This is a genomic window from Streptomyces sp. BK022, from assembly GCF_004217355.1.
GTDB classification, from domain to species: domain Bacteria; phylum Actinomycetota; class Actinomycetes; order Streptomycetales; family Streptomycetaceae; genus Streptomyces; species Streptomyces griseoluteus.
In genome coordinates, this window is record NZ_SHKU01000001.1 from 281,497 (window position 1) to 336,293 (window position 54,797).

The 54,797-nt window shown below is 72.7% G+C and carries 57 protein-coding genes (2 of these 57 only partly in view); 29 read left to right on the forward strand and 28 right to left on the reverse strand.

Annotation, left to right across the window (positions count from 1 at the left end; translation table 11 throughout):
• Nucleotides 1–208 carry the 3' portion of a histidine kinase gene (locus EV284_RS01355; RefSeq protein ID WP_207228931.1) on the forward strand. It extends 989 nt beyond the left edge of the window, so only the last 208 of its 1,197 coding nucleotides appear in the window; the start codon falls outside the window, past its left edge; its stop codon occupies nt 206–208.
• Nucleotides 209–212: 4 nt separating this feature from the next.
• On the opposite strand, the gene EV284_RS32560 is transcribed toward EV284_RS01355, so the two are convergent.
• Nucleotides 213–386: a hypothetical protein gene (locus tag EV284_RS32560; protein ID WP_165425425.1), complete on the reverse strand. Its 174-nt coding sequence runs from the start codon at nt 384–386 to the stop codon at nt 213–215.
• A 171-nt stretch (nt 387–557) separates the two neighbouring features.
• On the opposite strand from EV284_RS32560, the gene EV284_RS01360 reads away from it, so the two are divergent.
• Nucleotides 558–1,742: a hypothetical protein gene (locus EV284_RS01360; protein ID WP_130329425.1), complete on the forward strand. Its 1,185-nt coding sequence runs from the start codon at nt 558–560 to the stop codon at nt 1,740–1,742.
• On the opposite strand, the gene EV284_RS01365 is transcribed toward EV284_RS01360, so the two are convergent.
• On the reverse strand, nt 1,732–2,643 hold the full coding sequence (locus tag EV284_RS01365; protein ID WP_130329427.1) for a LysR substrate-binding domain-containing protein: 912 nt from the start codon (nt 2,641–2,643) through the stop codon (nt 1,732–1,734). The genes EV284_RS01360 and EV284_RS01365 overlap by 11 nt on opposite strands.
• A gap of 135 nt (nt 2,644–2,778) precedes the next feature.
• Between EV284_RS01365 and EV284_RS01370 the strand changes: the two genes are divergently transcribed.
• The 3 genes from EV284_RS01370 to EV284_RS01380 are packed head-to-tail and all read left to right on the forward strand — an operon-like array spanning nt 2,779 to nt 4,889.
• The gene (locus EV284_RS01370) at nt 2,779–3,789 is read left to right on the forward strand and encodes an aldo/keto reductase (protein WP_130329429.1); all 1,011 of its coding nucleotides are present in this window, start codon (nt 2,779–2,781) and stop codon (nt 3,787–3,789) included.
• Between the two features lie 25 nt (nt 3,790–3,814).
• Nucleotides 3,815–4,234 carry an SRPBCC family protein gene (locus EV284_RS01375; protein ID WP_130329431.1) on the forward strand — a complete coding sequence of 140 codons (420 nt, stop codon included), beginning with the start codon at nt 3,815–3,817 and terminating at the stop codon, nt 4,232–4,234.
• A gap of 40 nt (nt 4,235–4,274) precedes the next feature.
• Nucleotides 4,275–4,889: a methyltransferase domain-containing protein gene (locus tag EV284_RS01380; RefSeq protein WP_130329433.1), complete on the forward strand. Its 615-nt coding sequence runs from the start codon at nt 4,275–4,277 to the stop codon at nt 4,887–4,889.
• Here EV284_RS01380 and EV284_RS01385 read toward each other — a convergent pair.
• Nucleotides 4,876–5,877 carry an SDR family NAD(P)-dependent oxidoreductase gene (locus tag EV284_RS01385; RefSeq protein ID WP_130329435.1) on the reverse strand — a complete coding sequence of 334 codons (1,002 nt, stop codon included), beginning with the start codon at nt 5,875–5,877 and terminating at the stop codon, nt 4,876–4,878. The genes EV284_RS01380 and EV284_RS01385 overlap by 14 nt on opposite strands.
• A gap of 117 nt (nt 5,878–5,994) precedes the next feature.
• Here EV284_RS01385 and EV284_RS01390 point away from each other — a divergent pair, with 117 nt between their 5' ends.
• Both EV284_RS01390 and EV284_RS01395 read left to right on the forward strand, forming a co-directional pair.
• Complete coding sequence (locus EV284_RS01390; RefSeq protein ID WP_130329437.1) at nt 5,995–6,513, forward strand: SRPBCC family protein; 519 nt, start codon at nt 5,995–5,997, stop codon at nt 6,511–6,513.
• 75 nt (nt 6,514–6,588) lie between these two features.
• Entirely contained in the window at nt 6,589–8,913 is a 2,325-nt protein-coding gene (locus EV284_RS01395; RefSeq protein ID WP_130329439.1) for an FdhF/YdeP family oxidoreductase, read from the forward strand.
• A gap of 18 nt (nt 8,914–8,931) precedes the next feature.
• Here EV284_RS01395 and EV284_RS01400 read toward each other — a convergent pair whose 3' ends face one another.
• The 8 genes from EV284_RS01400 to EV284_RS01435 all read right to left on the reverse strand — a co-directional run bounded on the left by EV284_RS01400 (nt 8,932) and on the right by EV284_RS01435 (nt 12,792).
• Nucleotides 8,932–9,342: a gas vesicle protein K gene (locus EV284_RS01400; protein ID WP_130329441.1), complete on the reverse strand. Its 411-nt coding sequence runs from the start codon at nt 9,340–9,342 to the stop codon at nt 8,932–8,934.
• Entirely contained in the window at nt 9,332–9,574 is a 243-nt protein-coding gene (locus EV284_RS01405) for a gas vesicle protein (RefSeq protein ID WP_130329443.1), read from the reverse strand. Before EV284_RS01405 ends, EV284_RS01400 begins: the two co-directional genes overlap by 11 nt.
• Nucleotides 9,571–10,377, reverse strand: coding sequence for a GvpL/GvpF family gas vesicle protein (locus EV284_RS01410; RefSeq protein ID WP_130329445.1), 807 nt, complete (start codon nt 10,375–10,377; stop codon nt 9,571–9,573). The genes EV284_RS01405 and EV284_RS01410 overlap by 4 nt, the downstream gene beginning before the upstream one ends.
• A complete protein-coding gene (locus EV284_RS33035) occupies nt 10,370–10,885 on the reverse strand; it encodes a gas vesicle protein (protein WP_242625493.1) in 516 nt (171 codons plus the stop codon). Before EV284_RS33035 ends, EV284_RS01410 begins: the two co-directional genes overlap by 8 nt.
• A gap of 80 nt (nt 10,886–10,965) precedes the next feature.
• Entirely contained in the window at nt 10,966–11,214 is a 249-nt protein-coding gene (locus EV284_RS01420; RefSeq protein WP_130329447.1) for a gas vesicle protein GvpG, read from the reverse strand.
• Between the two features lie 15 nt (nt 11,215–11,229).
• Nucleotides 11,230–11,943 (reverse strand): GvpL/GvpF family gas vesicle protein, encoded by a 714-nt coding sequence (locus EV284_RS01425; protein ID WP_130329449.1) that lies wholly within the window; start codon nt 11,941–11,943, stop codon nt 11,230–11,232.
• Between the two features lie 3 nt (nt 11,944–11,946).
• Nucleotides 11,947–12,417, reverse strand: coding sequence for a gas vesicle protein GvpJ (gene gvpJ, locus EV284_RS01430; protein ID WP_130329451.1), 471 nt, complete (start codon nt 12,415–12,417; stop codon nt 11,947–11,949).
• Nucleotides 12,418–12,441: 24 nt separating this feature from the next.
• Entirely contained in the window at nt 12,442–12,792 is a 351-nt protein-coding gene (locus tag EV284_RS01435) for a gas vesicle protein (RefSeq protein ID WP_130329453.1), read from the reverse strand.
• A gap of 283 nt (nt 12,793–13,075) precedes the next feature.
• Between EV284_RS01435 and EV284_RS32565 the strand changes: the two genes are divergently transcribed.
• Both EV284_RS32565 and EV284_RS01450 read left to right on the forward strand, forming a co-directional pair.
• The gene (locus tag EV284_RS32565) at nt 13,076–13,945 is read left to right on the forward strand and encodes a histone protein (RefSeq protein ID WP_165425426.1); all 870 of its coding nucleotides are present in this window, start codon (nt 13,076–13,078) and stop codon (nt 13,943–13,945) included.
• 6 nt (nt 13,946–13,951) lie between these two features.
• A complete protein-coding gene (locus EV284_RS01450; RefSeq protein WP_130329455.1) occupies nt 13,952–14,956 on the forward strand; it encodes an SRPBCC family protein in 1,005 nt (334 codons plus the stop codon).
• Nucleotides 14,957–15,018: 62 nt separating this feature from the next.
• Here EV284_RS01450 and EV284_RS01455 read toward each other — a convergent pair whose 3' ends face one another.
• A complete protein-coding gene (locus tag EV284_RS01455) occupies nt 15,019–16,212 on the reverse strand; it encodes an epoxide hydrolase family protein (protein WP_130329457.1) in 1,194 nt (397 codons plus the stop codon).
• A gap of 230 nt (nt 16,213–16,442) precedes the next feature.
• On the opposite strand from EV284_RS01455, the gene EV284_RS01460 reads away from it, so the two are divergent.
• Nucleotides 16,443–17,744 carry a GAF domain-containing SpoIIE family protein phosphatase gene (locus EV284_RS01460; RefSeq protein ID WP_130329459.1) on the forward strand — a complete coding sequence of 434 codons (1,302 nt, stop codon included), beginning with the start codon at nt 16,443–16,445 and terminating at the stop codon, nt 17,742–17,744.
• An 84-nt stretch (nt 17,745–17,828) separates the two neighbouring features.
• Here the strand turns inward: EV284_RS01460 and EV284_RS01465 are convergent, their stop codons facing one another.
• Nucleotides 17,829–19,340 carry an MFS transporter gene (locus EV284_RS01465; protein ID WP_130329461.1) on the reverse strand — a complete coding sequence of 504 codons (1,512 nt, stop codon included), beginning with the start codon at nt 19,338–19,340 and terminating at the stop codon, nt 17,829–17,831.
• Nucleotides 19,341–19,535: 195 nt separating this feature from the next.
• On the opposite strand from EV284_RS01465, the gene proP reads away from it, so the two are divergent.
• Nucleotides 19,536–21,032 carry a glycine betaine/L-proline transporter ProP gene (gene proP / locus EV284_RS01470; RefSeq protein ID WP_130329462.1) on the forward strand — a complete coding sequence of 499 codons (1,497 nt, stop codon included), beginning with the start codon at nt 19,536–19,538 and terminating at the stop codon, nt 21,030–21,032.
• Between the two features lie 79 nt (nt 21,033–21,111).
• On the opposite strand, the gene EV284_RS01475 is transcribed toward proP, so the two are convergent.
• The 3 genes from EV284_RS01475 to EV284_RS01485 are packed head-to-tail and all read right to left on the reverse strand — an operon-like array spanning nt 21,112 to nt 23,086.
• Nucleotides 21,112–21,918, reverse strand: coding sequence for an SAM-dependent methyltransferase (locus EV284_RS01475; RefSeq protein ID WP_130329464.1), 807 nt, complete (start codon nt 21,916–21,918; stop codon nt 21,112–21,114).
• A 35-nt stretch (nt 21,919–21,953) separates the two neighbouring features.
• Nucleotides 21,954–22,211 (reverse strand): DUF397 domain-containing protein, encoded by a 258-nt coding sequence (locus EV284_RS01480; RefSeq protein ID WP_031181346.1) that lies wholly within the window; start codon nt 22,209–22,211, stop codon nt 21,954–21,956.
• Entirely contained in the window at nt 22,208–23,086 is an 879-nt protein-coding gene (locus EV284_RS01485; protein WP_130329466.1) for a helix-turn-helix transcriptional regulator, read from the reverse strand. The genes EV284_RS01480 and EV284_RS01485 overlap by 4 nt, the downstream gene beginning before the upstream one ends.
• Before the next feature lie 162 nt (nt 23,087–23,248).
• Between EV284_RS01485 and EV284_RS01490 the strand changes: the two genes are divergently transcribed.
• Nucleotides 23,249–23,689 carry an ATP-binding protein gene (locus EV284_RS01490; RefSeq protein WP_130329468.1) on the forward strand — a complete coding sequence of 147 codons (441 nt, stop codon included), beginning with the start codon at nt 23,249–23,251 and terminating at the stop codon, nt 23,687–23,689.
• Here EV284_RS01490 and EV284_RS01495 read toward each other — a convergent pair whose 3' ends face one another.
• Nucleotides 23,690–25,144, reverse strand: a complete 1,455-nt coding sequence (locus tag EV284_RS01495; protein ID WP_165425427.1) for a PP2C family protein-serine/threonine phosphatase — start codon at nt 25,142–25,144, stop codon at nt 23,690–23,692.
• Between the two features lie 45 nt (nt 25,145–25,189).
• On the opposite strand from EV284_RS01495, the gene EV284_RS01500 reads away from it, so the two are divergent.
• The 7 genes from EV284_RS01500 (at nt 25,190) to EV284_RS01530 (ending at nt 31,190) form a co-directional block, all read left to right on the forward strand.
• On the forward strand, nt 25,190–26,005 hold the full coding sequence (locus EV284_RS01500) for an SAM-dependent methyltransferase (RefSeq protein WP_130329470.1): 816 nt from the start codon (nt 25,190–25,192) through the stop codon (nt 26,003–26,005).
• 91 nt (nt 26,006–26,096) lie between these two features.
• Nucleotides 26,097–26,684, forward strand: coding sequence for a lytic transglycosylase domain-containing protein (locus tag EV284_RS01505; protein ID WP_130329472.1), 588 nt, complete (start codon nt 26,097–26,099; stop codon nt 26,682–26,684).
• A 186-nt stretch (nt 26,685–26,870) separates the two neighbouring features.
• The gene (locus EV284_RS01510) at nt 26,871–27,191 is read left to right on the forward strand and encodes a hypothetical protein (RefSeq protein WP_130330950.1); all 321 of its coding nucleotides are present in this window, start codon (nt 26,871–26,873) and stop codon (nt 27,189–27,191) included.
• The gene (locus EV284_RS01515) at nt 27,188–28,390 is read left to right on the forward strand and encodes a cupin domain-containing protein (RefSeq protein ID WP_130329474.1); all 1,203 of its coding nucleotides are present in this window, start codon (nt 27,188–27,190) and stop codon (nt 28,388–28,390) included. Before EV284_RS01510 ends, EV284_RS01515 begins: the two co-directional genes overlap by 4 nt.
• Before the next feature lie 7 nt (nt 28,391–28,397).
• Nucleotides 28,398–29,294, forward strand: a complete 897-nt coding sequence (locus EV284_RS01520; protein ID WP_130329476.1) for a sucrase ferredoxin — start codon at nt 28,398–28,400, stop codon at nt 29,292–29,294.
• Between the two features lie 64 nt (nt 29,295–29,358).
• Entirely contained in the window at nt 29,359–30,201 is an 843-nt protein-coding gene (locus EV284_RS01525) for an SDR family oxidoreductase (protein ID WP_130329478.1), read from the forward strand.
• Between the two features lie 47 nt (nt 30,202–30,248).
• A complete protein-coding gene (locus tag EV284_RS01530) occupies nt 30,249–31,190 on the forward strand; it encodes an SDR family oxidoreductase (RefSeq protein WP_130329480.1) in 942 nt (313 codons plus the stop codon).
• Here the strand turns inward: EV284_RS01530 and EV284_RS01535 are convergent.
• Both EV284_RS01535 and EV284_RS01540 read right to left on the reverse strand, forming a co-directional pair.
• Nucleotides 31,181–32,182: a WYL domain-containing protein gene (locus EV284_RS01535; protein ID WP_130329482.1), complete on the reverse strand. Its 1,002-nt coding sequence runs from the start codon at nt 32,180–32,182 to the stop codon at nt 31,181–31,183. The genes EV284_RS01530 and EV284_RS01535 overlap by 10 nt on opposite strands.
• A 56-nt stretch (nt 32,183–32,238) precedes the next feature.
• Nucleotides 32,239–33,714 carry a sugar porter family MFS transporter gene (locus EV284_RS01540; protein ID WP_130329484.1) on the reverse strand — a complete coding sequence of 492 codons (1,476 nt, stop codon included), beginning with the start codon at nt 33,712–33,714 and terminating at the stop codon, nt 32,239–32,241.
• A gap of 169 nt (nt 33,715–33,883) precedes the next feature.
• Here EV284_RS01540 and EV284_RS01545 point away from each other — a divergent pair, with 169 nt between their 5' ends.
• Nucleotides 33,884–34,249: an STAS domain-containing protein gene (locus tag EV284_RS01545; RefSeq protein ID WP_130329486.1), complete on the forward strand. Its 366-nt coding sequence runs from the start codon at nt 33,884–33,886 to the stop codon at nt 34,247–34,249.
• On the opposite strand, the gene EV284_RS01550 is transcribed toward EV284_RS01545, so the two are convergent.
• Nucleotides 34,233–35,582 (reverse strand): MFS transporter, encoded by a 1,350-nt coding sequence (locus EV284_RS01550; protein ID WP_165425428.1) that lies wholly within the window; start codon nt 35,580–35,582, stop codon nt 34,233–34,235. The two genes, EV284_RS01545 and EV284_RS01550, sit on opposite strands and share 17 nt — an antisense overlap.
• 124 nt (nt 35,583–35,706) lie before the next feature.
• On the opposite strand from EV284_RS01550, the gene EV284_RS01555 reads away from it, so the two are divergent.
• Genes EV284_RS01555 through dgoD form a run of 4 tightly spaced genes read left to right on the forward strand, consistent with a single transcriptional unit; the run spans nt 35,707 to nt 39,150 of the window.
• Complete coding sequence (locus tag EV284_RS01555) at nt 35,707–36,615, forward strand: sugar kinase (protein WP_242625495.1); 909 nt, start codon at nt 35,707–35,709, stop codon at nt 36,613–36,615.
• Nucleotides 36,616–36,619: 4 nt separating this feature from the next.
• Nucleotides 36,620–37,366 carry an IclR family transcriptional regulator gene (locus tag EV284_RS01560; RefSeq protein WP_130329492.1) on the forward strand — a complete coding sequence of 249 codons (747 nt, stop codon included), beginning with the start codon at nt 36,620–36,622 and terminating at the stop codon, nt 37,364–37,366.
• Nucleotides 37,354–37,965, forward strand: a complete 612-nt coding sequence (locus EV284_RS01565) for a bifunctional 4-hydroxy-2-oxoglutarate aldolase/2-dehydro-3-deoxy-phosphogluconate aldolase (protein WP_130329494.1) — start codon at nt 37,354–37,356, stop codon at nt 37,963–37,965. Before EV284_RS01560 ends, EV284_RS01565 begins: the two co-directional genes overlap by 13 nt.
• A 33-nt stretch (nt 37,966–37,998) precedes the next feature.
• Nucleotides 37,999–39,150, forward strand: a complete 1,152-nt coding sequence (dgoD, locus tag EV284_RS01570) for a galactonate dehydratase (RefSeq protein WP_130329496.1) — start codon at nt 37,999–38,001, stop codon at nt 39,148–39,150.
• Between the two features lie 68 nt (nt 39,151–39,218).
• On the opposite strand, the gene EV284_RS01575 is transcribed toward dgoD, so the two are convergent.
• Together EV284_RS01575 and EV284_RS01580 are read right to left on the reverse strand one after the other, a co-directional pair.
• Entirely contained in the window at nt 39,219–40,397 is a 1,179-nt protein-coding gene (locus EV284_RS01575) for an FAD-dependent monooxygenase (RefSeq protein WP_130329498.1), read from the reverse strand.
• 146 nt (nt 40,398–40,543) lie between these two features.
• Nucleotides 40,544–41,218, reverse strand: a complete 675-nt coding sequence (locus EV284_RS01580; RefSeq protein ID WP_242625496.1) for a DUF4232 domain-containing protein — start codon at nt 41,216–41,218, stop codon at nt 40,544–40,546.
• 386 nt (nt 41,219–41,604) lie between these two features.
• On the opposite strand from EV284_RS01580, the gene EV284_RS01585 reads away from it, so the two are divergent.
• On the forward strand, nt 41,605–42,342 hold the full coding sequence (locus EV284_RS01585; RefSeq protein WP_130329500.1) for an alpha/beta fold hydrolase: 738 nt from the start codon (nt 41,605–41,607) through the stop codon (nt 42,340–42,342).
• A gap of 81 nt (nt 42,343–42,423) precedes the next feature.
• On the opposite strand, the gene EV284_RS01590 is transcribed toward EV284_RS01585, so the two are convergent.
• A complete protein-coding gene (locus EV284_RS01590) occupies nt 42,424–44,601 on the reverse strand; it encodes an FUSC family protein (RefSeq protein WP_130329502.1) in 2,178 nt (725 codons plus the stop codon).
• 256 nt (nt 44,602–44,857) lie between these two features.
• Here EV284_RS01590 and uvrA point away from each other — a divergent pair, with 256 nt between their 5' ends.
• Entirely contained in the window at nt 44,858–47,326 is a 2,469-nt protein-coding gene (gene uvrA, locus EV284_RS01595; protein ID WP_130329504.1) for an excinuclease ABC subunit UvrA, read from the forward strand.
• Between the two features lie 56 nt (nt 47,327–47,382).
• Here the strand turns inward: uvrA and EV284_RS01600 are convergent, their stop codons facing one another.
• Nucleotides 47,383–47,832 carry a DUF1931 family protein gene (locus tag EV284_RS01600; RefSeq protein ID WP_130329506.1) on the reverse strand — a complete coding sequence of 150 codons (450 nt, stop codon included), beginning with the start codon at nt 47,830–47,832 and terminating at the stop codon, nt 47,383–47,385.
• A 310-nt stretch (nt 47,833–48,142) separates the two neighbouring features.
• Between EV284_RS01600 and EV284_RS01605 the strand changes: the two genes are divergently transcribed.
• The gene (locus EV284_RS01605; RefSeq protein WP_130329508.1) at nt 48,143–48,520 is read left to right on the forward strand and encodes a DUF2267 domain-containing protein; all 378 of its coding nucleotides are present in this window, start codon (nt 48,143–48,145) and stop codon (nt 48,518–48,520) included.
• A 54-nt stretch (nt 48,521–48,574) separates the two neighbouring features.
• The gene (locus tag EV284_RS01610) at nt 48,575–49,630 is read left to right on the forward strand and encodes an LLM class oxidoreductase (RefSeq protein WP_242625497.1); all 1,056 of its coding nucleotides are present in this window, start codon (nt 48,575–48,577) and stop codon (nt 49,628–49,630) included.
• Between the two features lie 35 nt (nt 49,631–49,665).
• On the opposite strand, the gene EV284_RS01615 is transcribed toward EV284_RS01610, so the two are convergent.
• From EV284_RS01615 to EV284_RS01625, 3 genes are all read right to left on the reverse strand, one after another.
• Nucleotides 49,666–50,277, reverse strand: a complete 612-nt coding sequence (locus EV284_RS01615) for an NAD(P)H-dependent oxidoreductase (RefSeq protein ID WP_130329510.1) — start codon at nt 50,275–50,277, stop codon at nt 49,666–49,668.
• Nucleotides 50,278–50,290: 13 nt separating this feature from the next.
• On the reverse strand, nt 50,291–51,136 hold the full coding sequence (locus EV284_RS01620; RefSeq protein ID WP_130329512.1) for an aldo/keto reductase: 846 nt from the start codon (nt 51,134–51,136) through the stop codon (nt 50,291–50,293).
• A gap of 99 nt (nt 51,137–51,235) precedes the next feature.
• Nucleotides 51,236–52,429: an MFS transporter gene (locus EV284_RS01625; RefSeq protein ID WP_130329514.1), complete on the reverse strand. Its 1,194-nt coding sequence runs from the start codon at nt 52,427–52,429 to the stop codon at nt 51,236–51,238.
• Between the two features lie 260 nt (nt 52,430–52,689).
• Between EV284_RS01625 and EV284_RS01630 the strand changes: the two genes are divergently transcribed.
• Nucleotides 52,690–53,580, forward strand: coding sequence for a LysR family transcriptional regulator (locus EV284_RS01630; protein ID WP_130329516.1), 891 nt, complete (start codon nt 52,690–52,692; stop codon nt 53,578–53,580).
• Between the two features lie 34 nt (nt 53,581–53,614).
• On the opposite strand, the gene EV284_RS01635 is transcribed toward EV284_RS01630, so the two are convergent.
• On the reverse strand, nt 53,615–54,797 hold the 3' portion of the coding sequence (locus EV284_RS01635; protein ID WP_130329518.1) for a helix-turn-helix domain-containing protein. Its footprint extends 599 nt past the window's final position; only the last 1,183 of its 1,782 coding nucleotides appear in the window; the start codon falls outside the window, past its right edge — the gene reads right to left on this strand; it ends in the stop codon at nt 53,615–53,617.

Consider the following 54,797-nt stretch of genomic DNA (forward strand, 5'->3'; position numbering starts at 1 on the left):
CGGCGTGGGCATGGAGCCCGACCGCCTGCGCGCCCTGCTGCGGGGCACCGCCGGCCCCGACACGGGCATCGGCCTGAGCAACGTCGACCGCCGGCTGCGCCAGGTGTACGGAGACCCGTACGGTCTGGTCATCGAGACCGGCGTGGGTGCCGGCACGAAGATCACCGTACGGGTCCCGAAGTTCCGCCCCGGCTCGCGCCAGGGGTGAACGGTCAGGTCCAGCGGCCGTCGGACTGCTTGCGCTCCTGCTGCTGGCGCTGGTAGTGCTGCTGGTCCTTCGCCTGGCGGGCGGATGCCTCGGGGATCTGGGTGTGGTAGTAGAGCAACTTGCCCTGTCCCCGCGCGCCCAGGCCGTGATGCCCCTTCACGGGAGAGTTCTTGCGCATGACTCGGCTCCTTGCTCGCGTCAGGTCCGCGTGTCCGGGGAGATCCGGTCACCGGCGTACGGCGGCGCCCGTTTCGTTACGGTTCATGGTATTCCCGCTCCGCCATTCGGGCGACCGGGCCGGGCCCCGTTTCGAGGTGCGGGCGCGGGGGCGCGGTGCGACGCTGACTTGGTGCATACCTCTGAGCTGACTCCTGAGATCCGTGCCGCTCTGAGCGAGCCGAGGCCGTACCCCGCCATCACCCTGGTGATGCCGACCGACCCGGACTTCCCCTTCAGCGAGAAGGACCGCATCCTGCTGCGCGACCTCGTCACCGAGGCCAAGCGCCGCCTCGCGGAGGACCCGGACGTCTCACGGGAGACCCGGCTGGAGCTGCGGGACCACATGCTGGACACCACGGTGATCGAGCAGGTGGCCGACCCCTTCCACCCGGACGACGCCATGGTGGTCTACGTGGCCGCCGACGAGCCGGTCCAGGTCTGGCAGATGACGTCCCTCGCGCCGGTGCGCCCGCGCGTGGAGTTCGCCGACCAGTTCCTGACGCGGTATCTGGAGGCCGCCGAGCAGCGGTCCCAGCCGTTCCTGGTGCTCGTGCTCGACCAGGAGATGTGCCGCCTCTACCACGGCTCGGTGAAGCGCCTGGACGAGGTCGAGCACCACGGCTTCCCGTGCCCCCCGGAGATCCCGTCGCCGGAGGACGCGCTCCCCGGCCCGATCCCGCACTCCGCGCCGTACGAGGGGCACCGGGAGCGGGTCGAGCAGTACCTCCGCAGGGTCGACAAGCGGCTCGGCGACGCGATCGAGGAGCACGACGGCGAGCTGCCCCTGTTCGTCATCGGCGGCGACAAGACCCTCTCGGCGTTCCGGGACGTCACCACGCACGGCGACCAGATCGCGGGCACGCTGCCACTGACCGGGATGGACAAGGACCGGGCCGCGGACCTGATGAAGCGGCTCCAGCCGGTCCTCGCCGAGTTCCGTGAGAGGCAGGTCGCGCAGGCCGTCGACGCACTGGGCGAGGCGCGCGGGCTCGGCAAGTACGCGGGCGGCCCGCAGGAGGTCTGGACGGCCGTGGCGGACAAGCGGGTGGCCCGGCTGATCGTGGAGGAGGGGCTCGACCTCGCGGGCCGGATCACCGAGGACGGCCGGGCGCTGGAGCTGGTCGAGGTGCCCGAGCCGGTCACGCTGCCCGAACCCAGGCCGGACGTCGAGCCGCCGCCGCACACCCTGGGCGTGGCCACCGACATCATCGAGCAGCTGGTCGACCGGGCCATCGGCGCCGACTCCCAGGTCCTGTTCGTCCCCGACGGCACCCTCGCCGAGGCCGGTGGAGTGGCGGCGCTGCTCAGGTACTGACCTCGTCCTGGCCGCGGGCGTCGAGCACGGTCGTACGGAACGACGTGACCACGGGCCGGAGATCGATCCGGTGCCAGGCCGCCCACAGCCGGACGGACATGTCCAGCCAGGGCAGTTCGCGTACCGTCACCCCCGCGACCGGGCCGCGCAGCATGCTCCGCTGGATCAGTGCCACCCCCAGGCCGGAGGCGACGAGGCCGAGCGCGGTCAGTGGCTCGGAGGCCTCCAGCCGGATGTCGGGGGTGAACCCGGCGGCGGCGCAGGCGGCGATGAACTCGTCGCGCCAGGCGGGGCGCCGGCTGTTCTCCACCGCGATCCACGGCTGCTGCTCCAGGTCGGCCGGGGCGACCTCGGCCGACTCCGCGAGCGGGTGTCCGGTGGGCACGGCCAGCAGCAGTGGGTCGTCCAGCAGCAGCGCGGCCCCCAGGTCCGGGTCGTCCTCGGCGGGCGGTTCCGGGACCAGGGCGATGTCGAGGCTCCGCCTTCGCAGCCCCTCGAACTGCTCGGCGGCCGGGACGTTGTAGAGGGCGACGTGGATACCGGGGCGTTCGCCGTGCAGTTCGCGCAGCGCGCGGGGGAGCACGCCGGTGTGCATGGCGTCGACGGTGTAGCCGACGCAGAGCCCGCCCTCCTCGCCCCGGCCGAGCCGGCGGCCCAGGTTCTCCAGGCGGTCGGCGTGCCGGAGCAGCGCCTTCGCCTCGGAGAGGAAGACCCGCCCGTCGGCGGTGAGCCGGATACGCTGCTGGCCGCGCTCGAACAGGGTCAGGCCGAGGTTCTTCTCCAACTGGGCGATCTGGCGGCTGAGCGGTGACTGCGAGATGTGCAGGCGCTCGGCCGCGCGGCCCACGTGCTCCTCCTCGGCGACGACCACGAAGTACCGGAGCTGGCGCAGATCCAGCATTGAGACCTCCAGGGACTCAAGTGTGTCCAAGCAAGTCTTGGACAGTCTCAAGCAATGATCCTAGCCTCGACAGGGCAAGCGACGCGGACCAGTGCAAAGTCCGCGAAACCCCGCAAAGGCAAGGATCACGCGCATATGGGTATCAAGTCCCTCCTCCCCGGCCCCCTGGGCTTCGGCACCGCCCCGCTCGGCAACATGTTCCGGGCCATCCCCGAGGAAGAGGCCGCCGCGACCGTCGCCGCCGCCTGGGACCAGGGCATCCGCTACTTCGACACCGCGCCCTTCTACGGCGCCGGGCTCTCGGAGATCCGTCTCGGCGAGGCGCTCGCCGGGCGCCCGCGCGACGCGTACGTGCTCAGCACCAAGGTCGGCCGCGTCATCCACGACGACGCCGAGGACCCGGCCGCCCGTGAGCTGGGCGAGAAGGGCGGGCTCTTCGAGCACGGGCGCCCCAACCGGATGACCGACGACTACACGGCCGACGCCACCCTCCGGTCCGTCGAGGACAGCCTGAAGCGGCTGGGCACCGACCGGCTGGACATCGTCTGGGTCCACGACATCGCGCAGGACTTCCACGGCGACCAGTGGCTGGCGCGGTACGAGAGCGCCCGCACGGGCGCGTTCCGGGTGCTGCAGAGGCTGCGCGAGGAGGGCGTCATCAAGGCGTGGGGGCTCGGGGTCAACAAGGTCGAGCCGATCGAGCTGACCCTCGATCTCGACGAGCCGCGCCCGGACGCGTTCCTGCTGGCCGGCCGCTACACCCTGCTCGACCACGACCGCGCGCTCCAGCGGCTGCTTCCGGCGGCCGCCGAGCAGGGGGTCGACATGGTCGTGGGCGGTCCCTACAGCTCCGGCGTGCTGGCGGGCGGGCGGCACTTCGAGTACCAGGAGGCCCCGCGGGCCATCCTCGACAAGGTCGACCGGATCAAGGCGCTGGCCGAGCGGCACGGCGTCTCCGTCAAGGCGGCGGCCCTCCAGTTCGCCCTGGCCCACCCCGCCACCGCCGCCGTCGTCCCCGGCGCGACCCGGCCCAGCCGTATCGCCGAGGACGTGGCCGCGCTGCACGAGACCGTTCCGGCCGCTTTCTGGGCCGACCTGCGCGCGGAGAACCTGATCTCCGGCGCCGCGCCCGTCCCCACGGCCTGACCCCTACCCGTACTCGGAGAGACCCATGGCACGCACGAGCCACCACATCGACGTCCCCCACACCCCCGAGCACGTCTGGCGCCTCATCGGCGGCTTCGGCTCCCTGCCCGACTGGCTCCCCTACATCCCGGGCAGCACCCTCGGCGAGGGCGGCCGCGTCCGCACCCTCACCAACGCCGACGGCGACACCATCGTGGAACGCCTGACCGCCTTCGACGAGGCCGCCCGCACCTACACGTACACCATCCTCCAGGCCCCCTTCCCCGTCACCGACTACCTCTCCACCCTCACCGTCCACCCCCTCCCCGAGGCGGGCACCGCCCGCGTCGAGTGGTCCGGCACCTTCACCCCGGCCGACGCCACGGACGAGGAGGCGGTGGCCCTGTTCCACGGCATCTACACCGAGGGGCTGGCAGCCCTGGAGCGCACGCTGCGCGGGGCGTAGTCCGAGTCCGCACCGGCGCGGGCGCCCCTAGGATGCCGCCATGCGGACCCCGGACCCGTACTGGAACACCAACGTCGCCCGCCACCCCGGCATCCTGCACCAGGTCCCGCCGGGCTGCCGGGACGCGCTGGACGTCGGCTGCGGGGACGGGCTGCTGGCGCGCAAGCTCGCGGCCCGCGTGCCGCGTGTCACCGGTGTCGACCTGTCGCCGGAGATGATCACCCGTGCCCGCCGGCTCTCGGGTGAACGGCCGGGCCTGCGCTTCCGCCAGGCCGACTTCCTGACCGTCGGCCTCCCCGCCGAGGGGTACGACTTCATCTGCTCGGTGACCACCGTCCACCACATGGACTTCACCGCCGCCCTGCTCCGGATGCGGCGACTGCTGCGTCCGGGCGGCACCTTGGTGATCGTGGGGCTCGCGCGGGAGAAGAGCGCCGGCGAGTGGGCGGCCTTCCTCGCGGCGGCGCCCGTCATGCGGGTCACCAAGGCCGTGCGACGCGCCACCACGCCCGAGGGGATGCCGGTGGCCGAGGCGGAGATGAGTTACGGGGAGGTACGCGGCGCCGCGCGGGAGCTGCTGCCCGGCGTGCGGTACCGGCGGCACGTACTGCGCCGGTACTCGCTCACCTGGCAAAAGCCCCTCACGCGCTGGTAGGCGGTCCCGGTGTCCGCTGGTTGTAGCGGTGTGAGGCGCGGTCGTTCAGGGCTCGGCCGGCTTTGCTGAGGGCTCGGCGCCAGGGGGTCCGGGGGGAGCGGAGGGCGTGGCCCTGGCGCAGGGGGCGGGGGTTGCCGTCTCCCGGGGAGCGGGGGAGGGCGCGGGCGGCCAGGCCGGTGGCTCGCGTGGTGGCGGTGGGGGCCACGCCGTGGGCCAACGAGGCCAGGCGGGCCGCGGGGGTGAGGACCGCGCGGGTGCGGCGGCGTTCCACCGCCTGGACGATCTTCTCCGCCGCGCGCTCCGCGTCCATGGACAGCACCGGCGTGCCCGACAGGGCGGAGAACCAGGCGTACTCCTCCTCCGCCTGCCCGCCGAACTCCGCCTGGAGATGCGAGCCGGTGCGCATCAGGCCCGGATGGACCGTCGTCACGCTCACCGCGCTGCCGGCCGTCTCCGCCTGGAGCCCCTCGCCCAGCGCCCGTACCGCCGCCTTCGCGCAGGAATAGGGGACGAGGTGCGGCGGGGAGACCAGAGCGCCGACCGAGCCGATCAGGCCGAGGCGGCCGCCGTGCGGGCTGCGGCGCAGATGGGGGAGGGCGGCCAGGCAGGTGTACAGGGTGCCGTAGAAGATCGTCGCCATGGCGTCGTGGAAGGCGCGGCTGCCCGCCGCCTCGGCCGGGGCGACCTGGATGACACCCGCGTTGGCGATCACCACGTCCAGCCCGCCGTGCGCCGCCGCGGCCTCGTCGACCGCCGCCGTCACCGCCTCCTCGTCCCGTACGTCGCACACCACCGCGCGCACCGTGCGGCCGGTACGGCGGCGTATCCAGCTCATCGCGCGGCCCAATTCACCCGAATCCCTCGCGAGTATCGTCACCTCGCATCCGCGACCCGCCAGCTGTCCGGCGATCAGCAGCCCGAGGCCCCGGGAACCCCCGGTGACCAGCGCGGACATCCCCTGGGACAGGGTTTCGTCGCTACGCGTCATGTCCTCACCTCTCGCTGAAGAGCTCGCAGATGCGGCTCCGGGGGCGCCCTGCCGCTGTGGCGACGGGTGCGCGGTCCGGCAAGACTGAACTCATCCGTGCCTGGAAGCAGGTGGACCATGAGCAGCATCGAAGTGTCGGTCGAGGTCCGAGTACCCGTCCGCACCGCGTACGACCAGTGGACCCAGTTCAAGAGCTTTCCCCGGATCATGAACGCCGTGCAGCGCGTGGACCAGGTCGGCCCCGCGATGACCCGGTGGCGGGTGAAGACGGGACTCCTCACCAAGGAGTTCATGGCCGAGATCGTGGAGCAGGAACCGGATTCGCACATCGCCTGGCGCAGTGTGGGACGCCACCCCTGGCTGTGGGGCGAGGTGTCCTTCCGCGCGGCCGCTCCGGACCGCACCGTGATCACGGTGAACATGCACATCGAGCCGCACGGGCTCAGCGGCCGGCTGCCGGACTCGGCGAACCGGGCCCGCAAGCTCGTGGTCGAGTCGCTGGAGAACTTCAAGGAGTTCATCGAGGGCCTCGGCGACGCCAGCGGTGCCTGGCGGGGCTCCATCCACAACGGCCGGGTCTCGCCCGCCGAGCCGGACCCGCCCCGGAGCCGCGTCCCCAAGTGGCCCGTCGGCTGACCCCCGGCCGACGCGCCACCCCGGACGACCGAGCGGCCCGCCGCGTGCCGCAGCACAGAGCGAGAGGCATTTCCCATGAAGAAGGCGCCGAAGCACGAGCCGGACGAGCCGCTGGTCGTCAGCCCGCCCAAGAAGTGGGCGGCGGGCGTCCCGGCGGTGACGCACGCCCTGGAGTACTCCCTCGACGAGGCATCCCTGCGCACCACGGCGACGACGCTGCTGACCATGAACCAGGTCGGCGGCATCGACTGTCCCGGCTGTGCCTGGGCCGACCCGGCACCGGGCCACCGGCACATGAACGAGTACTGCGAGAACGGTGCCAAGCACATCAACGACGAGGCCACCGGGCGCCGCATCACCCGCGAGTTCTTCCGCGCCCACCCCGTCTCCTGGCTCAACCAGCAGTCCGACCTCTGGCTCAACCAGCAGGGCCGCCTCACCGAGCCCATGATCAAGCGGGCCGGCTCGGACTACTACGAGCCGATCAGCTGGGCCGACGCGCTGGACCTGCTCGCCGACGAGCTGAAGTCCCTGGACTCGCCGGACGAAGCCTGCTTCTACACCTCGGGCCGGGCCAGCAACGAATCGGCGTTCGTGCTCCAGCTCTTCGCCCGCGCCTTCGGCACCAACAACCTGCCCGACTGCAGCAACCTGTGCCACGAGACCAGCGGCTTCGGCCTGCACGAGACGCTCGGCACCGGCAAGGGCACCGTCTCGCTGGACGACATCTACCAGTCCGACCTGATCTTCCTCGTCGGCCAGAACCCGGCGACCAACCACCCGCGCCAGCTGTCCGCGCTCGAGGAGTGCAAGGACAACGGCGGCAAGATCATCTCGGTCAACACGCTGCCCGAGGCCGGTCTGATGCGGTTCAAGAACCCGCAGCAGATCCGGGGCGTGATCGGCGACGGCGTCCAGATCTCCGACCAGTTCCTGCACATCCGCAGCGGCGGCGACCTGGCCCTCTTCCAGGGCCTCAACAAGCTGCTGCTGGAGGCCGAGGACGCCAATCCCGGCACGGTCCTCGACCACGACTTCATCGCCGCGCACACCTCCGGCTTCGAGGAGTTCGCCCAGCACGCCCGCAGCATCTCCTGGGACGACATCCTCACGGCCACCCAGCTCACCCGGGAGGAGATCGAGGAGGCCCACGACCACGTCATGCACGCGGGCCGCGTGATCGTCTGCTGGGCCATGGGCGTCACCCAGCAGCGGCAGGGCGTGCCGACCGTCCGCGAGATCGTCAACTTCCTGATGCTGCGCGGCAACCTGGGCCGGGTCGGCTGCGGTGCCAGCCCCGTGCGCGGGCACAGCAACGTCCAGGGCGACCGCACCATGGGCGTGTGGGAGCAGATGCCCGACGAGTTCCTGGACGCCCTGAAGTCCGAGTTCCGCTTCGAGCCGCCCCGCCACCACGGCTACGACGCGGTGAAGGCCGTCAAGGCGATGGCCGAGGGCAAGGTCAAGGTGTTCCTGTCGCTGGCCGGCAACTTCGTACGCGCCGCCCCCGACACCGAGGTCACCGACGCGGCCATGCGGCGCTGCAAGGTCACCGCGCAGATCACCACCAAGCTCAGCAAGGCGCACACCGTCACCGGCGAGACCGCGCTGATCCTGCCCTGCCTCGGCCGCACCGAGATCGACATCCAGGCGGGCGGTGTCCAGTTCGTCACCGTGGAGAACACCTCCAGCGAGGTCCACACCTCGTTCGGCAAGCTCCGCCCCGCCTCCCGGCTGCTGCTCAGCGAGGTCGCCATCCTGTGCCGGCTGGCCCAGCGCACCCTCGGCGACAAGGTCGACATCCCCTGGCTGGAGTTCGAGGCGGACTACGGCAACATCCGCGACCGGGTGGCCCAGATCATTCCGGGCTTCTACGACTTCAACCGGCGGGTCGCCCGGCCGGGCGGCATCAAGCTGCCGAACCCGGTCAACGAGGGCGTGTACGCCACCGCCACCGGCAAGGCCATGTTCACCGTCAACGACTGGGACATGTCCGCGGCGCCCCCCGGCCATCTGATCCTGCAGAGCACGCGCTCGCACGACCAGTGGAACACCATCCCGTACACCAACAACGACCGCTACCGCGGCATCCACGGCCGCCGCAACATCATCATGATCAACCCGGAGGACATGGTCGATCTGGGCCTGGTCCGGGGGCAGTTCGTGGACATCGTCGGCGTCTGGCACGACGACGTCGACCGCCGGGTGAAGGGCTTCGAGGTCATCCCCTACCCGACCAGCCGGGGGTGCGCGGCCGCGTACTACCCGGAGGTGCAGCCGCTGGTCCCGCTCGACAGCGTCGCGGCGATCAGCAACCAGCCCACCTCCAAGGGGATCGTGGTCCGGCTCGAACCGGGCAGCCCGCCTCCCGGCACCAAGCCCACCGAATGGCACGACTGAACGCCGCCGCCGCCGCCCTCACTCCGGGGGCGGCAGCAGCGTGCCCAGCGGACCCAGGTCGAGGTTGAGGTCGTCCATCGTCAGCCCGTACCGCGCGCACAACCCCGTCATCCGGTCGTGCAGCAGCATCAGCGTCGCCCCCAGGCGCTCTTCCTCCTCCTCGGTCAGGTCGCCCTCGTCGACGCGGTTGAGCGCCTGGCGCTCCATGAGCTGACGCAGCAGCTCGACCAGGGTGAGGACCAGCTTCATCAGGTCCCGCTCCACGGTGTCCGGATCGGCGGTGATCCGGCGCGCCGGTACGGACGCCCGCCCGTCGGGGTCCGGCAGGTCGCCGGGCGCGGCGGGCAGCAGCCGGAACGCCCGCTCGGCCGCCGCCGCGACCTCGGCCCTGCGCCGGTCCGGGCGGCCGCGCTCCCCGTCAGCCGTCATCGTCCCGCCCCTCGATCCGCCTCGGCTCCGCGAACGGCGACGGCACCTCCGCGCTGATGGACACGATCAGCGCCCGCAGCGAGACCCGCACCAGGTCGATGCCCGCGATGGAGAGCACCACGTCGCCGGTGAGGACCACTCCGCCGCTCAGCAGGCGGTCCAGCAGGTCGATGAGCGCGACCTGCCGCTGCGCCAGCGGCTCGGTCGCGGCCCGGCCTTCGGGCGTGGTCACGGCCCTGCCCCCGCCGCGCCGCCGGTCTCCTCGGGTCCCATGGCGAACGAGTACGGCGCCCACGGCCCGGTGATCTCGATCCGCACCCCCGCGAGCCCCTCCGCCGCCCGCGCCACCTCGGCCCGGAACACCTCGCCCCGCTCCAGCGGCACCAGGTACGCGTCGTTGACCACGTTCTCGCCCGCCGCCTCCGCGAGCGCCCCCTGCTGCACCCGGTGCCGGGCCCGCTCACTGGCGTACGCGCGCCCCGCCGCCTCGATGCCCTCGGCCGCCCGCCGGGCCGCCTCGTGGGCGGTGTCCCGATGGCGCTGCTGCTGCCGGCGCCCGCGCAGATACGAGCGTCCGGGGCTCAACCGCGTGTCGGCGGGGGCGGGAGGCGGCTCCGGCGCGGCCGAGGGGTCCACATAGACCTTCACGCCCCACTCGACGTGCCCCGAGAGGCGCGCCAGCCGGTCGGCGAACAACTCGCGTCCCTCGTCCAGCACCTCGCGCGCCCGGGTGTCGTCCAGATACACGGTGGCCAGGCGCAGGGGGAGCACGGTGGTGTAGGCGGCGACCGCCTCCACGACCCCGTGGTGGGCGCGGGCCACCGCGCTCAGCCAGTCCAGGTCCTCCAGCCGGCGGCGCAGCGCCTCCTCCCGGAAGTCCTCCGCCGGTACCGAACCGGCCACCAGGGCAAGGCCGTTCCCGTCGGACACCAGACGTACGGGGGCGCCGGCCACGCCCTCCAGCGCGGTCAGCCGTTCAGCCAGGGCGTCGTCGGCGCGGGTCACGCCGTAGACGTACGTCATGACGTCACTCATCGCGGCTCCGCTTCCGGCGGCGGGCGGGGCGCGGGGCGGGTTCGGGCTCAGGCTCCGGTTCCTCTTCCTCCACCTCTTCCACCTCCGCGTCTTCCACCTCTTCCTCCTCGGGCTCCTCTTCCTCCTCTTCCTCCTCGGTGTACTCCTCCGGCTCGACCTCCAGCAGTTCCTCCGGCTCCCTGAGCGCGGCGAGTTCGGCCCGCAGGCGGCGGTTCTCCTCGGCGAGCGAGTGCTCGTCACCCCTGGCCCGCGAGGAGAGGGAGGGGTCGTGCTCCCACCAGTCGATGCCCATCTCCTTGGCCTTGTCGACGGAGGCGACCAGCAGCCGGAGTTTGATCGTCAGCAGCTCGATGTCGAGCAGGTTGATCTGGATGTCGCCCGCGATCACGATGCCCTTGTCCAGGACGCGTTCGAGGATGTCGGCGAGGTTGGCGGACGAGCCCTGCCCGTAGGGCTGCGCCGCCCGCGAAGGGGTGGGGCCGAGCCGGTTGCCCAGTGGTTCACTCACGGTGGTGGCCTCGTGTTCCCTAGTGCCGGATCAGGACGGTGCCGGAGCGGAGCCGGTGCCGGATCAGGACCCGTGCCCGATCAGGACTGCTGTCCGCGGAAGTCCCGTATCTCCTCCAGCCGGTCGAGCAGTTCGTCCTCACGCCGGTCGAACGTCTCCTCGTCGATCTCCCCGGCGAGCAACCGCTTCTCCAGCTCGGCGAGTTCGGCGTGGATGGGGGCGGGGTCGTAGTACTCGTCCTCGGCCGCCTCCAGGACGCGTTCGACCACCCAGCCGACGCCGCGCACCGGTGCCAGCGGGAGGGTGAGGAGCTGGGTGAACAGGCCCATGAGATCCCTCGGTCCTCAGACGAAGCTGTACGGCGGGAGGGGGCCGTTCAGCCGGAAGTCGAGCCCCTCGCCGAGCTGATGGGCGACGCTCAGCTCCGTGGTGAGGAACGCCTCTTCCTGGTCGTCGGCCACGAGGAAGGACGCGTTGAGGAAGTCCGACCCGGTCGGCTGTGTGGAGTCCACCTCACGCGCGAAGGGGCGCAGTGCCTCGACCACCCCGGCTGCCAGCGCCTCCTGGCGGGCCTGCACCTCCTGGGCCACCAGCTCACCGAGCCGCATCGCCGCCGACGGGTCGGCCGTTCCGGCGCGGATGTCGTCGTTGAGCTGCCGGGCCGGAGGCGACTCGGCGAGGATCTGGCGCAGCAGGGAGTCCTCGTCCTGCGCCACCTTCAGGTTGTACTCGGCACAGCCCGCCAGTCGCAGGAGCCGGTCGGTGTACTCCTCGGCCCGCTCCTCCAGCGCCGACCGGACCTCGTCGTCGTTCGCCGCCACCAGGCCGAACCGCAGGGGCAGTACGGTGCCGTCGGCCATGAGCCGCTCCTGCACCTCCTGGTGCGCGCCGATGTCCCGCCGCTTGGGACGCAGGTTCTCGGGCGCGTCGCTGACCACCGCGCGCAGCGACCCGGCGGTCACCGCCCGCAGCGGGCCGGGGGACTCACCGACGCCGCGCAGCCCGTCGAGGCGCAGCGGGTGCTTCTTGTCGGTGACGGAGTAGACGTAGACGCCCATCGCTCATTCCCTCTCACGGGTCGAGGTCCGCCGGGAGGCGCGCTTGGCCGGCCGCCGCTTCCGTACGGGTTCCCGCTCCTCTTCCTCTTCGTCGTCCTCGTCGTCACTGTCACCACCGGTGACCGCCTTGATCGAGTCGGTGACCGCCTCGGCGGCCCCGCTCAGCGCGCCCTTGGACTTGCCCTTGGCGCCGCTCTCCACGGTGTCGCCGACGATGTCGGTGAGCTGGGCCGGAGCCTTGCGCCCGGCCTCCAGGTCCAGCCGGTTGCACGCCTCGGCGAAGCGCAGGTACGTGTCCACGCTGGCCACGACGACCCGGGCGTCGATCTTCAGTATCTCGATGCCCACCAGGGACACGCGCACGAAGATGTCGATCACCAGGCCGCGGTCCAGGATGAGTTCCAGGACGTCGTAGAGGCTGCCACCGCCACCGCCGCGACTGACATTGCCTCCGCCTTGCGGCACCACGGTCATGGCGCCTCCCTTCACCGGCGGGCCTCAGCCGCGCCGGTCGATCTGCCCTCGGGTGTAGCGGCGCGTGCGCTCGTAGGACACGAGGTCGCCCTCCTTGTCGAGGGAGACGCGGTAGGTCGCCATCACGCTGGTCGTGTCGGGCACTCGTTCCAGTTCGAGCACCTCTACGTCGGCCTCCCAACCGTCGTTCGTCGGTTTCAGCGCCGAGACGGAGTCCGGGGCCCGCCCGAGCAGCTCCGTGAGCTGCTCGGCCGCGGTCCGCATCGCCCAGGCAGGGCCCTTGGACGGGCGGTGGCGCGGCTCGTCGGCCGGTCGCCGGCCGGTGGCCCGACTGCTGCCGGTCCGCCGCTTGGCGGGCTCTTCTGCTGCGGCCATGGTCTCTCCGGTGGTCGAAGCGGTCTCTCCGGAAGGGCCGGAGCGGGCGCCAGATTCCACGCAGGAACATACAATTTCAGCATATAGGGTTATAAGACGCAGCAGCGTCGGCCGGCTCTCCGCGGGCTCGCCGGGACCGCGTGCGCGGCTCGCCGGGAGTCTCACCGGGAGTCCCCGCTCGGGGCGCGAGGTGCGCGATCCCTTCCTCCTCGATCGCGGGCCGGGTCGGGGTGCCGGCCGCAACCCCGTTTCTTTCCTGACCCTTTCCGAAGGGAACCGGTTCATGAATGACACGACCAAGGTCGCTCTCGCCGCCGCAGTCGCGGGCGGCTACGTGCTCGGACGAACGAAGAAGGGACGCGTCGCCTTCGCCCTGGCCACCTATCTCGCCGGTCGCCGTACCGGCCTGAACCCCCAGGCGCTGCTGAGCGAGGGCCTCGGCAAGCTCGGCGAGGTACCGGGTGTCCAGGAACTGAACGAGCAGGTGCGCGGCGAACTGCTGAACGCGGGCCGCAAGGCGCTGACGGCCACCGCCGACCGCCGCCTCGGCGACCTCGCCGAGTCCCTCCGCGAGCGCACCCAGCGCATCGGTCAGAAGAAGGACGAGAAGCCGGAGGAGGCCGAGGACTCGGAGGAGTCCGAAGAGCCGGAAGAGGACGAGGAGAACGGCGGGAACGGCGAGGAAGAGGGCGAGGAGTACGAGGACGAGGCCGAGGAGCCCGAGGAGGAAGAGGACTTCGAGGCCGAGGAGTCGGAGGAGTCCGAGGGCGAGGAGGAGCCCGAGGCGGAGGAAGAGGACTTCGAGGAGGAAGAGGAAGAGGAGGAGGAACCCGAGGAGGAGCCGGAGGAGGACGAGGAGCCCGAGGAGCCGGAGGAGGAGCCCGAGAGGCCGCCCCGCCGTCGCCCCGCCGCCAAGAAGCAGCCCGCCAAGAAGTCCGCGCCCGCGAAGAAGTCCGCGCCCGCCAGGAAGCAGGCCGCGAAGAAGGCTCCCGCCAAGAAGGCCCCGGCGAAGAAGTCCGCCCCGCCGGCCAAGAAGCAGGCGGCGAAGAAGGCCCCCGCCAAGAAGTCGGCCCCGGCCGCGAAGAAGGCTCCCGCGAAGAAGGCCCCGGCCAAGAAGCAGGCGGCCAAGAAGACCACCGGGCGGCGGAGGTAGGCCACCATGGCAGACACCAAGACCGGCACCGACAAGGGTGACGCCAAGGAGCAGGCCGGCTCCGGCCTCGACGCGCTGCGCGACGAACTCGTCGACTACCTCGGCGCCCAGGCGGAACACCTGGTGGAGAGGACGGGGGAGAAGCTCTCCGGCCTCACCCAGCAGCTCCTCGACTCGGCCGACAACGGCGGTGGCTTCCTCACCGGCGTCGGCAGCCGCCTGCTCAAGGGCGAGTCACCGCTGAAGGCACTGGTGTCCCAGAAGGCCGGGGACGTCAAGGACAAGGTGGTCGAGGGGGCGAAGAGCTTGTTCGGCAAGAGCAAGGGGAAGTCCGACCGTCCCAAGATGACGAACATCATCGAGGTACTGGACATCGGACAGCCGCTGCGCACCACCTACGACCAGTGGACGCAGTATGACAAGTTCAGCGGCTTCACCAAGGGCGTGCTGAGCGTCTCCCAGAGCGACGAGGTCACCAGCGACTGGAAGCTGAAGGTCGGCCCCTCCAAGCGCGGTTACAAGGCGCACGTGCAGGAGCAGATCCCGGACCAGCGGATCGTCTGGAACTCCGAGGGCCCCAAGGGCACCACCCACGGCTGTGTGACCTTCCACGAACTCGCCCCCGAACTGACCCGTGTCGTCCTCGTCGTCGAGTACTTCCCGGCCGGCTTCTTCGAGAAGACCGGCAACATATGGCGCGCCCAGGGCCGCCGTCTGCGGCTGGACTTCAAGCACTTCCAGCGCTACGTGAGCTTCGTCGACCCGGACGAGGTGGAGGGCTGGCGCGGCGAGATCCGCGACGGCGAGGTGGTCCGCTCCCACGAGGAGGCCGTGGAGGAGGAGCAGCGAGAGGCCGAGGAAGGCGAAGAGGGCGAGGGCGACGAGGAGGAGTACGAGGACGAGTACGAAGACGAGGAAGAGGACGAGGAAGCCCCCGACGAGGAGGGCGACTACGAGGGGGAGTACGAGGACGAAGAGGAAGAGGACGAGGAGGACGAGGAAGAGAGGTGAGACCCGTACCGCTCACCGGGCGCGCCCGCCCCCGCCACGACGGGCGCGCCCGGCGGGCACGATCAGCTTCTCGCCAACTCCCGGAAGAACGCCCGGACGTCACCGACCAGCAGCTCAGGCTGCTCCATCGCCGCGAAATGCCCGCCCCGGTCGAACTCGGTCCAGCGGACGATGGTGTCGTACCGCTCCGCGATGTGCCGCAGCGCGATGAAGTTCTCGCCCGGGAACGCCGCGAACGCCGTCGGTGTACGGGACGGCTCGGGCGGCTGCCCCCCGTGATCCGCGTGAGCGCGCTCGTAGTAGATGCGCGCGGACGAACCCGCCGTACCCGTCAGCCAGTACAGCGTCACGTCGGTGAGCAGGTGGTCGCGGCCGACGGCGTCCTCGGGGCGGTCCGCCGAGTCGGTCCACTCCTTGAACTTCTCCGTGATCCAGGCCAGTTGGCCCACGGGGGAGTCGGTGAGGGCGTAGGAGAGGGTCTGCGGACGGGTGGACTGGATGTCGGCGTAGCCCTGTTGCCCGCGCCGCCACTCCTTCATCCGTTCCCAGGAGGCGAGGGTGCGGGCGCGTTCGGCCGGGGTCAGCGCGGCGAGTTCCTCGCCGGTCGGCTCGGCGGTCGCGCCGGCGCCCGGGATGAGGTTCAGATGGACGCCGATGACATGCTCCGGACGGATACGGCCCAGCTCGCGGGAGATGGCCGCGCCCCAGTCACCGCCCTGCGCGCCGTACCGCTCGTAGCCCAGTCGGTCCATCAGCTCCGCGAACGCGGCCGCCGTCCTGCGGTGGTCCCAGCCGGTCTCGCGGGTCGGGCCGGAGAAACCGAAGCCGGGGATGCTCGGCAGCACCAGGTGGAAGGCGTCGGCCGGGTCGCCGCCGTGCGCGCGGGGGTCGGTCAGTGGGCCCACGATCCGCTCGAACTCGGCGAAGGAGCCGGGCCAGCCGTGCGTGACGATCAGCGCGGTGGCGTCCGGCTCGGGGGAGCGGATGTGCGCGAAGTGGATGTCCGCGCCGTCGATCGTCGTCATGAACTGCGGCCACTCGTTCAGCCGGGCCTCCGCCGCCCGCCAGTCGTACCGATGCCGCCAGTAGTGCGCCAGCTCGCGCAGGTAGTCGCGCGGCACGCCGTAGTCCCAGCCCACCCCCGGCAGTTCGTCCGGCCAGCGGGTGCGGTCGAGGCGGTGGCGCAGGTCGGCCAGCTCGCTCTCCGGGACGTCGATGCGGAACGGTCGGATGCCGGAGTCCGGTGCGGTGGTCATGTCGGCGCAGCCTAGGCGCCCTGATCGGCTGGGGCGAGATCGTTTCCGGCGGGCGGGGTCGCGGTGGGCGGCACCCGGGGCCGCCGGGGTCCGGGGCTCGTCATGACGGCCCACTCCTCTCCTGGGCGGGCCGGGCCGGGCCGTGTCGCCGGACGCGTGCCCATGGGCCGAACGGCTCTCGCCGGGCGCCGCCCGTTGTTCCGGCCGGGCGGGCCGGGTACGTGACCCGCATGGACGGCTTCGACGTGGACCAGGCGTTGCGGGATGCGCTGGACCGGCTCACCCTGCTGGACCAGACCGCCGCCGTACTGGCGAGCACGCTCGACGCGGCGGAGGGGATCAGCCGCGTGTGCCGGGTGCTCGTGCCCGCGCTGGCCGACTGGAGCGTGGGCGACCTGATGGACGAGGCGGGCCGGCTGGAGCGCGTCTGCGTCACCCGCCGGGAATCGCCGGGCTCCCCGATGGTCGGCACGACCGGTGCGCTGCCCGGCGTGGGGGAGGACTCCGACGACCCGTGGTCGCGGGTGCTGCGAGGAGCGGGCGCGCTGTTGCTGTCCGCCGAGCGGTTCGAGCCGGACCCGGAGACCCCCGACCCGCTGCACGCGCTCAACAGCGAACTGTTCGGGCGGCTGGGCGGCGGTTCGGGCATCGTCGCGCCGCTGCGCGCCCGGCGGCGGGTGCTCGGCGCGCTGACCCTGGTCCGTGAGCCCGGCCGGGCCCCGTTCGAGGAGGGGGACCTGGCGCTGGTGGAGGGGCTGGCGCACCGGGTGGCCCTCGCGGTGGACAACGCCCGGCTGCACACCGAGGTGCAGACCATCGCCGAGCGCATGCAGCGCTCGCTGCTGCCCCGGCTGCCCGTCATCGACGGGCTGCGCATCGCCGCCCGGTACGTTCCCGCCGCCTCGTCCGCGCAGGTGGGCGGCGACTGGTACGACAGCTTCGAGTTGCCCCAGGGCGACATCGCACTGATCATCGGCGACGTCACCGGCCACGACCTCCAGGCGGCGGTCGCCATGAGCCAGATCCGCAACATGCTGCGCGGCATCGCCTGCGACCGCCAGGAGCCGCCGGGACGCATCCTGCGCCGGCTGGACCTGGCGATGGCCGTCCTCTACCCGCACCAGACCGCCACCTGCGTCTACGCCCTGCTCAAGGGACCGGAGAACGGCCGCTACCAGCTGGACTGGGCGTCCGCCGGTCATCTGCCGCCACTGCTGGTCACCCCGGCCGGGGACACCACGTACCTGGACAACGGGCGCGGCCTGGTGCTCGGCGTCGACCCCGAGAGCCACCGCACCGGCGCCACGACCGTGCTGCCGCCCGCGAGCACCCTGCTGCTCTACACCGACGGTCTGGTCGAACGCCGGGGCGAGTCCCTCGACCACGGCCTCATCCGGCTGCGCCAGCACGCGGCCACCCTGGTCGACCAGGAGCTCGACGTCATGTGCGAGGCGCTGCTCACCGGCCTCGCCCCGGACGCCGAGGACGACGTGGCCCTGATCGCGCTGCGCCTGCCCGCCTCCGCCCGCTGAGTGTGGGCCTTGCGCCCCCCCCGACGTCGGCCGCCGGGGCGTGGCGCGGTCCCCCTTCTCCTGATCCGGGGGTCTCCCGGGTGCTCAGCTGTGCCGGGCGTGCACCGGGCTGTCGGCCACCTCGTCCGGGCACTTGTGGTGGTCCGGCCGGTCACGGCGCCAGTCGAACGCGGCGAGCCCCAGGGAGGCGGCCATGCCGGCGAGCGCGGCGACCAGGGACGTGACGAGCGCGGTGCGGTAGTCGCCGTGGGTGCTGCCGAGCACCACGTAGAACAGGCCGGGGAGCGCGGCCGTACCCACCGCGGCGCCGAGCCGCTGCCCGGTCTGGAGCGCGCCGCCGGCCGCGCCCGCCATACGCACCGGGACGTCGCGCAGCGTCATGGTGATGTTGGGGGACACCACGAAGCCGGAGCCGATACCGCCGATGAACAGCACCGGCGCGGCCACCCAGGGCGCGATGCCGAGCGGTGCCAGCCGCAGCAGCAGGGCGGTGCCGCCGAGGCCCAGGATCACCCCGGCCAGGCCGCACACCGTCAGCACCCGGCCGAACCGCTCCACCAGCCGCCCGGCGAGCACGGCCGCGCTCGCCGAGCCGATCGCGAAGGCCGTCACGGCGAGGCCCGACTTCAGGGGGGAGTAGCCGAGCCCGTGCTGGTAGAACAGCGCGAACACCAGCCACACCCCGCTGAAGCCGATGAAGTACAGCGTGCCCACCCCCGCGCCGACCGCGTAGCCGCGCACCGTGCTGAACAGCCGCGGATCGAGCAGCGGCTGCTTCTCACGGGCGACCAGGCGACGCTGCCACAGCACGAAGGCGGCCAGCAGCACCACCGCGACCGGGAACAGCCACCACAGCCGCGCGAGGCCGCCCGAGTCCGCCTGGACCAGCGGGTACATCAGCGCCAGCACCCCGGTGCCGAGCAGCAGGATGCCCGGCACGTCCACGCTCCCGCGCCCCTTGCGCTCGACGCGGGGCAGCAGCCGGCGGCCGAGCAGGACCGCCAGCAGCCCGATGGGGACGTTGACGTAGAAGATCCACCGCCAGCCCTGCTCGCCGGAGGCCAGGGCGAGGATGGCGCCGCCGGTGATCGGGCCGACGGCGGAGGATATGCCCACGGTCGCGCCGAAGAAGCCGAAGGCCCGGCCGCGCTCCTCGCCCCGGAACATCTGCTGGATCAGCGCCGAGTTCTGCGGCGCCATGAACCCCGCCGCCAGCCCCTGGCAGAGCCGCGCCAGCACCAGCAGCGTGATGTCCGGCGCGGCGCCGCACGCCGCGCTGAAGACCACGAACCCGCTGAGCGCCAGCAGGAAGATACGGCGCCGGTCCAGCGCGTCGCCCAACCGCCCGGCGGTGACCAGCGCGAGCGCGAAGGTCAGGGCGTAGCCGGACACCACCCACTGCACCTCGGCCGGGCCGGCGTGCAGATCCCGCTGGATGGTGGGGAGCGCGACCGCGACGATCGTCACGTCCAGCAGACTCATGAAACCGGCGACCAGGGTCACCCACAGGGCCCGCCACCGGCGGGGGTCCGGCTCGTACCCGTCCTCGGGTGCGGACGGCCGCCCGCCGCCCGCCGTCGATGCCGACGCAGTCACCAGGGCTCCTCTCGCCGGGGACGAACACCGCGCATCCGAGTTCCCCCATGGCTCCCCGGCACGCACCGGCACTCGTACGGCCCCCTTTCGATCACCCTCGGTAGCAGCGCGATCGCGCAGTGAAGAGGATCGTTTGAGCGCGCGCTGACTGCGCAGGTGTTCTGCTTGAAAACGTGTACGGCGAAAGGAACACCCATGGCGGCTCTCGACAACGAAGATCCGGTGGACCCCGGTGCGGTCAGACGCCACCGTGTGCTGTTCCGCGCCATCGAGCGGCGGCGCAACCCCAAGCTGCGCCGCAGCGACATCACCGTGACGGACCAGGCCGCCGTGCGGCGCGCCACCAAGGCGGCCGCGCTCGGCAACGCCATGGAGTGGTACGACTTCGGCATCTACAGCTACCTCGCCGCCACCCTCGGCAAGGTGTTCTTCCCCTCGGGGAACGACACGGTGCAGTTGCTGAGCTCCTTCGCCACCTTCGCCGTGGCCTTCCTGGTGCGCCCGCTCGGCGGCATGGTCTTCGGCCCGCTCGGCGACAAGATCGGCCGTAAGCGCGTCCTGTCCATGACCATGATCATGATGGCGGTGGGCACCTTCGCCATCGGACTGATCCCCTCGCACGCCGCCATCGGCCTGTGGGCCCCGGCCCTGCTGATCCTCTTCCGGCTCATCCAGGGCTTCTCGACCGGCGGCGAGTACGGCGGAGCCTCCACCTTCATCGCGGAGTACGCCCCGGACAAGCGGCGCGGGTTCTTCGGCAGCTTCCTGGAGTTCGGCACGCTGGCCGGATACGTCGGCGCCTCCGGCCTGGTCGTCATCCTGAGTACCGTGTTCAGCGAGGACCAGATGCTGCACTGGGGCTGGCGCATCCCGTTCCTGGTCGCGGCGCCGCTCGGCTTCATCGGCCTCTACCTGCGGCTCAAGCTCGACGAGACCCCCGCCTTCCAGAAGCTGGAGGGCGGCAACGTCCGGGCGGCCGAGGCCGCCGACGCCGTGGAGACCTCGGCCACCGCCGACCTCGGCAGGATCTTCACCCGGTACTGGCGGCCGCTGGTGCTGTGCCTCGCGCTGGTCGCGGCGTACAACATCACCGACTACATGCTGCTGTCCTACATGCCGACCTATCTGTCGGACGAGCTGGGCTACCCCACCAACCACGGGCTGCTGATCCTGCTGCTGGTGATGGTGCTCCAGATGGGCGTCATCAGCCAGGTCGGCCGGCTCTCCGACCGCTTCGGGCGCAAGCCGCTGCTGATGACCGGGATGCTCGGGTTCGTCTTCCTGTCCGTGCCGGCCTTCCTCCTCATCCGGCAGGGCAGCGTCGTCCTCATCGCGCTGGGACTGCTCATGATGGGCCTCTCCCTGGTGGCGATGCTCGGCACGATGTCGGCGGCGCTCCCGGCGATCTTCCCGACCCAGGTGCGCTACGGCTCCCTGTCGGTGGCCTACAACCTGGCCACCTCCGTCTTCGGCGGCACGACCCCGCTGGTGATCACCTATCTGATCAGCGTCTTCCACACCAACCTCATGCCCGCCTACTACGCCACCGCGGCCGCGGTCGTCGGTGTGATCGCGGTGCTGTGCATGAAGGAGACGGCCAACAAGCCGCTCGCGGGTTCGCCCCCGTCCGTGGAGACGGAGAAGGAGGCCGCGGAGATCGTCCAGGCCCAGGCTCCGGCGCCCCGGTTCTGAAGCGCCGCCGGACCCCGTACGACGGAACGCCCCCGGCCATCACGGCACGGGGGCGTTCCGTCGTACGCGGCCGAAGCGCCTACGGCTTGATTCCCACCGCGGTCCACAGGCTGACCTCCGCGTCCGTGGCGGTCGGCTCGGCGTCCGGGCGCCAGCGGTGGCCGACCTCGACGCCGGGCTCCAGCAGTTCCAGCCCGTCGAAGAAGCGCGCCACGTCCGCGCGGGAGCGGAACTGCACCGGGGTGCCGGCGCCGTTGTAGATGTCGGTGACCTTCTGCCAGGTCGGCGGGTCGAAGTCGGGAGTGCAGTGGCTCAGGGCCAGCGCGCTGCCCGAGGGGAGCACGTCCAGCAGCCGGCTGACGATGCCGTACGGGTCCCGGTCGTCCGGCACGAAGTGCATCAGGGCGTTCAGGGACAGCGCGACCGGCCGCTCCATGTCCAGCACGTCGGTCAGTTCGGGGGCGTCCAGCAGCGAGCGCGGGTCGTTGACGTCCGCCTCGATGTACGCGGTGCGCCCCTCGGCGGTGCTGCGCATCAGGCGCTCGGCGTACTTGAGGACCAGCGGGTCGTTGTCGGCGTACACCACCCGCGCGTCGGCCACCACGGACTGGGCGACCTGGTGCAGGTTGGGCTCGGTGGGGATGCCGGTGCCGATGTCCAGCCACTGCCGGATGCCGTGCTCCCGGGCGAGGACGCGGGTGGCGCGGTGCATGAAGGCGCGGTTCTCGCGGGCGCACACGAAGATGCCGGGATAGGCGGACGCCACCGCCTCGGCGGCGTGCTTGTCTATCTCGAAGTGGTCCTTGCCGCCCAGGTAGTAGTCGTACATCCGGGCGGAGTGGGGCCTGCTGGTGTCGATGTCCCGCGCCGCGTGTGAGTTGGTCATCCTGTCCCTTTTCGGTGTGTGCGTGGGGGGAGAAGTCAGCCGTTGGTCAGATGGTCGGCGAGGCCCCGCTTGACCCCCGCGACGAACGCGGTGATCTCCTCGGGGGTGTAGATCAGCGCGGGTCCGGCGGGGTCGGTCGACTGGCGCAGCGCCACCCGGCCGTCGGCGAGTTGCTTGGTCTGCACGCACTGGCCGCCGTTGGGGCCGCTCCACGGCGACTCCCAGCCCTGCTCGCCGAGGTCGGAGGCGGGCATCCCGTTGTAGGCGTGGCCGCGGCCGTCGATGGTGGTCATGAGTACTCCTTGCGCATGCGGTTCAGGAGCGCCCTGCTCTGCGCGTCGGAGGACAGCAGGGACATGCGGTTGTGCGCCTCCAGATGGGCGACGACGTCGGAGCGCTGGTCCAGGTACATCGCGCCGGAGAGGATCTCGCTGTAGACGATGTCCGGCAGCTCCGGCTCCTCGAACCGGAAGTACGTGAACGGCGCGCACGCCCCCACGTGGGCCCCGGCGGTGAACGGCACCACATCGACGCTCACGTGCGGAAGCTCGGAGAACTCCAGCAGCCGGTCGATCTGCTCCCGCATCACCTCCGGGCCGCCCACCACCCGGTGCAGCACGGCCTCCTCCATCACGACCCACAGCGTCGGCGAGTCCGCGCGCTCCAGCAGGGCGCTGCGGCGCAGCCGCAGGTCCACCCGGCGCGCCAGGTCCTCGTCGCCCTCGTTCGGGAAGCCTCCGGCGAGTACGGCGCGCGCGTACGCGTGGGTCTGGAGCAGACCCGTCACATAGTGCGGCTCGTAGGTGCGCAGCGTCTTCGCGCCCGTCTCCAGGCTCACGTACGCGCTGAACCAGCCCGGCACCACGTCGCGGTAGGCGTGCCACCAGCCGGGCTCGTTGGCCCGCTCGGCGAAGGCGACGAACTCGTCCCGCTCCTGGCTGCCGGCGCCGTACGTCTCCAGCAGCTTCTCCACATAGAGGGGCTTGAGCGCCACCTCGGCCTTCTCCAGCCGGCGGATGGTCAGGGCCGTGACCCTCAGCGCCCGCGCCGCCTCCTCCAGCGAGACGCCCGCCTCCAGGCGCCGCTCCTGCAGCCTGCGGCCCAGCACCATGCGGAGCACGGTGGGCGCACTGGCGCCGCTGCCCGCGCTCGAACGGCCTTCACTCACGCCCTACCTCCTGATGGGCTGTCACTCATAAGAGTGTGCCAGGGAGTTGGTGAATCAACCAGGCGGATAGCGGCTCTCTGTAATTATCAGGGAGTCGGTTGCAGCCTGAACTCGGTTGCGAGCATAGTTACTTGAGTGACCGCCTCACGGAAGGCAATCATCGTGACCCCCACCACGACCTCGTCACCGGACCTGTTGGACGTCGCGGACCCGGACCAGACGCACTGGATCACCCTGCTCTCGCACCATTCCAGCGTCCGGATCGCCCGCCGCTCCATGCGGGACCGGCTGACCGGCTGGGTGCTGCCGGGAGAGGTGCGCGCGGACGCCGTCCTGCTCGTCTCCGAGCTGGCCACCAACGCCGTGCTGCACACCTCCAGCGTGCGCATCCTCTGCGGCATCGGTCTCGTCGCCCCCGGCCGCCTGCGCATCGAGGTGCACGACCACGACTACTCCGGCCGGGGTCTCACCCGGCGCGAGCCGGGCCCGGACGACGAGGGCGGCCGGGGCCTGGTGCTCGTCGAGCAGCTCGCCGACTCCTGGGGCGTCGACCGCTCCCGGCTCACCAGCGGCAACGCGGTCTGGGCGACCCTGAGTACCTGATCACCGCCCGGTGGGCGTGAGTTCGGCCAGGAGCAGGGTCCGGTCGTCCGTGCCGTTCGTGCCGTTCGTGCCGGAGGGCGCGTGCAGCAGGCGCTGGCACAGGGTGTGCAGATCGGCGCCCGGCCGGGGAGCGGCCGCGTCGAGGGCGTCGGCCAGGCGGGCTATCTGGTGGTCGATGTCGGCGTCGCGGGACTCCACCAGGCCGTCGCTGTACAGCACCAGCAGCGCGGGCTCCGGGACGCTGAACACCGTCGCCTCGTAGTGACCGGTGCCGAGCCCCAGGGGCAGGCCGGGCCCGGTCAGGGGGACCGGGGCGGTCTTCCCGTCCGGGCCGCGCAGCAGCGGGGGAGGATGGCCGGCGCTCACCAGGGTGCAGGTGCGCTCCGCCGGCGACCACTCGGCGTAGACACAGGTGGCGAAGGAAGCGCCGGGTGTGTCACTGGCCAGCGCGTCCAGGCGCCGCACGAGCTCCACCGCCGGTATGTCGAACCCGGCGAACGCCCGTACCGCTGTACGGAGTTGCAGCATGGCGACGGCGGATTCCGGGCCGTGGCCCATCGCGTCGCCCACGATCAGGCTGACCCGCCCGTCCGGCCGCCGCAGCACGTCGTACCAGTCGCCGCCTATCACCGTGTCCTCGCCGGCGGGCAGCGAGCCGTGGCTCACCCGGCACCCCTCGAAGCGCTGGAGCGTGCCCGAGGGCAGGCTGCCCCGGATGGCCAGCGTGGTGCGCCGCTCGTGCTCGTAGCGGCGGGCGTTGTCCAGGGCGAGCGAGGCCCGCGCCGCCAGCGCCTCCACGGCCGTCACCTCGGTGGGACCGAACGGCGCCCGGTCCGGCCCGCGCGTGCAGGCGACGAAGCCGATCGTGACCTCCCGCAGCCGCAGCGGGACGACCAGGAAGGAAGCGGTCCGCAACAGCTCCTCCACCCGCGCGTCCCCGTCGCCGGAGGCGCGCAGCCGGGCGGAGGTGTGCGGGTCCACCGAGTCCAGCAACTGCGCCTGGCCGGAGGTCAGCGCGCGGGCGTACGGCGTCTCGCGGGGGAAGACGATCACCTCGCCGACCGGCAGCAGCTTCTCCCAGTCCTCCCGCGCGTCCGCTCCCACCCGCAGCGCCAGCCGGTGCGCCTCGATCCGGGGCGGGTCCGGCGCCACGCCCGCGTGCTCCCCCCGGCGCCACCGCTCCAGCAGGTACACCGAGGCCGCGTCGGCGAAGGCGGGGGCCAGCGCGTGGGTGAACTGGCTGCCGGTCAGCGGCAGATCGAGCGCCGAGCCGATCGCGTCGGCGGCGGGGGAGAGGAGCGGCCGGCGCGGCGAGGTCCGGGCGGCGGGCGGTTCGTCGATGCGGCTGCGCGGGTCGTTCCGCAGGGTCGTGCCTTTCCGGGGGGCAGGGCGACCGACCGACCGCGCGCCGGGCCGGGGAAGGCGGGGCGGGGCGTCGCTCGTCGTTCCGGGCAATTATATGATGCATCGTCAAGTTGTCTGTAGGGAAAGGAAGTTGCGATGTCCGACAGCGCGGGTGCGGGTTCTGGGGCAGAGCCCGGCAAGGCGAGCGTCGCCCGGATGTACGACGCGATGCTGGGCGGACAGCACAACTTCGCCATCGACCGGGAGGCGGTGGCCGCCTTCACCGCCATCGACCCCCGGGTGCGCACCCTCGCACGGGCCAACCGGGACTTCCTCGGCCGGGCCGTGCGCTTCCTGATCGGCTCCGGGGTACGGCAGTTCATCGACCTCGGCTCCGGCATCCCCACCCAGGGCAACGTCCACGAGGTGGCCCAGGCGGCCGACCCCGACGCCCGGGTGGTGTACGTCGACAACGATCCCGTCGCCGTGGCGCACAGCGCGTCCCTGCTCGCGGACAACCCCCGCGCGGACATCGTCGACGGCGACATCCGCAGGCCCGCCGACATCCTCGAGGCGCCGCAGCTGCGCAAGCTGATCGACTTCGAGCAGCCCGTCGCCGTGCTGATGATCACGATCCTGCACTTCATCACCCCGCAGGAGGACCCGCGCGCCCTCGTGGGCGCCTTCCGGGACGCGCTGCCCGCGGGGAGCTGGCTGGCGATGTCCCACGCGACCAACCAGGACCGCCCCGACACCGCCGCCGCCGTGGGGCAGCTCTACCGCTCCCGCGCCACCTCCCCGGTGACCGCCCGCTCGTACGAGGAGATCCTCGGCCTCTTCGACGGCTTCGAGCTCACCGAGCCCGGTCTGGTCCACGTCCCGCTGTGGCGTCCGGACCCGGCCGAGCCGCTCCCGGACAACCCGACCGAGTACTGGGTGTACGCCGGGGTCGGGCGGACCACCCCCCGGTAGGGGATTGAGGGCGGGACGCACGGGCACCTGGTCGCCAGAAGGACAGCGGGCGTTCCGTCGTCCGGCTGCTGGCAGGGGAAAGGCCGTGCTCATGGACAGAAGACCGACCCAGGCGGCGCACGATCCCGGCCGCGCCCCGACCCCGCCCCTGCTGCCCGGCGGCTACGACCCGGCGGACTACGCCGGGACCGTCGCCCGCGGCGCCGAGTCGGCCGGGGTGTCGCCGGTGCTGCTGATGACCGTGCTGCACAACGAGGCGTACAAACCGCACCACCCGCTGCTCGAACGCCTCTGGCAGTGGTGGAAGCCCGGCGCGTCCTTCGGCGTGGCCAACATGCACCGGGCGGCCTTCGAGTCGGTCCGCCGCGCGTACGGCCTGTCGGGACGCTGGGAGGACCTGCGGGACGACCCCGCATTCGCCGTCCGCGTCGCCGCCCTGCACCTCAGGGACCTCGACCGGGCCCTGCCGCGCACCCATGTGCGGCGCTACACCCGCGACGAGCTGCTCGCCCTCGGCTACAACGCGGGCGAACGCAACATGCGGGCCTTCGCGCGGGGCGTCCCGCCGGGCCCCATGGCGCGGTCGTACCTGAGGCGCTACCGCGAGTACCGCGGCCGGGCCGTGGAGGCGCTGGCCGAGGGCGGCAGGCCGTGCGACCCGGACGCGATCGCGGGCTGAGCCGCCGGCCGCCGTGGCCCACCGGATGCAGCCGGCCGGTTTCTGGGTGACGGTAGTCGCAGGGGCCCACCGGCACGCGACGCGCCGCCGGAGGGTCCACCACGGCGACGGCGAGGAGGAACTGTGGCTACTTCCGATCACCAGCACGAGGGCCCCGCGGACGGCGGTGCGGCCGGCGAGCCCGGCGTGCACGACGGCGGTGCGGACGGCAGCGCCGAAGGTCCCGCGGACGGTGGCGCGGCGGGCGTTCCCGGGGTGCACGACGGCGGTGCGGACGGCAGCGCCGAGGGCCCCGCGGACGGCGGTGCGGCCGGTGTCCCCGGCGTCCACGACGGCGGAGCCGACGGTGGCGCGGACGAGGGCGCGGAGGGCCCCGCGGACGGTGGCGCGGCCGGTGTCCCCGGCGTCCACGACGGTGGCGCCGACGGCGGTGCCGAGGGCCCGGCCGACGGCGGTGCCGCCGGTCAGCCCGGTGTCCACGACGGCGGTGCGGACGGCGGCGCTTGACCGGCCCGGCCGGTGACCCTGATCCCGGTACCCGTGGGGGTGCCGGGATTCTGGAGCGCCGTCTGACCGGACTCGCCCCTGACGTCTTCGCACGGGACGTCTGGTCGCGCACCGCGCTGCTCACCCGGCACGCGAGCGACTTCTCCGACGTGTTCGACGCCGGCGCGGTGGACGAGCTCCTCGCGCGCCGGGGTCTGCGCACGCCCTTCCTCCGCGTCGCCAAGAACGGCACCGTGCTCCCCGAGTCGTCCTACACCTCGCCCGGCGGAGTCGGCGCCACCATCGCCGACCAGCTCGACGACACCGCGCTCTGGCGGCTGTTCGCCGACGGCGCGACCCTCGTCCTCCAGGCCCTCCAGCGCACCTGGGCACCGGTCGGGGAACTGTGCGCCGCCCTGAGCACCGAGTTGGGGCACCCGGTGCAGGCCAACGCCTACATCACCCCGCCGCAGAGCCAGGGCTTCGACGACCACTACGACGTCCACGACGTGTTCGTCGTCCAGATCCAGGGCAGCAAGCGCTGGCTCGTCCACGAGCCCGTGCACCGCGACCCGCTCAGGGACCAGCCCTGGACCGGGCACCGGGCCGCCGTCGCCGAGGCGGCGAAGGGGCCCGCGTACATCGACACCGTGCTGCAGCCCGGCGACGTCCTCTATCTGCCGCGCGGCTGGCTGCACGCCGCCCGCGCCAAGGGCGAGGTCTCCGTCCACCTGACCCTCGGCGTCCACGTCTGGACCCGGTACGCGCTGGCCGAACAGCTGGCCGAGGCGGCCCTCGCCGCGCTGCGCGAGGACGCCTGGACCCGCGCCTCGCTGCCGCTCGGCGCCGAGGCCACGGCCGAGGTGCTCGACGGCGTCCGCGAACGCCTCACCGCCGCGCTGTCCGACGCCGACCCCGCCCCTCTGTTGCACCGCACCCGGCGCGGCCAGGGCAGGCCGGCACCGCTCGGCCCGCTGGCCCAGCTCGCCGCCGTCGACGCCCTCGCCCCCGAGTCGCCCGTACGCCTGCGCGAAGCCCTGGAAGCCCGGCTGGAGGGGGACCGCCTGACGACCCGCGTCGGCTGGCTCGACTTCCCCGCGACCGACCTGCCCGCCGTGGCCCGCCTGCTCGACGGCGAGGTCCGCGCGGCCGGTGACCTCGGGCTCCCCCTCGCCGGACGGCTGCTCCGCGCGGGCGTGCTGGTGCCGGGCGGACAGTAGCCGCCCGGTGACCAGCACAGACCGCTTCTTCTGCGCCGACGCCGCCCGGATACGCGGCGACTCCCTCGCGGGCACCGCGCCGCGCGGTACGGTCTGGGTGCTGATCGAGTACCGGGGCGCGTGGCCGGCCAACGGCTACGACGGCATCGACCTGGACCCGGTGGTCAAGGCCCACGTCTGGGCCGCCGCCCACGCGGTACGCGCCCGCATCTTCCTCGTCCGCCGGCTCGCCCGCCCCCGGCCCGAGGGGCCCGGCCGCTGGGCCGTGCTGCACTACGAGCGGTCGGGCGCCTACCGCCAGCGCTGGGGCACCTGGAGCAACGACCAGGACCTCGTGGAGATCGCCGAGGCGCTCCGGTCGCCGGGCCTGCTCGACCAGCCGCCGGTCGTCCTGGTCTGCGCGCACGGCCAGCACGACATCTGCTGCGCGGTACGCGGCCGGCCCGTGGCGCGGGCGCTCGGCGAGCGGTGGCCCAACCTCGTCTGGGAGTGCACCCACGTGGGCGGGGACCGGTTCGCCGCCAACGTCGTCGTCGTGCCCGACGGGACGTACTACGGCGTCCTCGACCCCGTCTCGGCCGTCCGGGTGGTCGAGGAGCACCTCGCCGGGCGCATCCACCCCGACTTCCTGCGCGGGTACACCGACCTCGCCCCGCCCCAGCAGGTCGCCGTCGCCGCGCTGCTCGCCCGCTTCGGCCCGGCCGGGCGGCACGACTACACGGTCACCGGCACCGCCCGTGACGGCGACGACTGGCGTGTCCGCGTCGAGCTCCACGCGCCGCACCCGACCGCCTTCGACATCGAGGTGCACGCCCACCGCACGGCCCCCTACCGCCTCACCTGCCGGGGCCCCGTACCGAGCCCGGCGGTCGACTACGAGGTGCGGTCCATCCGCCCGACCTGACCGCTTGCCTTCGAGTGCACGTCAACTCCTAGCGTGGAAGGGCGACTTCACCGGAAGGAACACCATGACCAGCACCTGGTTCATCACGGGCACCTCGTCCGGGTTCGGCCGCCTCCTCACCGAGCGACTGCTCGCGCGCGGCGACCGGGTGGCGGCCACCCTGCGCCGCCCCGAGGCCCTGGACGACCTGCGCGCCGAGTACGGCGACCGGCTGTGGACCGCCCGTCTCGACGTCACCGACCCGGAGCAGACCGAGCGGGTCGTCGCCGATGCCTTCGCGGACCTGGGCGAGATCGACGTGGTCGTCAACAACGCGGGGTACGGCGTCTTCGGCTCCGTGGAGGAGGCCGGCGAGGAGCAGATCCGGCGGGTGATCGACACCAACCTGCTCGGCTCCATCCATGTCATCCGCGCCGCGCTGCCCCACCTGCGCGCGCAGGGCCGCGGCCGCATCCTCCAGGTCTCCACGGCGGGCGGCCAGACCACGTATCCCGGCTTCGGCTACTACCACGCCTCCAAGTGGGGCATCGAGGGCTTCTGCGAGACGGTCGCGCGGGAGATCGCCCCCTTCGGCATCGCCCTCACCATCGTGGAACCCGGCGCCACCCCGACCGGCTTCGGCGCCTCCCTGGACACCGCCCCGCCCATGCCGGAGTACGCCACCACCCCGGCCGGCGAGATCCGCCGGGCCCTCACCGACGGCACCTTCGTCCTGCCCAACTCCCCGGAGAAGATCGCCCAGGCCATGATCGACCTGGCCGACTCCGGCGCGGCCCCGCTGCGCCTGCCCCTCGGCTCGGACACGTACGACGACATCCGCGCCTCCCTGACCGCCCGCCTGGCGGAGCACGAGGCGCACCGGGACACGGCGTACTCGGTGGGCAGCGGGGAAATCGACGCGACGTGAGAACAAAGGTGACGTGAACTGTCACCTTTGGCGTGCACCGTGGAGACATGACCACAGAAGACCTCACCCCACCCCTCGCCGGCCGCATCGCACTCGTCGCCGGGGCCACCCGGGGCGCCGGGCGGGCGATGGCCGTCGAACTGGGCCGGGCCGGAGCCACCGTCTACGTCACCGGACGCACCACCCGCGAGCGGACCAGCGAGGTCGGGCGGGACACCGAGACCATCGAGGAGACGGCGGAGCTGGTCACGGCGGCCGGCGGCACCGGGATCGCGGTACCCACCGACCACCTGGACCCCGGGCAGGTACGGGCACTCGTCGCGCGGATCGACCGCGAGCAGGGGCGGCTCGACATCCTCGTCAACGACCTCTGGGGCGGCGAACACCTGCTGGTGGGCTCCGTCTTCGGCAAGAAGAGCTGGGAGACTCCGCTCGAAGACGGCCTGCGCCTTCTCGAACTCGGGGTCCGCTCGCACGTCGTCACCGTCGCGCTCGCCCTCCCGCTCCTGATCCGCTCCGACGCCCCGCTGCACGTGGAAGTCACCGACGGCACGGCGGTCTACAACCGCCGCTACCGGGAGAACCTCTACTACGACCTCGCCAAGAACGCCCCCATCCGCATCGCCTTCGGCCTGGGCGAGGAACTCGCGGAGTACGGCGGTACGGCCGTCGCCGTCACGCCGGGCTTCCTGCGCTCGGAACAGATGCTCGGCCACTTCGGCGTGACCGAGGAGAACTGGCGCGACGCCATCGCCCGGGAACCCGACTTCGCCACCGCCGAGTCCCCCGCCTACCTCGCCCGCGGCATCGCCGCCCTCGCCGCCGACCCCGGCCGCGCAGCCCGCTGGAACGGCAAGTCCACCTCCAGCGCCGAACTCGCCCGGACCTACGGCATCACGGACGCCGACGGCAGCCGGCCGGACGCCTGGACCTACTTCGAGGAGGTCAAGTTCGGCGGCAAGGAGGGCACCCCCGACGACTACCGCTGACCGGCCACGCCGTACAGCGCGGCGAGGTCCCGCGCGTGCGCGCGGAAGCGTTCGCGCAGGCCCGTCGGGGCCAGCACCTCCATGTCCGCGCCCAACCCGCCGAGCTGGGCGAACGCGACCTCCTCCGACTCCACCGGCAGCGCGACCGTCACCCGGCCGTCGGCGTCCGGCCCGCTCGCGGACGCCAGTGCCTCGGCGACCCCGGCCGGGTCCGCGACGGCGGGCAGCCGGGCGAGCCCCCGCCCGGTGAGCCGCAGGGTGGCCGTCGTCCGCAGCAGGGTGCGGGCGAACGCCTCCGCGTTGGCCCGCCAGTACGCGGCCAGGTCGAAGCCGGGGTCGCGGACGAAGGGTTCGTCGCCGGCGGGGGAGAGGGCCGTGACCCGGTCGACGCGGTACGTGCGCCAGGCGCCGTCCGGCCCGTCCGGGACCCGGCCAACGACGTACCAGACGCCCGCCTTCAGCACGAGCCCGTACGGCTGGAGCAGGCGGGTCACCGCGTCGTCCCGGCCCGGCCGCGCGTAGGTGATCTCGACGGCGCGGTCGGACCACACCGCCCGGGCCAGCTCCGGCAGCAGCCCGGGAGTCGACGGCTCGCGGAACCAGGCCGGGGCGTCCAGGTGGAAGCGGCGCACCGAGGACTCGGCCGCCGCGCGGAGCGAGGGGAGCAGGGTGGCGGAGAGCTTCAGCCGGGCGGTGTCCGCCGCGTCGGACAGGCCGAGGTCGCGCAGGGCGGTGGGCAGGCCGGAGAGGTAGAGGGTCTCGGCCTCGGTGGGGTGCAGGGTGGTGAGCCGGGTGCGGTGGCCCGGCGCCAGGTGGTAGCCGCCCGCGCGGCCGCGTTCGGCGCGGATGGGGACGCCCGCCTCCTGGAGCGCCTGGGCGTCGCGGATCACCGTACGGCGGGAGACGCCCAGTTCACGGGCGAGGGCGTCGGCGGTCAGGCCGGGGCTGGACTGGACGAGAAGCGCCAGGCGGATCAGACGGGCGGCACGCATGGGTCAAGCATCGTGCACCGGGGAGGCGCGGGCGTCCCGCACCTCCCCGGCCGCGGTCACGAGCGGGCGAAGTCGCCCGGCCGGAACTTCTGCTCCTTCAGATGCCGTTCGATGTCCTCCAGGCTGCGCCCGGTGAGTTCCGGCATCCTCCGCCAGACGAACAGCCAGGCGGCGACATTGAAGAGGGCGTAGATCCAGAAGACCTGTCCCACGCCGAAGGCGTTGATCATCGTCAGCAGGGTGAGGGTGATCAGCAGGTTGGTGCTCCACAGGGTGGCGGACTGCACGCTGGTGGCGGCCGACCGCACCGAGAGCGGGTGGATCTCCGATCCGGTGAGCCAGCCCATCAGCTGGAGGCCGCCGGCGTTGAAGAACATGAAGGCCAGCAGGCAGCCCACGATCGCGGGGACGTAGGCGCGGGTGCCTTGGCCGGTGACGTAGAGGGCGCCGAGCGCGAAGAGGCTGAGCGCGGCGCCGGGCACCATGACCAGGGTGAGCCTGCGGCGGCCGACCTTGTCCACGATCCACAGGCCGACGATCATCATCAGCAGGTAGACCACACCGAGGGCGACGCTGATCCGGAGGGCGTCGGCCTGCGGGAAACCGTTGTCGGTGAGGATGGTCGGGGCGTAGTAGATGATCATCTCGATGCCGGAGAGCTGGGTGAAGGCCGCGATGCCGCAGCCGACGATCAGCGCCGGGCGCACCCACGGCTGCCGCAGCCCGCGCCAGCCCCGTTCGGCACGGCCGGTGTCCTCCTGCTGCCTGGCCAGACCGGCGATCTCGTCCAGCTCGGCCGCCACGTCGTAACCCTCGGGCCGCAGCTCCTCCAGCACCTCGCGCGCCCGGTCCGTGCGCCCGTGGCGCAGGATGAGCCAGCGGGGGCTCTCGGGGAGCCGCAACTGGCCCAGCAGCATCAGCAGGGCGGGGGCGGCGGCCGCGCCGATCGCCACCCGCCAGGACACGGCCTCGGTCGCGCCGACGACGGTGGCGATGACGATGCCCGCGCCGATGGCGAGCTGGAAGCAGAGCACCAGCCGCCCGCGGATCGCCATGGGGGCCAGCTCCGCCACGTACATCGGCACGGTCTGGGTGGCACCGCCGACCGCGAAGCCCAGCAGTACGCGGGCGAGGGCGAGCCCGACCGCGTTGGGGGCGAAGGCGCAGGTCAGGCTGCCCACGATGAAGATCCCGCAGATCAGCAGGATGGTGCGGTGCCGCCCGAAGCGCTCGCACAGCCGGCTGCACACCAGCGAGCCGATCACCGCGCCGAGCAGGATGCCCGCCGCGATGGTCTCCTTCATGGTGCTGCCGATGTGGAACTCGTCGGAGATCTGGAGCAGCGCGCCGGAGATGATCCCGGTGTCGTAGCCGTAGAGCAGACCGCTGATCGCCGACACGACGGCCGCCATCAGCATGTGCCCGTTCAGGCCGCCGGCCCCCGCGCGGTCCGTCCGGCGGGTCTTCGCTGTTGTCCCTCTTTCGGGTGAGCCGCTCGGGCGGCGGTCATCCACGCTCTGCACTGACACCATGATCCATTCCTTCGAATCCGGGTCTCTCGGCGCCCGGACTGGGATCGTCTGCCCTGATGAGAGCGGGTGATGCGCGGGAAAGGGGCGGCCCATACCAGTCGGCGAGGCGGAGCCTGCGCATGGACACGCAATGTTGTCATGGGTCAAGCAATACGCAATGCTCGCGCGTATGTACTCCCAGCAACAGCACGACGAGGGCGGAACAGGAGTGTCCGCCTCCGCACAGCGGGGCGGGGTGTGGGTGATGGAGCTGCGCGGCGAACTCGACCTGGCCTTCATCGACCGCGTCGAGCGCGCCACCGCCGACGTCCTGCGCCTCTTCCCCGGCCCGCTCGTGTACGACCTCCGGCACCTGGGCTTCGCCGACTCCCTGCTCGTCAACCACCTTCTCGCCACCCGTCGGAAGCGCCCGGTCGGGCTGATGGGCACCAACCGGTACGTGGACCGCATGCTCGAAGTCACCGGCACCGCCGCGGTGCTGCCCACCTTCGCCAGCCCGGAGGCCGCCGAGGCCGGGCTCACGCGCGCCCGGTAGCGCCCTTGGTGCGCACGGGCGCGGTCTCCGGCAGCCGCCAGGTGCACAGCGCGCTGGCGAGCCCGGCCGCCGCCATGTACGCGGCCAGGTACCAGGGCCGGTCCCCGCCCGCACCGACCAGCAGGGTGGCGATGAAGGGCGAAGTCCCCGCGAAAATGACGCCGTTGATCTCCCTCACGAAGACCAGCCCGCTGTAACGGACCTCGGTGGGCAGCGACTCCGCGTAGAAGGTGCCCGCGACCGCGAAGACCGAGTTGAGGAAGAGGGCGAACGCGACGGTGATCGCGGTGTAGATCAGCCACGGTTCCCGCGTGTCCACCATCAGGAAGAACGGGTACGCGAACAGGGTGATGGCCACCGCCCCGCCGATCATCACCGGCTTGCGCCCGATCCGGTCGGACAGCGCGCCCGCCAGCGGGATCGTGAGGATCGAGACGGCCGAGGCGACGGTGATGCCGAGCACGGCCGTACCGGACGACAGGCCGAGCTGGTGGGTGAGGTAGCTCGGCAGATAGCCCTGGATCGCGTACGAGGCGACGGCCGTGGCACAGCCGGAGCCGATGAGCAGCGCGATCACCTTGGGCCGGGCCCTGATCGCGGCGAGCACGGGCAGCCTCTCCCGCCGGCCGTCGGCGCGGGCCGCCTCGAACTGCTCGGTCTCCGGAGCCGCGTTGCGGATCAGCAGCGCGATCACCACCACCAGCGCACTGGCCAGGAACGGGATGCGCCAGCCCCAGCTCAGGAAGTCGTCCTCGGGCAGCGTGGAGACGGCGGCGACCGCGCCGGAGGCGATGACCACGCCGATGAACTCACCCGCGCCGGGCAGCGATCCGTAGAACCCGCGCTTGTGGTCCTGGGCGGCCTCCGTCGACATGACGTACGCGCCGCCGAGTTCGGCGCCGACGCCGAAGCCCTGCATCATCCGGCACAGCACGAGCAGCACCGGGGCCCAGGCGCCGATCTGGTGGTACGTGGGCAGCGCGCCGATGGCCAGCGTGCCCACGCCCATCAGGACCACGGTCAGGATCAGCACCGGGCGGCGGCCGATCCGGTCACCGAGGTGGGCGAGGAGCAGCCCGCCGACCGGGCGTACCGCGAAGCCGAGTCCGAAGGTGGCGAAGGACGCCAGGGTGGCCGCGAAGGGGGAGACCGACGGGAAGAAGACCTTGTTGAAGACGATCGCGGCACAGGCGCCGAAGAGGAAGAAGTCGTACCACTCCAGGATCGACCCGACGACACTCGCGGCGGCCGTTCTGCGCTGACGTGCCCGTGCGCTCAGCGGCGGGTGCGGGGCGGATTCCTGGCGGGCGGATGCGCTCGTCGTCGGGCTCATCGCACTCCCTTTCACCATCGGTCGGGCTCGTGCGCCCTGCATGTTGCAACATATGCACGCCTGTTGCGCGAGGGCTGCTAATGTTCTTCACGGCCACAGCCGCATGTCAATGGAGGGGATGGCGATGACCGGAGCGACGGTCTGCCTCGGCGAGACGATGGCGCAGGTCACCCCCGCCGACGGCGAAGGACTGGAACACAGCCGGGAGTTGCGGCTCGCCGTCGCGGGGGCCGAGTCGACGGTGGCGCAGTACCTGGCCGACCTGGGGCACCGGTCGGCGTGGGTGAGCCGGGTCGGGGACGACCCGCTCGGCCGGCGGATCGTCGCGGCCGTCGGTGACCGCGGGGTGGATGTCGGCGGGGTCCGGTTCGACCCGGAGGCCCCGACCGGCGTCTACTTCAAGGACCCCGGGCCGGACGGCACGCGTGTGCACTACTACCGGCGCGGATCGGCGGCCGCACGGATGGGTCCCGCCGATGCCGAGCGCGTCGACCTGGCCGGGGCGCGGCTGCTGCATCTGACCGGGATCACACCCGCGTTGTCGGCGGAATGCGCGGAGCTGGTGGAGCTGCTGATGGAACGAGCCGCCCGCGCGGGGGTGCCCGTGTCCTTCGACGTGAATCACCGGCCCGCCCTGTGGAGTTCGCTCGACGAGGCGGCGGTGGCGCTGCGCGACCTGGCCCGCCGGGCCGACCTCGTGTTCGTCGGCCGGGATGAGGGCGAGCGGCTGTGGGGCACCACCACGGCAGAGGAGATCCACGCCCACCTCGCGCCTCGCGGCACCCTGGTCGTGAAGGACGCGGAGATCGGCGCCACCGAATTCAGCGGCCCGGTGCGGGAGTTCGTACCCGCGCCCGCGGTCGAGGTCATCGAGGCGGTGGGCGCCGGAGACGCCTTCGCCGCCGGGTACCTGAGCGGGTTCCTGCGCGGGTCCGGCTCCGCCGACCGGCTCGCCCTCGGGCACCGCCTCGCCGGACGGACCCTGCGCAGTATCGAGGACTATGTGCCCGCCGACACCTTGGAAGGGAACTGACGCCATGTCACAGACGGTGAGACGGGCCATCGACATCCTGGAGTTCATCGCCCGTGGACCCCGTACCCAGACCGAGGTGGGCGACCACCTCGGCGTGCACCGGTCGACCGCGCTGCGCATCCTGGAGTCGCTGACCGAGGGCGGGCTCGCCCGGCGGCTGCCCGACGGCCGGTACGCGGTGGGGCACCGCCTCGCCGGACTCGCCCGACTCGCCCTGGAGCAGTTCGGGCTCAGGGAGATCGCGGCCGGCCGTCTGCGCACGCTGGGCGAACACTGCGGGCACACCGTGCACCTGGCCGCGCTGGAGGGCGGCCGGATCGTCTACGTCGACAAGATCGACCCGGTGGACGGAGTGCGTCTGTACTCCCAGATCGGCCGGCCCGTGACCCTGCACACCGCCGGTGTCGCCAAGGCGATCCTCGCCCACCTGCCGCGGCCCACCGCCGAAGCCCTCCTCGCCGGCTGCGACTTCGCCCCGCACACCGGCACCACGATCACCGACCCGGCCGCCTACCGGAAGGCACTGGAGGAGACCCGCGCACGCGGCTTCGCCGTGGACGACGGCGAGTACGAGGACTACGTGAACTGCGTCGCCGTACCCGTACGGGACAGCGGCGGCGAGGTGATCGCGGCGGTCTCCGTGACCGCCCTCAGGGCGAAGGCGGACCTCACCGCGCTGGAGCGGGACGTGCTCCCCGAGCTGACCACCACCGCAGAGACGATCTCCAGGGAGCTGGGATGGCGACCGTGAACCCCCCGACCTTCGACCGCGTCTTCGCCGAGGCGCCCGTGATGGCGATCCTGCGCGGGATGCCGCTCGACAGGTCCGTCGAACTGGCCACCCTCGCCTGGGACCTGGGCATCGAGTGCGTCGAGGTACCGGTGCAGAGCCGCACGGCCGCCGAGGTCCTCGCCGCCGTCGTGAAGGCGGGCGCCGAGCGCGGCAGGCCGGTCGGCGCGGGCACCGTCACCACACCGCAGCGGCTGGCGTGGGCGGTGTCGGCCGGAGCGGCCTTCACCGTGGCGCCGGGCTTCGACGCCGGGGTGGCGCGGGCCAGCCTCGACGCCGGACTGCCGCATCTGCCCGGCGTGGCGACGGCCACCGAGGTCCAGGCCGCGCGGGCGCTGGGCCTGGACTGGCTGAAGGCGTTCCCGGCGGGCGTGCTCGGCCCGGACTGGTTCCGCGCCATGCGCGGGCCCTTCCCCGAGGTGCCGTTCGTCGCCACCGGCGGCATCGACGCCTCGAACGCGGCCGCGTTCCTCGCGGCGGGCGCCAAGGTCGTCGCCGTCGGCTCGGCCCTCGAGGACCCGGACCAGCTCCGCCGTCTGGCCGACCTCTTGAAGCACTGACTCACCCGCACGCAGACAGGAGCCGCCGCACCCATGAAGATCACCGCACTCACGACCTACCTCGTCGCCCCCCGCTGGCTCTTCCTGAAGATCGAGACGGACGAGGGGATAACCGGCTGGGGCGAGCCCGTGGTCGAGGGCCGCGCCCACACCGTCGCCGCCGCCGTCGACGAACTCGCCGACCACCTCACCGGCCAGGACCCCCTGCGCATCGAGGACCACTGGCAGGTCATGACCAAGGGCGGCTTCTACCGGGGCGGCCCGGTCCTGTCCTCCGCCGTGTCCGGCATCGACCAGGCGCTGTGGGACATCAAGGGCAAGTACCACGGCGTCCCGGTGCACGATCTGCTCGGCGGAGCGGTCCGGGACCGGATGCGGATGTACTCCTGGATCGGCGGCGACGACCCGGGCGAGGCCGCCGAGCACGCGGCCCAGCGCCTCGAACAGGGCTACCGGGCCGTCAAGATGAACGTCGGCGGCCGGCTCAGGCACCTGGAGACCTCGCGCGAGATCGACGCCGTCCTCGCCCGCGTCGCCTCCGTGCGCGAGGTGATGGGCGAGGACGGGGACGTCGCCATCGACTTCCACGGCCGCACCTCGCCCGCCCTGGCCAAGCAGCTCGCCCGCGCGCTGGAACCGCTGCGGCCGATGTTCATCGAGGAACCACTGCTGCCCGAACTCACCTCCCAGTACGCTGAGTTCACCAGCTCCACCAGCATCCCGGTCGCCACCGGCGAACGCCTCTACTCACGCTGGGACTTCGACCCGGTACTGCGTTCCGGCATCGCGCTCGCCCAGCCCGACCTCTCGCACGCCGGGGGCATCTCCGAGGTGCGCCGCATCGCGGCCCAGGCCGAGGTGCACGGCGTGGGACTCGCCCCGCACTGCCCGCTGGGCCCCATCGCCCTCGCGGCCTGCCTCCAGGTGGATTTCGCCAGCCCGAACGCGTTCATCCAGGAGACCAGCCTCGGCATCCACTACAACGTCGGCTCCGACCTGGGTGACTACCTCGTCGACACCTCCGTCTTCGCCTTCGACACCGGCGACGGCCACATGGCCCGGCTGACCGCGCCCGGCCTCGGCATCGAGATCGACGAGAACGCCGTCGCCAGGGCCGCGGAGAACGGCCACCGCTGGCACAACCCGGTCTGGCGACACGCGGACGGCTCCTTCGCGGAGTGGTGAGTCCGGAGCGGCGAGGGGCGTGACGGCCTGCCGCGCGGCCCCCGGCCGGGCACCGGCGCCGCCCCGGCTCAGGCGAGGGGCGGCAGCGGGCGGTCCGTGTCGGCGACGCGGGTGAGCCGGGCGGTCAGGGGCGAGAGCAGCGGCGAGGTGAGAGCCCGCACGAGAAGCGTGCGCAGGGCGAGCCCGAGCCGGGTCCGGGGGTAGGCGAGGCGCACGACACCGGGCGGGAGCTTCTGCACGGAGTCCACCAGCGGGCGCATCCAGCTCTCGTACGCGGTGAGGCCGGCCTCGGTGTCCCGATGCCCGGCGAGGCCGGCGGCGAGGACGTAACCGCTGGTCAGGGCGAGTGAGGCGCCGCCGCCTCCCATCGGGGTGACACACCAGGCGGCGTCGCCCACCAGGCAGACCCGGCCCCGGTGCCAGGTGGGCATGCGGATCTGGGTGAGTCCGTCGACGTAGACGTCCTCGGAGGCGTCGAACCCGTCCAGCACGCGCTCGGTCTCCCAGCCCGCCCCCGCGTACCGGGCGCGGACGCGGGCCAGTGCCCGGTCGCGGTCGAGCGCGGCGAGGTCCTCGGCCCGCGCGTAGGCGAGGATGGCGCGGGTGGTGCCGTGGTTGTCGGGCCGCAGATGGACCTGCCGGCCGCCGGTCGTGCTGTACCAGCGCCAGCGGTCGTCGTCGCCGGCGGTGCGCGGGATGGTGCCGAACACCATGGTGATCCCGAGCGCCCGTCGGGCCACCAGCCCGTCGAACAGCCGGTCCCGCGTGGCGGAGCGCACCCCCTCGGCGATCACCAGGAGGTCCGCGCGCAGGACGCGGCCCGCCGCGGTGGTGACGGTGACCGAGTCCTCGTCCTCCGCGGTCTCGCTGATCGTGTCGCCGTAGACGATCTCGACGCCCTCGGGCAGGCGGTCGAGGATGGCGCGGGCGAAGTCGCCGCGCAGGATCTCCAGTTCGGCCGTGGCGCCGTCCGGCCCGTCGGAGGGCAGTTCGGCGGTCACCTCACCCCGCTCGTCCACGAACACCGCTGCGGTCTCGGTGGTGTTCAGCTCCTTCACCGCCTCGAAGAGACCCATCCGGTCCAGCACCTCGCGCGCGACGCCGCGTACGTCGACGTTCTGCCCACCGTCCCGGAAGGCGGGCGCCCGCTCGATGACGGTGACCTCCCAGCCGGTGCTTCGCAGCCAGTGGGCGGCGGACAGACCGGCGACGCTCGCACCGGAGACGACCACGCGTGGGTTGCTCATGGCTACCCCTTCGGCTCCGGCGGCCCGCCCGGATGCGGTCCGCCTCCCGAGTGCTCCGGTGCGGCGCCGGCGGACGGCATGAGCCACTGCGCGACTTCGCGGCCGGGCCCGCCGGGGCGCTGCCCGGCCGCGAAGCGGAACAGGCGTCAGAAGTCGTACGGCTTGCGGGTGTTCCAGTTCAGCACGTCGGCCTCGTTCCAGCTGAACCGCGGCTGCCGGCCCTTGGCGTCGACCGAGTAGAAGGGGCCGGTGCGGCCGTCCGCGCCGCGCAGCGCGATGGCGAACGACTGTGCCGTGTGGTTCTTGGAACCGTAGTCGAAGAGGTTCACCGCGCTGTACGCCTTGCCTCCGGGCCGGAGCGTGATGTGCTTGCCGCCGCCCGGGACGTCCTTCCCCGAGTGCGGCAGCGTCGCGCCGTCGACGTCCCCGCCGAGCTTCACGGCCGGGTACGAGGTGACCCAGCAGGCCGCCTCGCCCTCGTTCGAGGCGGTGAGGAGCAGGTGGTCGCCCTGCTGGCCCGCGAATCGGTGGACCGCGGTGACCAGCAGCTCGTCTCCGCGACACTGCCGGACGGCGGCCACCGTGCCCTTGGTGGTGAGCCGGTGCGCTCCGCTCGCGGCGGCAGCCGGGCGTGCCCCGCCGGACGTGGAGCGGCTCGTCGCGGTCGTGGCGGTGCGGCTGTCGGCTGCCGCCTTCGCGTTCTTCCCGGACGCGTCCTTCCCGGAGCCGCCGCAAGCGGTCAGACCGAGGGCCAGCGCGACGGTGACGGCGGCCAGGGCGGCGGAACGGGTGGTACGGCGGGCACCGCGCGTGGTCATCATGAAAACTCCCCCATGTGTGTCGGAACGGGCTGCCCCCTGCTCCCGCAGGGCGACCGTCCGCGTCGGCTTCGTTGCACCCCGGGAGATGACGCCCGAGACGGCGTCGTTCACTCGGCTGTGTCCGCATTCGGTAACGAGGCGTCCGGGCCGCGGACACGCCTCACACGGCCCGGCCGCGCGGGCTCGGTTTCCCGCTCCGGAATGCGGCGAGAGACCTCTTTCGGCTCGTTATCCACCCAGCTCGCCCGTGCGAGGCTGACCGCGGCGCGGAAAGGTGACCCTTCCGAGGTCCCGCGTCTGCGCTTCCAGCGCCCGGCGTACTTCGCCGCGCTCCTCGAGGAGCGCGGGGCCGACGCCTTTGCCGCAGAGAAGGAGACTCCCGCCTCATGACCACTCCCCCTCCCGTCCGGCGCAACCCCTGGCTGAACGGCCGACCCCCCACGACGACCCCCGAGCGCCATCTGTACTGCTTCCCTCACTCGGGCGGTCTCCCGGGCGAATACGTCCGCTGGGGACAGCACCTGAGCGGTACTCAGGTCTACGGCGTCTGCATGCCGGGGCGTGGCGGCCGCATCGCCGAACCGCCCCTGACCGACCTGAACACCGTGGTGCACGCCTTGCTGGCGGAGACGAGGTTCGTCGCCCCCTACGACCTGTTCGGACACAGCCTCGGCGCGCTGGTCGCGTACGAGACGACGCGCGAACTGGCCGCCCGGGGACTGCCGCTGCCCGAACGGCTCGTCGTCTCGGCGTTCCCGGCCCCCCACCTGCCACGCCACGGGGCCCGGCTGTCCGGCCTGCCGGACGAGGAGCTGATCGCGGTCCTGAACGAGCGCTACGGGGGCATCCCGCCCCAGGTCGCGGCCGACCCCGAGCTGCTGGCGGTGCTGCTGCCCGCCTTCCGTGCCGACTTCGCCCTGCTGGAGAACCACCGATACCGGGAGTCCGGGCCGCTCGCGGTTCCGCTCGTCGTCCTCGGCGGTGAGGCCGACAGCGTCACCCCGGACCAGCTCGACGCGTGGGACCGGCACAGCACCGCGCCCGTACGCCGGCACACCTTCCCCGGCGGTCACTTCTATCTCCGGGACGACATGGCGGCGGTCGCCGCCGTACTGGCCCCCTGAGCGCCCGCCCCCGGTGCCGCGGAGAAGGGCTCGTCCCGGCCTCGCGGCACCGGGGCCCGGCCTCGTCCCGCCGCCGAGCCGTCAGCCACCCGGGTGCGCGCGCTGTGAACCGTTGCCCGCCGCGGCCAGGGTCGCCCGCACCCGCTGGTCCTCGCGCGCGGAGCCGACGTCCTGTTCCAGGGGAGTGCGGCTCACGGCTGTCGCGAGGTCCTCCAAGGCCCGTTTCTGCAGTTCGGCCTCGCGCCGCACGACGGGGCTCCCGTCGCCCGCGGCGCTGTCCTGCCACGCCTGGAGCGCCTCCTCCACGCTTCCCCACTCCGGATTCCGGTGCTCGCGCACCGCGGCCGCCGCCTTCGCGGTGTCCGTCTCCAGAGCCTCGGCGAACCGCTCCGCCTCGGGGACGGAACGGCTGTCGGCCCGTGGGACGTGGCTCTCCATGAGCATCGCCGCCCGGCCGAACCCCTCCAGCGCCTCCTGCGCCTCCACCGCCTCGCGCGATGTCAGACCCCTGGGGCGGACCGGCTCCCGTCTCGCCCGGTCGTACGCCTCCTGCCAGGCGGCGTGTGCCTCCCTGCTCCTCAGCAGTGCCCGGCGCATCTCGGCGTGATGCTCCCGGGTCGGTTCGGCGTAGTCGCGGAGCACCGCGGCCGCGTAGCGGCCGTTCGCGGCGAGCCAGTCCGCGAGCCGGCCCGGCAGCCGGGGTGTCTCCCACGCGGGGAACACCACGTACGCCAGCATCGCCAGGGCCCCGCCCAGCAGGGTGAGCACCACCCGCTCCGGGACCGTCTGCTCCCATGCCTGGCCGCCCATCCCGAGCAGGAAGACGACGTACGCGGCGGTGAAGCACTGGGTGTACGCGTAACCGGTGCGGTTCAGCGTGTACGACAGGCCCGCCGCGACCACCGTCAGCGCGCCGGACACGTAGGGGTCCGGGTCCAGGGCCCGCACCACGCCGGTGGCGAGCGCGACCCCCGCCAGGGTCCCGGCCAGACGGGCCACCGCGCGCGCGTACGTCCGGTGGAAATCCGGGCGCAGCACCATCACCGATGCGAGGGGCGCCCAGTATCCGTGGCCCAGGGGCAGCCGGGCGGCGATCAGATAGCCGAGCACGGCCACCGCCGCCAGCCGGACGGCGTGCCGGAACACGGGCGAGTCCGGGCGGAGCTCGCGGCGGACCGCCCGGACCACGACCGGGACCAGCCGCAGCATCGTCGGGCGCATCAGGAACTCGGCGCCGGCGGGGCCGCGCGGCGCCGGCGTCCTCCCGGGCGGGCACCCGCTCCCGGCGATCTCCCACGCCTCGCCGAGCAGTTCCACGAGCCGCTCGGCGGCTTGCCGTGCGGGGCCCTCCAGCACCTCGTGGTCCTCGTCGACGCGCAGGGCCTCCATGCTCTCGGGCCGCACCTCGGCGGGAGTGCCGTGCCGGATCGAACGGGCGGCCGCGTCCAGGACGTCGGCGGCCGCGTCGAGCAACTCCCGCGCGCGGTCCCGGCCGGGTCCCTCCGCCGGGGCGCCCACGGCCGGGTCGGCGAGCGCCGCGAGCACCGGGCGGATGCGCTCGGCGAGTCCCCGGGGGCCGTGCAGGGCCGGCGGACGGGTGCGGGCCTGCGACGGCGTCACGGCGGCCGCGTCCCGTGCCGTCATCAGGGGCTCCGGGTCGAACGGGGCGGTCGGGTCGTGCCGCAGGCGGCGGGCGTAGTCCGCGACGGCGGCGAGGGCGTCGGCGAGCGCGTCACGGTGCGCTCCCCAGCGCCGGATCGGGAACAGCAGGATCAGCACGGCCTGGACCACGCCCCCGAGTGCGATGATCCCGGCGTGCTCCAGGGCCCGCCCGGCGCTCGTGGGCAAGGTGATGGTCACCAGCATGCTGCCCACGGTCGTCGCCGCGACGATCCCGGCGGTCGATCCGACGGCCCACGCCATCCCCGCGGCGAAGGCCCACACGGCCAGCAGCGGGAGGAACGTCACGAGCCGCCCCGCCGCCAGGTAGCCCACGAGGGTGCTGAGGGCCAGAGCCGCGCCCGTGCCCAGCGCGACCACCTTGCGCGGACGCCAGCTCCGCTGGAAGGTGGCCCCGCCCGCGGAGTAGGCGCCGAGGGCGGCGGACGCGGCATACGCGGGGGAGGCCAGCCACAGCGTCGCTCCGACGACGATCGCCAGGCCGGCGGCCGCGCGCAGCGCGAGCAGGGGCTCCAGCCGCGTCTCCTCGATCCTGAGGCCCGATCGCACGACCTCGCCGAAGGCCTGCCGCCACGTCACGGCCGACCGCCCGCCCGGAACGCCCTGCCGGGTCGTTCCGGCGTGTTCGAGGTGCGGCAGCCGTCGGGCAAGAAAGCCTCCCACGCGGTCCGTCGACCCGCCGGCGACCGCGGCGCTGGACCGGGTGCTGTCACGGCGGACACTGCTGACCGTCCGTCTTCCGGGTCCCCGCCGGCCCCGGGGGCGAAACGACCGCCCACCGGCCGTTCCGCCCGGCATCCCGCGCTTCCCGGCGCGATCGGGGTAGTCGGAAAGGATGGGTAAGGACGGGATCGATGCTTTTGTGCACGTCCGGGGCGCCGGTGAGAACAACCTGCGGGACGTCGACGTCGACGTCCCGCGGGACGCGATGGTCGCCTTCACCGGCATCTCCGGGTCGGGCAAGTCCTCGCTGGCGTTCGGCACGCTCTACGCGGAGGCCCAGCGGCGCTACTTCGAGTCCGTGGCGCCGTACGCCCGAAGGTTGCTGCAGCAGGTCGGCGCACCGCACGTGCGGGAGATCACCGGACTGCCGCCGGCCGTGGCCCTTCAGCAGCGCCGCGGGTCGCCCGGCTCCCGCTCCACGGTCGGCACCCTCACCACCCTGTCCAACCTGCTGCGCATGCTGTACTCCCGCGCCGGCACCTATCCACCCGGGGCCACGCGGCTGGACGCCGAGGCGTTCTCCCCCAACACCGCGGCCGGCGCCTGCCCGCGGTGCCACGGACTGGGCGTGGTGCACGACGTCGCCGAGGACCTGCTCGTCCCGGACCCCTCGCTGAGCATCCGCGAGGGCGCGATCGCCGCCTGGCCGGGGGCCTGGCAGGGCGCCAACCTGCGCAGTGTCGTGAACGGCCTGGGCATCGACATCGACCGGCCGTGGCGCAGGCTCAGGAAGAAGGACCGGGACTGGCTGCTGTACACGGACGAGCAGCCCTCCGTGTACATCGAGCCGGAGGAGGACCGCGTCGACTACGGCTACCAGGGCAAGTTCTGGAGCGCCCGCAAACACGTCATGCACGTACTCGCCGACTCCAAGAGCGAGAGGATGCGTGAACGGGCGCTCCGGTTCGTCAGAAGCGTGCCCTGCCCCGCCTGCCACGGCAGCGGACTGCGGCCCGAGGCGCTCGCCGTCACCTTCGCCGGACGTTCCATCGCCGAGCTCAACGCGATGCCGCTCACCGAGGTCGTGGCGCTGCTGCGGCCCGTCGCGGGGCGGTCCGAGGCCGACGCCACCACCTCGACCGCCCGGTCCGGGGAGACGACCGAGGTCGCGGTCCGGATCTGCGGCGACCTGGTCGCGCGCATCGACGTACTGCTCGGCCTGGGCCTCGGTTACCTCAGCCTCGGGCGCCGCTCGACGACCCTGTCGCCCGGCGAGGCGCAGCGCCTGCGGATCGCCACCCAGCTCCGCTCGGGACTGTTCGGCGTCGTCTACGTCCTCGACGAACCCTCCGCCGGCCTGCACCCGGCGGACGCGGAACCGCTGCTGGACGCGCTGGAGCGCCTCAAGGCGACGGGCAACTCGCTGTTCGTCGTGGAGCACGACATGGACGTCGTACGGCGGGCGGACTGGGTGGTCGACATCGGCCCCGGCGCGGGCGAGGGCGGCGGACGCGTGCTGTACAGCGGCCCGGTCGCCGGTCTCGAACAGGTCGGGGAGTCGGCCACGAGCCGGTTCCTGTTCGGGCGCGCCCAGCCGCTCGGTCACCGCACCCGCACCCCGCACGGCTGGCTGCACCTGCGCGGCGTCTCCCGGCACAATCTGCGCGACGTGTCCGCCGACGTACCGCTGTGCGTCCTGACCGCGGTGACGGGCGTGTCCGGTTCCGGGAAGTCGACCCTGGTCACGCAGGTGCTCGCCGACGTCGTCCGCGCCCACCTCGGACTCGCGCCCGAGGAACCCGACGAGGCGCTGCCGGAGGCCGACGTCCAGGACGCGTCGGGGGTCGAGTCGTTCGACCGGCTGGTCCTGGTCGACCAACGGCCCATCGGCCGGACTCCGCGGTCCAACCTGGCCACGTACACGGGGATGTTCGACGCCGTGCGCAAGCTGTACGCGGCGACGGACGAGGCGAGGGCGCGCGGCTACTCGGCCGGGCGGTTCTCCTTCAACGTGCCCGAAGGGCGCTGCGAGACCTGCCAGGGCGAGGGATTCGTCGCGGTGGAGCTGCTGTTCCTGCCCGGCACCTACGCGCCGTGCCCCACCTGCCACGGTGCCCGGTACAACGCGGAAACGCTGGAAGTCACCTACCGCGGCAGGAACATCGCCGAAGTGCTGGCGCTGTCCGTCGACGCCGCCGCCGAGTTCCTGGCGGCCGTCCCGGCCGCCTCGCGCAGCCTGGAGACGCTGCGCGAGGTGGGACTGGGGTACCTGCGGCTGGGCCAGCCCGCGACGGAACTCAGCGGTGGCGAGGCGCAGCGCATCAAACTGGCCACCGAACTGCAGCGAGCCCGGCGCGGACACGCGCTCTACCTGCTCGACGAGCCGACGGCGGGGCTGCACCCCGCGGACATCGCCCTGCTGCTGCGCCAGCTCCACCGGCTCGTCGACGCGGGCAACACGGTGGTCGTCGTCGAGCACGACCTGGCCACGATCGCCACCGCCGACTGGGTCATCGACCTCGGCCCGGGCGGCGGCGACGCGGGCGGCCGGGTGGTCGCGGCGGGACCGCCGGCCGAGGTGGCGAAGGCCCGCCGCAGCGCGACCGCGCCCTACCTGGCGGCCCGGCTCGCGCGCACCTGACGACGGCGCGGGCCGGGCACGGCCTCCACGAGTGCGGCGGCACGGAGCACCGACTGCTACAGCAGCCGGTCGAACACCGCGGTCACGCCCTCCCAGTGGCTGGTCTGCGGGTTCTTCACGTCCGGATACATGATCTTGAACGTCTCGGCGAGGGCGACGCTGAGACCGCCGATGATCTCGGGGTAGCGCCCTTCGGTCTCCTCGGTGGGTGTCCTGTCGAGGGGCGGGTGCGAGGCGAGCTGTTCCAGGATCGGCTTGAGCTCCACCTCCTCGTCGAGCCGCCGGAACCGGTGGATGCTCTCCTGGAGGCCCTTGGTGATCGGCAGGTCCCACGGTTCGACGGTGTCCCTGCCATTGGCCTTGGCCGCCGCCTGGCCGATGACCAGGAGGTCGTAGAGCTTGTCGTCGACGAAGTCGCTGTACCGCTTCAGGTCGTTCTTGTCGACGTCGAGGCTCGCGGCGGCGCGGAAGAACCTCTCGAACCTCGACACACCCATCACGGTCATGCCTCTCGCCTCCTCACCGGGAACGGACGGCGTGGTTCGCTCCCGACCGCGCCGCCAACGGCTGTTACCCGGTCGAGATTCGCAGAGCCACCTGCCGAGCGCCTCCGCACCCCAGGCCGAAAAGGAACAGCCCCTCCCACCCTGGCAGAGCAGCGACCGGACGACCCCGGCGACCCGGGGGAGCGGGGCACCCGCACTTGTGCTCGGAGGGTCATCGGGCCCGCCGTCTTTCCTCCCGCGGGGAGCAGGCAGGGCGTGGTCCGGATGCGGAGCATGGAGACGTCCGACGCCACTTGAGAAGGGACGGCCCATGGACTACAACACCTTCCTCGACACCGTCACCCGGCGCGCCCCCGTTCCCCCGGAGAAGGTGGAGCCCCTCACCCGCGCCACCCTGGAAACCCTGGCCGAGCGCCTCACCAGAGGCGAGGCGAAGGACCTCGCGTCCGAACTGCCCAAGCCGCTGAAGGAATGGCTGGTCTCCCCTACTCCGGAGGCCCGGCGTTTCGGCTTCGACGAGTTCGTCAACCGGGTGAGCAGCCAGGCGGGGGTGAGCCCGCACCAGGCCCGCGAGGGCATACGGGCCGAGCTGAACACCCTGAGGGACGCGGTCAGCGAGGGCGAGTTCCGCCAGGTGATGTCCCAGCTGCCCGGCGAGTTCGAGGCTCTCGTCGGCGTCCCGGGCTAGCAGGAGCCACGACCCACGCGGACCCGGACACAGCACGGATCGCCGGAGGATCGCATGACAGAACCGACAGTTCCCGCGGCCGGCGCACCCCTGGACGTCGAAGGCGAGGCGCAGCGGCCGTTCTCCGAGCACCCGGCCATGGCCAGGGCGTACCCCGGCGGCAGGATGACCGTGGGTGCCATCACGCCCCTGGAGGGCTTCGACGGGCCCGTGCCGTCCCTGGCCGGGCACATGGAGCGGATCCAGCAGGCCGAGCGGGCCGGCTTCGCCTCGGTCTGGGTCCGGGACGTGCCGCTGCTGGACCCGGGCTTCGGGGACACCGGGCAGGTCTTCGATCCGTGGGTGTACCTGGGGCAGCTCACGGCCCGCACCACCTCGATCACCCTGGGCACCGCCAGTATCGTCCTGCCGCTGCGGCACCCGTTGCACACCGCGAAGGCGGCCGCCTCGGTGGACCAGTTGTCCGGCGGACGGCTCCTGCTGGGGGTGGCCACCGGTGACCGGCCCGTGGAGTTCCCGGCCTTCGGGCAGGACCTGGAAGGCCGGGCCGCGAGGTTCCGGCAGTCACTGGCGTACTTCCGGGTCGTCCTCGAGCACCGCTTCCCGCACGTGGACTCGCCGCTCGGCCGGATGGAAGGCACCGATCTCCTGCCCAAGCCGGTGTACCAGCGGATTCCGGTACTGATGACGGGACACGGCAGGCAGGACGTCCGGTGGATCGCCGACCACGCCGATGGCTGGCTGTACTACACCCCACCGCTGCGGCAGCAGGCCGCCAACATCGCGCGGTGGCGGGAGCTGACCCAGGGCGACGGGAGTGGGTTCAAGCCGTACGCGCAGGCCACCTACCTGGACCTGGCCGAGGACCCGCTGGCGCTGCCCCGGCCCATCCACCAAGGATTCTCGGTGGGCCGGGTGTCGCTCCTGGGGATGATGCGGACCTGGCAGGAGATCGGCGTCGACCAGCTGATGATCAACTTCAAGCACAGCCGCCGCCCGGTCGTCGACGTGATCGACGAGCTGGCCGAGCACGTGCTGCCGCACTTTCCGCCGGGGCACCTCGGGGCGCGCGGCGAGCAGCAGTGGCCCGCGGGGCGGACCGGGCCCTGAAGGGGCCCCGGTGCCCCCGCCCGGCAGGCGAGGCCTCAGTCCAGGACGGCGCCGGACGGCCGCTCCTGCGCGTAGTCGCACGTGCCCTCCGCCCGGAACTGCAGGGCCGCCCTGGTCACCTCCGCGCCGAGGCCGCGCAACTGGTCCGCCACCGCCTGGTCGGTAAGGCGTCCGTCGGCGGCGAAGACCCGTGAGGACCGCGGGACCGCGAACACCAGCGGCACCGCCCAGCCGCGCAGCGACCGGACGATGAACTCCATCGCGTTGATCGCCTGCAAACCCTGCACCCCGCCGGCGGTCGTCAGCATGCCCACGGGTTTGCCGCTCAGATAGGGAGGCTCGTGGTCGGCCAGGAGGGAGAGCCAGTCCACCGCGTTCTTGAACGCGCCGCTGACCGACCCGTGGTACGTCGGGCTGCTCCACAGCAGGGCGTCGGCGGCCCGGGCGGTGTCCGCGAGCCGGCGGGCGGACGGAGGGACCTCGCGCTCGGGCGTGTAGAACGGGAGGTCCAGCCGCCTGAGGTCGATCACCTGGGTGTCGGCGCCCGCGTCGGCCGCCCCCTCGACCGCCACGCACAGGGCGGTGAGGCTGGTCGACGGGGTGCGCAGCGAACCCCCCATTCCGACGACGAGCGGGGGGCGCGCCATGCTGTCCACTCCTTCAGAGCATCTCCAGGGGCGTGGGCCCGCTCGGCGGCGGGAACGCCCGGTCGAGGATGTCGAGCGCCTCGGAGGGGAGGCGCAGGTCCGCGGCGCCGCGGTTCTCCCGCACGTGGTCGGGTGATCCGGAACGCGGGATCGCGGCCACCCCCTGCCGCAGCACCCAGGCGAGTGCCACCTGGCTCGGCGTGGCTCCAAGAGCCCGGGCCACGGCTTCCAGGGCCTCGACGCCCAGCAGCCGTCCCTGCTCGATGGGGGAGTAGGCCATGACCGTCACACCGGCCTCGCGGCACCAGGGGAGCAGATCCCACTCGATGCCGCGCCGGGAGAGGTTGTACAGCACCTGGTCCACGGCCACGGCGTCGCCGCCGGGGAGGGCGGTCAGCTCGGTCATGGCGGCGACGTCCAGATTGCTCACGCCCCAGTAACGGATCTTCCCCGCCTCCATGAGGTCGGTGAATCCGGCGAGGGTCTCCTCCAGGGGCCACCGTCCCTGCCAGTGCAGCAGGTAGAGGTCCAGCCGTTCCGTACGGAGGCGCCGCAGACTCGCCTCGCAGGCGGCGACGGTGCCCTCCCGGTCGGCGTGGCCGGGCAGCACCTTGCTGACGAGGAAGACCTCTTCCCGGCGTCCCCGCAGGGCCTCCCCGACGAGTTCCTCGGCCGCGCCCTCCCCGTACATCTCCGCCGTGTCGACGACGGTCATGCCCAGGTCCACGCCCAGCCGCAGCGCGGCGATCTCCTGTTCACGCCGGGCCGGGTCCTCACCCAGGTACCAGGTGCCCTGTCCGAGCGCCGCGATCTCCTCGCCGGAGGGGAGTGCGACCGTTCCGGCCGATTCCGCAGACATTCCGGGCCTCCGTCCGTCGCGAATCCGTGTCACGCACCCGCCCCGAGTGCCCAGGTACGCGCCTCCCAGACAACCGGTACCGGACGCTCCGCGGAGAGGTCAGGAGGGGCGGGAGGACCGCGCCGGGAGCGTGCCGTAACCGGGCGCGCGGTCGCGCAGCGCGACGGCGACCGACACGACGGCGCCGCAGGAGAGGACCGCCGCGAAGCCGATCATCGCGGTCTGCACGGCGAAGTGCCGCAGGGCGATGCTGAACAGGACGGACGGCAGGCCCATTCCCAGGTACGCGATCACGAAGAACACGGCGAGGACCCCCGCGCGGGAAGCGGGCGCGGCCACGGAGACGGCACGTTCGACGCCTCCCTTGAACAGCAGCCCGGAGCCGGCTCCCGACAGGGACACGGCGACCAGGTAGAGCCAGAGGGCCGGGTGGAAGAGGGCGACGGCGCACAGGACCAGGCCGACCGGGAAGACCACGGCCCCCACGGTCAGGACCCGGGGCAGTGGCAGGCGGCCCAGCACCAGCTGGGCGGCCGCCGCGGAACCGAACATGAGGAAGGCCGCGAGGCCGGCCACGAGGTGCGAGTCGGTGTGCAGAGTGCCGTGGAGCACGCTCGCCCCCAGGGACGAGATCAGCCCGAGGATCGCGAAGGCGAAGGCGCCCAGGGCACCGGCCGCGCCGAACGTCCGCCGCCCGCCGGGACGCAGGGCGAACCTGCGGAGCGGTTCGGCGGCGGGCAGCTCCCGGTCCACGGTCTCCGGGGTGGACAGGACCAGCACCAGACACACCGCCATGGCGAGTGTGAAGATCGCCTGGGTGGTGATCAGGGGTGCGGGAAGCCACTCGGCGGCGGCGCCGGCGATCAGGGGCCCTGAGGCCAGACCGCCGAGGTTGGCGGCGGTGGCCACGATGCCCGGCAGCACCGAACCCGACCGGTCCGGACGGGCCTCGTGGTGGAGGTCGTGCAGGTACGTCGTCGCGGTCGAGGCCATCAGCCCCAGTCCGGCACCGTTCAGAACCCTGCCCGCGAGCAGCCCCGGCAGATCCCGCCACAGCATCAGCACGACCGACGCGACGATGCCGACCAGCAGCGCCGGGACGATGATGCGCCGCCGGCCGAGCCGGTCCGACAGGTGCCCCAGCCCGAGGAAGGCGACCGCCGCACCCACGACCATCGAGGCGTACGCCACCGTGACCGTGGTCGCGCCGAAGTGGTCCCGGGCCTCGTACAGAGGCCACAGCGGGGTCGGCGCGGTGCCGAAGGCCATCAGCACCGTGAAGGCCACCGCCACGAACCAGAAGCCGGTCGCGTGCGAGGCGCGGCGTCCGGCCCGGGCGCGGGGCGGCAGGCCGGCGGGAGCGGGTGCTGGTACCTGATGGGTCGGGTCGCCGGGAGCGTCGGCTGTGGGACGGCTCAGCGGCGTAGGTGCGGCAGGCAGGGGTACCCCTCCTCGGGCGGAAACGGATGACGTCTTCCATCCTCCTCACCAGCCACGATCAATGCCAACGAATGTTTTTGCTGGGCTCCAGCACCGTGAGTGATACTTCTCGGGTGGAGCTACGTCAGCTGGAGCACTTCATCGCGGTCGCCGAGGAGCTGAGCTTCACGCGTGCCGCCCGCCGGCTGCACGTGGTGCAGTCGGGGGTGTCCGCCGCCATCCGCTCCCTGGAGCGCGAGCTCGGCTGCGCGCTGTTCGAGCGCACGTCGCAGCAGGTCCGGCTCACCGGGGCGGGCGCCGCGCTGCTGCCCGAGGCCCGGGCCACCCTGCACGCCGCCCAGGCCGCCCAGGACGCCGTGCGTGCCGCCCAGGACACGGTGCGCGGCACGGTGAACGTGGGCGCGATGGCCTCGGTCGAAGTGGTGGACCTGCCCGCCCTCCTCGGGCAGCTGCACGCGCGGCATCCGGCGATCGACGTCCGGCTGCGGCTGGCGACGACCGGCTCGGCGGGACTGGCGCACGCGCTGCTCGGCGGAGACCTGGACGTGGCCTTCCTGTCGCTGCCCGAGCGCAAGCCTGCCGGGATCGACGCCACGGAACTGGCCACCGTGCCGCTCGTCCTGGTGGTGAGCGCCGCTCATCCGCTCGCGGAGCGGCGGGAGCTGACCCTCGCGGACCTGGCGGGGGAGCCCTTCGTGGACTTCCCACCGGGCTACGGCAACCGCGAGGTGGTCGACCGGGCGTTCGCGGCGGCGGGCGTCGTGCGCCGGGTGGCGCTGGAGGTGCCCGACATCGACATGGGGGCGGCACTGGTCCGGCACGGTCTGGGCATCGCCTTCCTGCCCGTGTTCGCCGTCGCCCGCACCCCCGGCCTGCACGTCCTGGACGTCCCCGGCACCGTGCTCCGCTGGAGCATGCACCTGGGAACGTCGTCGACCCGGCGGCCCAGTTCGGCGGTGCGGGCGCTGCTCGACCTGGTCGACTTCCACGTCATCGCCCGGTGACGAACCGGTCGGCCCGTCAGCCCCGTCAGCCCCGTCAGCCCCGTCCGCCCAGCACGATCCGCCACACCCGGGTCGCCACCTGGAGGTTGAGCCGGTCCTCGACGTTCGCGAGGTCGCTGCCGCTGATGTCGCGGATGCGCTGGAGCCGGTAGCGCAGCGTGCTGCGGTGGATCGCGAGGGATTCCGCGGTCTCGTCGTAGTTGCCGCCGCAGTCGAAGTACCGCGACAGGGTCTCCACCATCGTCGCGTGGTGCCGGGTGTCGTAGTCGATGAGCCGCCCCAGCCACTCCTGGACGAACGTCTCCAGTTCCCGGTAGTCGTTGCCGGGCCCCAGGATGCGATAGAGGCCGAGCTCGTCGAAGAACGTCGCGCCGTAGCGTTCGCGGGAGTGGCGGCGCACGTCCAGGGCGCGCTGCGCCTCCTGGTAGTGGTGCGGGATACCGTCCGGGGAGTCGCAAGGGGCACTCACCCCGATGGTCCCGGACCGGGTCCCGGTCTCCCGGGCGAGCGCCTCGTACAAGGCACGGGCGGGCGGCCTGTCGTCGGCGACGAGGACGACCTGCCCCGCACGGCGGGTCAGCAGCGAGCGCATGCCCACGCCGGAGGCCGCCCGGCCCACGGCCTGCGCGAAGGAATCGTCCGCCGTCCGGTTCGACCACCGCACCACGACGACGTAGTGGCTGCGGTGCAGATCGTGTCCGACCGCCGCGGACCGCGCGTAGGCACCCGCCCCGGCCGTCCCCGCCAGGAGGTCGTCGACCAGCTCCCGGTGCAGCCTGCGCTCCACGTCGGCCAGCTCGCGCAGGTGCGCCAGCTCCAGGGAGAGCGACACGGCGGCGTCTCCGAGAGCGAACACGGTGTGCTCGTCGGCCTCGTCCCGGACGTCGACCAGAGCCAGCACGCCGAGGATCTCGCCGTGCAGCCGGACCAGGGCGACCAGCCGGTCCTCCACCCGCACCGGCCCCGCCTCCCGGGCCACGGCGTAGAGCATCGCGTCCCGGCGCGCGGGGTCGGGTTCGGGATAGGGGTCGGGGCGGCCGGGACCGGTCCAGGATCTCAGCCGGCCGAAGCGGTCCTCGACCAGCGCGGGCAGCCCGGTGAGCCCGTGCAGTGCGCGGGTGACGGCTTCCTCGCCGCCGCCGCTGGAGGCGGCGACGCCGGCCAGGAGTGCGTGAACGGCCCGCTCGTAGCCAAGCTCAGCCACCGCGCGGATCAAC

Bases quoted from the DNA above. Each gene is read 5' to 3' on its own strand.
- EV284_RS01380 (WP_130329433.1), top strand. From the start codon at position 4,275: ATGCGGACCCCGGACCCGTACTGGAACACCAACGTCGCCCGCCACCCC.
- EV284_RS01435 (WP_130329453.1), bottom strand. From the start codon at position 12,792: ATGGCCGCAGCAGAAGAGCCCGCCAAGCGGCGGACCGGCAGCAGTCGG.
- EV284_RS01425 (WP_130329449.1), bottom strand. From the start codon at position 11,943: ATGGGCGTCTACGTCTACTCCGTCACCGACAAGAAGCACCCGCTGCGC.
- dgoD (WP_130329496.1), top strand. From the start codon at position 37,999: ATGAAGATCACCGCACTCACGACCTACCTCGTCGCCCCCCGCTGGCTC.
- EV284_RS01600 (WP_130329506.1), bottom strand. From the start codon at position 47,832: ATGACCGTGATGGGTGTGTCGAGGTTCGAGAGGTTCTTCCGCGCCGCC.
- EV284_RS01475 (WP_130329464.1), bottom strand. From the start codon at position 21,918: ATGACCAACTCACACGCGGCGCGGGACATCGACACCAGCAGGCCCCAC.
- EV284_RS01575 (WP_130329498.1), bottom strand. From the start codon at position 40,397: ATGAGCAACCCACGCGTGGTCGTCTCCGGTGCGAGCGTCGCCGGTCTG.
- EV284_RS32565 (WP_165425426.1), top strand. From the start codon at position 13,076: ATGAATGACACGACCAAGGTCGCTCTCGCCGCCGCAGTCGCGGGCGGC.
- EV284_RS01550 (WP_165425428.1), bottom strand. From the start codon at position 35,582: ATGAGCCCGACGACGAGCGCATCCGCCCGCCAGGAATCCGCCCCGCAC.
- EV284_RS01505 (WP_130329472.1), top strand. From the start codon at position 26,097: ATGGACAGAAGACCGACCCAGGCGGCGCACGATCCCGGCCGCGCCCCG.
- EV284_RS01535 (WP_130329482.1), bottom strand. From the start codon at position 32,182: ATGCGTGCCGCCCGTCTGATCCGCCTGGCGCTTCTCGTCCAGTCCAGC.
- EV284_RS01555 (WP_242625495.1), top strand. From the start codon at position 35,707: ATGACCGGAGCGACGGTCTGCCTCGGCGAGACGATGGCGCAGGTCACC.
- EV284_RS01565 (WP_130329494.1), top strand. From the start codon at position 37,354: ATGGCGACCGTGAACCCCCCGACCTTCGACCGCGTCTTCGCCGAGGCG.
- uvrA (WP_130329504.1), top strand. From the start codon at position 44,858: ATGGGTAAGGACGGGATCGATGCTTTTGTGCACGTCCGGGGCGCCGGT.
- EV284_RS01385 (WP_130329435.1), bottom strand. From the start codon at position 5,877: ATGACGCGTAGCGACGAAACCCTGTCCCAGGGGATGTCCGCGCTGGTC.
- EV284_RS01585 (WP_130329500.1), top strand. From the start codon at position 41,605: ATGACCACTCCCCCTCCCGTCCGGCGCAACCCCTGGCTGAACGGCCGA.
- EV284_RS01545 (WP_130329486.1), top strand. From the start codon at position 33,884: ATGTACTCCCAGCAACAGCACGACGAGGGCGGAACAGGAGTGTCCGCC.
- EV284_RS01375 (WP_130329431.1), top strand. From the start codon at position 3,815: ATGGCACGCACGAGCCACCACATCGACGTCCCCCACACCCCCGAGCAC.
- EV284_RS01395 (WP_130329439.1), top strand. From the start codon at position 6,589: ATGAAGAAGGCGCCGAAGCACGAGCCGGACGAGCCGCTGGTCGTCAGC.
- EV284_RS01580 (WP_242625496.1), bottom strand. From the start codon at position 41,218: ATGATGACCACGCGCGGTGCCCGCCGTACCACCCGTTCCGCCGCCCTG.
- EV284_RS01420 (WP_130329447.1), bottom strand. From the start codon at position 11,214: ATGGGCCTGTTCACCCAGCTCCTCACCCTCCCGCTGGCACCGGTGCGC.
- EV284_RS01605 (WP_130329508.1), top strand. From the start codon at position 48,143: ATGGACTACAACACCTTCCTCGACACCGTCACCCGGCGCGCCCCCGTT.
- EV284_RS01525 (WP_130329478.1), top strand. From the start codon at position 29,359: ATGACCAGCACCTGGTTCATCACGGGCACCTCGTCCGGGTTCGGCCGC.
- EV284_RS01390 (WP_130329437.1), top strand. From the start codon at position 5,995: ATGAGCAGCATCGAAGTGTCGGTCGAGGTCCGAGTACCCGTCCGCACC.
- proP (WP_130329462.1), top strand. From the start codon at position 19,536: ATGGCGGCTCTCGACAACGAAGATCCGGTGGACCCCGGTGCGGTCAGA.
- EV284_RS32560 (WP_165425425.1), bottom strand. From the start codon at position 386: ATGCGCAAGAACTCTCCCGTGAAGGGGCATCACGGCCTGGGCGCGCGG.
- EV284_RS01365 (WP_130329427.1), bottom strand. From the start codon at position 2,643: ATGCTGGATCTGCGCCAGCTCCGGTACTTCGTGGTCGTCGCCGAGGAG.
- gvpJ (WP_130329451.1), bottom strand. From the start codon at position 12,417: ATGACCGTGGTGCCGCAAGGCGGAGGCAATGTCAGTCGCGGCGGTGGC.
- EV284_RS01615 (WP_130329510.1), bottom strand. From the start codon at position 50,277: ATGGCGCGCCCCCCGCTCGTCGTCGGAATGGGGGGTTCGCTGCGCACC.
- EV284_RS01370 (WP_130329429.1), top strand. From the start codon at position 2,779: ATGGGTATCAAGTCCCTCCTCCCCGGCCCCCTGGGCTTCGGCACCGCC.
- EV284_RS01540 (WP_130329484.1), bottom strand. From the start codon at position 33,714: ATGGTGTCAGTGCAGAGCGTGGATGACCGCCGCCCGAGCGGCTCACCC.
- EV284_RS01460 (WP_130329459.1), top strand. From the start codon at position 16,443: ATGGACGGCTTCGACGTGGACCAGGCGTTGCGGGATGCGCTGGACCGG.
- EV284_RS01500 (WP_130329470.1), top strand. From the start codon at position 25,190: ATGTCCGACAGCGCGGGTGCGGGTTCTGGGGCAGAGCCCGGCAAGGCG.
- EV284_RS01620 (WP_130329512.1), bottom strand. From the start codon at position 51,136: ATGTCTGCGGAATCGGCCGGAACGGTCGCACTCCCCTCCGGCGAGGAG.
- EV284_RS01610 (WP_242625497.1), top strand. From the start codon at position 48,575: ATGACAGAACCGACAGTTCCCGCGGCCGGCGCACCCCTGGACGTCGAA.
- EV284_RS01450 (WP_130329455.1), top strand. From the start codon at position 13,952: ATGGCAGACACCAAGACCGGCACCGACAAGGGTGACGCCAAGGAGCAG.
- EV284_RS01410 (WP_130329445.1), bottom strand. From the start codon at position 10,377: ATGAGTGACGTCATGACGTACGTCTACGGCGTGACCCGCGCCGACGAC.
- EV284_RS01560 (WP_130329492.1), top strand. From the start codon at position 36,620: ATGTCACAGACGGTGAGACGGGCCATCGACATCCTGGAGTTCATCGCC.
- EV284_RS01400 (WP_130329441.1), bottom strand. From the start codon at position 9,342: ATGACGGCTGACGGGGAGCGCGGCCGCCCGGACCGGCGCAGGGCCGAG.
- EV284_RS01455 (WP_130329457.1), bottom strand. From the start codon at position 16,212: ATGACCACCGCACCGGACTCCGGCATCCGACCGTTCCGCATCGACGTC.
- EV284_RS01480 (WP_031181346.1), bottom strand. From the start codon at position 22,211: ATGACCACCATCGACGGCCGCGGCCACGCCTACAACGGGATGCCCGCC.
- EV284_RS01530 (WP_130329480.1), top strand. From the start codon at position 30,249: ATGACCACAGAAGACCTCACCCCACCCCTCGCCGGCCGCATCGCACTC.